The 55901-nt window shown below is 64.1% G+C and carries 52 protein-coding genes and 2 pseudogenes (1 of these 54 running past the window's edge); 25 read left to right on the top strand and 29 right to left on the bottom strand.

Features of this window, described 5'->3' with window-relative positions; genetic code table 11:
- The first annotated feature begins 828 nt into the window (after window positions 1-828).
- Entirely contained in the window at window positions 829-4668 is a 3840-nt protein-coding gene (locus tag QMZ05_RS13915) for an autotransporter domain-containing protein (protein WP_353701263.1), read from the top strand.
- A 233-nt stretch (window positions 4669-4901) separates the two neighbouring features.
- On the opposite strand, the pseudogene QMZ05_RS13920 reads toward QMZ05_RS13915, so the two are convergent.
- From QMZ05_RS13920 to QMZ05_RS13930, 3 genes and pseudogenes are all read right to left on the bottom strand, one after another.
- Window positions 4902-4985, bottom strand: a pseudogene (locus QMZ05_RS13920) (SOS response-associated peptidase); the annotation flags it as partial.
- 53 nt (window positions 4986-5038) lie between these two features.
- Window positions 5039-6820, bottom strand: a complete 1782-nt coding sequence (locus QMZ05_RS13925; protein ID WP_353701264.1) for a recombinase family protein — start codon at window positions 6818-6820, stop codon at window positions 5039-5041.
- A gap of 863 nt (window positions 6821-7683) precedes the next feature.
- A complete protein-coding gene (locus tag QMZ05_RS13930) occupies window positions 7684-8577 on the bottom strand; it encodes a 3'-5' exonuclease (RefSeq protein ID WP_353701265.1) in 894 nt (297 codons plus the stop codon).
- A 96-nt stretch (window positions 8578-8673) separates the two neighbouring features.
- On the opposite strand from QMZ05_RS13930, the gene QMZ05_RS13935 reads away from it, so the two are divergent.
- Both QMZ05_RS13935 and QMZ05_RS13940 read left to right on the top strand, forming a co-directional pair.
- Window positions 8674-9141 (top strand): hypothetical protein, encoded by a 468-nt coding sequence (locus tag QMZ05_RS13935; RefSeq protein ID WP_353701266.1) that lies wholly within the window; start codon window positions 8674-8676, stop codon window positions 9139-9141.
- A gap of 355 nt (window positions 9142-9496) precedes the next feature.
- Window positions 9497-10090: a hypothetical protein gene (locus tag QMZ05_RS13940; protein WP_353701267.1), complete on the top strand. Its 594-nt coding sequence runs from the start codon at window positions 9497-9499 to the stop codon at window positions 10088-10090.
- Between the two features lie 223 nt (window positions 10091-10313).
- Here QMZ05_RS13940 and QMZ05_RS13945 read toward each other — a convergent pair whose 3' ends face one another.
- A complete protein-coding gene (locus QMZ05_RS13945; protein ID WP_353701268.1) occupies window positions 10314-10955 on the bottom strand; it encodes a hypothetical protein in 642 nt (213 codons plus the stop codon).
- Between the two features lie 202 nt (window positions 10956-11157).
- Here QMZ05_RS13945 and QMZ05_RS13950 point away from each other — a divergent pair, with 202 nt between their 5' ends.
- The gene (locus tag QMZ05_RS13950; protein WP_353701269.1) at window positions 11158-12426 is read left to right on the top strand and encodes a hypothetical protein; all 1269 of its coding nucleotides are present in this window, start codon (window positions 11158-11160) and stop codon (window positions 12424-12426) included.
- Window positions 12427-13154: 728 nt separating this feature from the next.
- On the opposite strand, the gene QMZ05_RS13955 is transcribed toward QMZ05_RS13950, so the two are convergent.
- Window positions 13155-13718, bottom strand: coding sequence for a TetR/AcrR family transcriptional regulator (locus QMZ05_RS13955; RefSeq protein WP_353701270.1), 564 nt, complete (start codon window positions 13716-13718; stop codon window positions 13155-13157).
- 113 nt (window positions 13719-13831) lie between these two features.
- On the opposite strand from QMZ05_RS13955, the gene QMZ05_RS13960 reads away from it, so the two are divergent.
- On the top strand, window positions 13832-14488 hold the full coding sequence (locus QMZ05_RS13960) for a glutathione S-transferase (RefSeq protein ID WP_353701271.1): 657 nt from the start codon (window positions 13832-13834) through the stop codon (window positions 14486-14488).
- A gap of 38 nt (window positions 14489-14526) precedes the next feature.
- Here QMZ05_RS13960 and QMZ05_RS13965 read toward each other — a convergent pair whose 3' ends face one another.
- From QMZ05_RS13965 to QMZ05_RS13985, 5 genes and pseudogenes are all read right to left on the bottom strand, one after another.
- Complete coding sequence (locus QMZ05_RS13965) at window positions 14527-15306, bottom strand: SDR family oxidoreductase (RefSeq protein WP_353701272.1); 780 nt, start codon at window positions 15304-15306, stop codon at window positions 14527-14529.
- A 49-nt stretch (window positions 15307-15355) separates the two neighbouring features.
- Window positions 15356-16405: an MBL fold metallo-hydrolase gene (locus QMZ05_RS13970; RefSeq protein ID WP_353701273.1), complete on the bottom strand. Its 1050-nt coding sequence runs from the start codon at window positions 16403-16405 to the stop codon at window positions 15356-15358.
- A 115-nt stretch (window positions 16406-16520) separates the two neighbouring features.
- Window positions 16521-16729 (bottom strand): annotated as a pseudogene (locus QMZ05_RS13975) (helix-turn-helix domain-containing protein); the annotation flags it as partial.
- A 115-nt stretch (window positions 16730-16844) separates the two neighbouring features.
- Window positions 16845-17444 carry an NAD(P)-binding domain-containing protein gene (locus QMZ05_RS13980; protein ID WP_353701274.1) on the bottom strand — a complete coding sequence of 200 codons (600 nt, stop codon included), beginning with the start codon at window positions 17442-17444 and terminating at the stop codon, window positions 16845-16847.
- Window positions 17445-17482: 38 nt separating this feature from the next.
- Window positions 17483-18217 (bottom strand): SDR family oxidoreductase, encoded by a 735-nt coding sequence (locus tag QMZ05_RS13985; RefSeq protein ID WP_353701275.1) that lies wholly within the window; start codon window positions 18215-18217, stop codon window positions 17483-17485.
- A 276-nt stretch (window positions 18218-18493) separates the two neighbouring features.
- Here QMZ05_RS13985 and QMZ05_RS13990 point away from each other — a divergent pair, with 276 nt between their 5' ends.
- Together QMZ05_RS13990 and QMZ05_RS13995 are read left to right on the top strand one after the other, a co-directional pair.
- Window positions 18494-19390, top strand: coding sequence for a LysR family transcriptional regulator (locus tag QMZ05_RS13990; RefSeq protein ID WP_353701276.1), 897 nt, complete (start codon window positions 18494-18496; stop codon window positions 19388-19390).
- Window positions 19391-19818: 428 nt separating this feature from the next.
- Complete coding sequence (locus tag QMZ05_RS13995; RefSeq protein WP_353701277.1) at window positions 19819-20295, top strand: VOC family protein; 477 nt, start codon at window positions 19819-19821, stop codon at window positions 20293-20295.
- Between the two features lie 24 nt (window positions 20296-20319).
- On the opposite strand, the gene QMZ05_RS14000 is transcribed toward QMZ05_RS13995, so the two are convergent.
- Window positions 20320-20679, bottom strand: a complete 360-nt coding sequence (locus QMZ05_RS14000) for a VOC family protein (protein ID WP_353701278.1) — start codon at window positions 20677-20679, stop codon at window positions 20320-20322.
- Window positions 20680-20867: 188 nt separating this feature from the next.
- On the opposite strand from QMZ05_RS14000, the gene QMZ05_RS14005 reads away from it, so the two are divergent.
- Complete coding sequence (locus QMZ05_RS14005) at window positions 20868-22130, top strand: serine hydrolase (protein ID WP_353701279.1); 1263 nt, start codon at window positions 20868-20870, stop codon at window positions 22128-22130.
- Between the two features lie 7 nt (window positions 22131-22137).
- Here QMZ05_RS14005 and QMZ05_RS14010 read toward each other — a convergent pair whose 3' ends face one another.
- The 4 genes from QMZ05_RS14010 to QMZ05_RS14025 all read right to left on the bottom strand — a co-directional run bounded on the left by QMZ05_RS14010 (window position 22138) and on the right by QMZ05_RS14025 (window position 24992).
- Complete coding sequence (locus tag QMZ05_RS14010; RefSeq protein ID WP_353701280.1) at window positions 22138-22635, bottom strand: peptide deformylase; 498 nt, start codon at window positions 22633-22635, stop codon at window positions 22138-22140.
- A gap of 53 nt (window positions 22636-22688) precedes the next feature.
- Window positions 22689-23564 carry a bifunctional helix-turn-helix transcriptional regulator/GNAT family N-acetyltransferase gene (locus QMZ05_RS14015; RefSeq protein WP_353701281.1) on the bottom strand — a complete coding sequence of 292 codons (876 nt, stop codon included), beginning with the start codon at window positions 23562-23564 and terminating at the stop codon, window positions 22689-22691.
- A 64-nt stretch (window positions 23565-23628) separates the two neighbouring features.
- The gene (locus tag QMZ05_RS14020) at window positions 23629-24489 is read right to left on the bottom strand and encodes a DMT family transporter (RefSeq protein WP_353701282.1); all 861 of its coding nucleotides are present in this window, start codon (window positions 24487-24489) and stop codon (window positions 23629-23631) included.
- Window positions 24486-24992 carry a MarR family transcriptional regulator gene (locus QMZ05_RS14025; protein WP_353701283.1) on the bottom strand — a complete coding sequence of 169 codons (507 nt, stop codon included), beginning with the start codon at window positions 24990-24992 and terminating at the stop codon, window positions 24486-24488. The genes QMZ05_RS14020 and QMZ05_RS14025 overlap by 4 nt, the downstream gene beginning before the upstream one ends.
- Window positions 24993-25206: 214 nt before the next feature.
- Between QMZ05_RS14025 and QMZ05_RS14030 the strand changes: the two genes are divergently transcribed.
- Window positions 25207-26004, top strand: coding sequence for a DUF899 domain-containing protein (locus QMZ05_RS14030; RefSeq protein ID WP_353701284.1), 798 nt, complete (start codon window positions 25207-25209; stop codon window positions 26002-26004).
- A gap of 33 nt (window positions 26005-26037) precedes the next feature.
- On the opposite strand, the gene QMZ05_RS14035 is transcribed toward QMZ05_RS14030, so the two are convergent.
- Window positions 26038-26937: a LysR family transcriptional regulator gene (locus QMZ05_RS14035; protein ID WP_353701285.1), complete on the bottom strand. Its 900-nt coding sequence runs from the start codon at window positions 26935-26937 to the stop codon at window positions 26038-26040.
- 103 nt (window positions 26938-27040) lie between these two features.
- Between QMZ05_RS14035 and QMZ05_RS14040 the strand changes: the two genes are divergently transcribed.
- The 3 genes from QMZ05_RS14040 to QMZ05_RS14050 all read left to right on the top strand — a co-directional run bounded on the left by QMZ05_RS14040 (window position 27041) and on the right by QMZ05_RS14050 (window position 30537).
- Window positions 27041-27826, top strand: a complete 786-nt coding sequence (locus QMZ05_RS14040) for a GNAT family N-acetyltransferase (RefSeq protein ID WP_353701286.1) — start codon at window positions 27041-27043, stop codon at window positions 27824-27826.
- Window positions 27823-29001, top strand: coding sequence for an MFS transporter (locus QMZ05_RS14045; RefSeq protein ID WP_353701287.1), 1179 nt, complete (start codon window positions 27823-27825; stop codon window positions 28999-29001). The genes QMZ05_RS14040 and QMZ05_RS14045 overlap by 4 nt, the downstream gene beginning before the upstream one ends.
- Window positions 29002-29073: 72 nt before the next feature.
- Complete coding sequence (locus QMZ05_RS14050; protein ID WP_353701288.1) at window positions 29074-30537, top strand: M20/M25/M40 family metallo-hydrolase; 1464 nt, start codon at window positions 29074-29076, stop codon at window positions 30535-30537.
- A 3-nt stretch (window positions 30538-30540) separates the two neighbouring features.
- Here QMZ05_RS14050 and QMZ05_RS14055 read toward each other — a convergent pair whose 3' ends face one another.
- Together QMZ05_RS14055 and QMZ05_RS14060 are read right to left on the bottom strand one after the other, a co-directional pair.
- The gene (locus tag QMZ05_RS14055) at window positions 30541-31050 is read right to left on the bottom strand and encodes a DUF1993 domain-containing protein (RefSeq protein ID WP_353701289.1); all 510 of its coding nucleotides are present in this window, start codon (window positions 31048-31050) and stop codon (window positions 30541-30543) included.
- 15 nt (window positions 31051-31065) lie between these two features.
- Window positions 31066-32502 carry an MFS transporter gene (locus tag QMZ05_RS14060; protein WP_353701290.1) on the bottom strand — a complete coding sequence of 479 codons (1437 nt, stop codon included), beginning with the start codon at window positions 32500-32502 and terminating at the stop codon, window positions 31066-31068.
- 104 nt (window positions 32503-32606) lie between these two features.
- On the opposite strand from QMZ05_RS14060, the gene QMZ05_RS14065 reads away from it, so the two are divergent.
- On the top strand, window positions 32607-33518 hold the full coding sequence (locus QMZ05_RS14065) for a LysR family transcriptional regulator (RefSeq protein ID WP_353701291.1): 912 nt from the start codon (window positions 32607-32609) through the stop codon (window positions 33516-33518).
- A 31-nt stretch (window positions 33519-33549) separates the two neighbouring features.
- Here the strand turns inward: QMZ05_RS14065 and QMZ05_RS14070 are convergent, their stop codons facing one another.
- Window positions 33550-34461, bottom strand: a complete 912-nt coding sequence (locus QMZ05_RS14070; RefSeq protein WP_353701292.1) for a LysR family transcriptional regulator — start codon at window positions 34459-34461, stop codon at window positions 33550-33552.
- A 214-nt stretch (window positions 34462-34675) separates the two neighbouring features.
- On the opposite strand from QMZ05_RS14070, the gene QMZ05_RS14075 reads away from it, so the two are divergent.
- Window positions 34676-36193, top strand: coding sequence for an MFS transporter (locus QMZ05_RS14075; protein WP_353701293.1), 1518 nt, complete (start codon window positions 34676-34678; stop codon window positions 36191-36193).
- Window positions 36194-36254: 61 nt separating this feature from the next.
- Here QMZ05_RS14075 and QMZ05_RS14080 read toward each other — a convergent pair whose 3' ends face one another.
- Together QMZ05_RS14080 and QMZ05_RS14085 are read right to left on the bottom strand one after the other, a co-directional pair.
- Window positions 36255-36659, bottom strand: coding sequence for a cupin domain-containing protein (locus QMZ05_RS14080; protein WP_353701335.1), 405 nt, complete (start codon window positions 36657-36659; stop codon window positions 36255-36257).
- A gap of 101 nt (window positions 36660-36760) precedes the next feature.
- On the bottom strand, window positions 36761-37162 hold the full coding sequence (locus QMZ05_RS14085; RefSeq protein WP_353701294.1) for an Ohr family peroxiredoxin: 402 nt from the start codon (window positions 37160-37162) through the stop codon (window positions 36761-36763).
- Window positions 37163-37310: 148 nt separating this feature from the next.
- Between QMZ05_RS14085 and QMZ05_RS14090 the strand changes: the two genes are divergently transcribed.
- From QMZ05_RS14090 to QMZ05_RS14100, 3 genes are all read left to right on the top strand, one after another.
- The gene (locus QMZ05_RS14090) at window positions 37311-37778 is read left to right on the top strand and encodes a MarR family transcriptional regulator (RefSeq protein ID WP_353701295.1); all 468 of its coding nucleotides are present in this window, start codon (window positions 37311-37313) and stop codon (window positions 37776-37778) included.
- A gap of 218 nt (window positions 37779-37996) precedes the next feature.
- Window positions 37997-39163 (top strand): substrate-binding protein, encoded by a 1167-nt coding sequence (locus QMZ05_RS14095; RefSeq protein ID WP_353701296.1) that lies wholly within the window; start codon window positions 37997-37999, stop codon window positions 39161-39163.
- A 127-nt stretch (window positions 39164-39290) separates the two neighbouring features.
- Complete coding sequence (locus QMZ05_RS14100; protein ID WP_353701297.1) at window positions 39291-40508, top strand: MFS transporter; 1218 nt, start codon at window positions 39291-39293, stop codon at window positions 40506-40508.
- 33 nt (window positions 40509-40541) lie between these two features.
- On the opposite strand, the gene QMZ05_RS14105 is transcribed toward QMZ05_RS14100, so the two are convergent.
- Together QMZ05_RS14105 and QMZ05_RS14110 are read right to left on the bottom strand one after the other, a co-directional pair.
- Window positions 40542-41186: a glutaminyl-peptide cyclotransferase gene (locus QMZ05_RS14105; RefSeq protein ID WP_050419014.1), complete on the bottom strand. Its 645-nt coding sequence runs from the start codon at window positions 41184-41186 to the stop codon at window positions 40542-40544.
- An 86-nt stretch (window positions 41187-41272) separates the two neighbouring features.
- Window positions 41273-42493 (bottom strand): helix-turn-helix domain-containing protein, encoded by a 1221-nt coding sequence (locus QMZ05_RS14110; protein WP_353701298.1) that lies wholly within the window; start codon window positions 42491-42493, stop codon window positions 41273-41275.
- Window positions 42494-42585: 92 nt separating this feature from the next.
- On the opposite strand from QMZ05_RS14110, the gene QMZ05_RS14115 reads away from it, so the two are divergent.
- Window positions 42586-42834 carry a hypothetical protein gene (locus QMZ05_RS14115; protein ID WP_353701299.1) on the top strand — a complete coding sequence of 83 codons (249 nt, stop codon included), beginning with the start codon at window positions 42586-42588 and terminating at the stop codon, window positions 42832-42834.
- A 5-nt stretch (window positions 42835-42839) separates the two neighbouring features.
- Here the strand turns inward: QMZ05_RS14115 and QMZ05_RS14120 are convergent, their stop codons facing one another.
- On the bottom strand, window positions 42840-43931 hold the full coding sequence (locus QMZ05_RS14120) for an adenylate/guanylate cyclase domain-containing protein (protein ID WP_353701300.1): 1092 nt from the start codon (window positions 43929-43931) through the stop codon (window positions 42840-42842).
- A gap of 77 nt (window positions 43932-44008) precedes the next feature.
- Here QMZ05_RS14120 and QMZ05_RS14125 point away from each other — a divergent pair, with 77 nt between their 5' ends.
- Window positions 44009-44467, top strand: a complete 459-nt coding sequence (locus tag QMZ05_RS14125; protein ID WP_353701301.1) for an SRPBCC family protein — start codon at window positions 44009-44011, stop codon at window positions 44465-44467.
- A 7-nt stretch (window positions 44468-44474) separates the two neighbouring features.
- Here the strand turns inward: QMZ05_RS14125 and QMZ05_RS14130 are convergent, their stop codons facing one another.
- Window positions 44475-45116 (bottom strand): HD domain-containing protein, encoded by a 642-nt coding sequence (locus tag QMZ05_RS14130; RefSeq protein ID WP_353701302.1) that lies wholly within the window; start codon window positions 45114-45116, stop codon window positions 44475-44477.
- Between the two features lie 209 nt (window positions 45117-45325).
- Here QMZ05_RS14130 and QMZ05_RS14135 point away from each other — a divergent pair, with 209 nt between their 5' ends.
- Together QMZ05_RS14135 and QMZ05_RS14140 are read left to right on the top strand one after the other, a co-directional pair.
- Window positions 45326-46291 carry a GlxA family transcriptional regulator gene (locus QMZ05_RS14135; RefSeq protein WP_353701303.1) on the top strand — a complete coding sequence of 322 codons (966 nt, stop codon included), beginning with the start codon at window positions 45326-45328 and terminating at the stop codon, window positions 46289-46291.
- Between the two features lie 88 nt (window positions 46292-46379).
- A complete protein-coding gene (locus QMZ05_RS14140; protein ID WP_353701304.1) occupies window positions 46380-46949 on the top strand; it encodes a histidine phosphatase family protein in 570 nt (189 codons plus the stop codon).
- 21 nt (window positions 46950-46970) lie between these two features.
- Here QMZ05_RS14140 and QMZ05_RS14145 read toward each other — a convergent pair whose 3' ends face one another.
- Entirely contained in the window at window positions 46971-47324 is a 354-nt protein-coding gene (locus QMZ05_RS14145; protein ID WP_353701305.1) for an MmcQ/YjbR family DNA-binding protein, read from the bottom strand.
- 178 nt (window positions 47325-47502) lie between these two features.
- Between QMZ05_RS14145 and QMZ05_RS14150 the strand changes: the two genes are divergently transcribed.
- Both QMZ05_RS14150 and QMZ05_RS14155 read left to right on the top strand, forming a co-directional pair.
- Window positions 47503-48132 (top strand): PadR family transcriptional regulator, encoded by a 630-nt coding sequence (locus tag QMZ05_RS14150; RefSeq protein WP_353701306.1) that lies wholly within the window; start codon window positions 47503-47505, stop codon window positions 48130-48132.
- Between the two features lie 196 nt (window positions 48133-48328).
- A complete protein-coding gene (locus QMZ05_RS14155) occupies window positions 48329-49027 on the top strand; it encodes a GNAT family N-acetyltransferase (RefSeq protein ID WP_353701307.1) in 699 nt (232 codons plus the stop codon).
- A 5-nt stretch (window positions 49028-49032) separates the two neighbouring features.
- On the opposite strand, the gene QMZ05_RS14160 is transcribed toward QMZ05_RS14155, so the two are convergent.
- A complete protein-coding gene (locus tag QMZ05_RS14160) occupies window positions 49033-50946 on the bottom strand; it encodes a right-handed parallel beta-helix repeat-containing protein (protein ID WP_353701308.1) in 1914 nt (637 codons plus the stop codon).
- A 258-nt stretch (window positions 50947-51204) separates the two neighbouring features.
- Between QMZ05_RS14160 and hchA the strand changes: the two genes are divergently transcribed.
- Together hchA and QMZ05_RS14170 are read left to right on the top strand one after the other, a co-directional pair.
- Complete coding sequence (gene hchA, locus QMZ05_RS14165) at window positions 51205-52080, top strand: glyoxalase III HchA (protein ID WP_353701309.1); 876 nt, start codon at window positions 51205-51207, stop codon at window positions 52078-52080.
- Window positions 52081-52219: 139 nt separating this feature from the next.
- A complete protein-coding gene (locus QMZ05_RS14170) occupies window positions 52220-52924 on the top strand; it encodes a PA1136 family autoinducer-binding transcriptional regulator (protein ID WP_353701310.1) in 705 nt (234 codons plus the stop codon).
- A 92-nt stretch (window positions 52925-53016) separates the two neighbouring features.
- Here the strand turns inward: QMZ05_RS14170 and QMZ05_RS14175 are convergent, their stop codons facing one another.
- Both QMZ05_RS14175 and QMZ05_RS14180 read right to left on the bottom strand, forming a co-directional pair.
- Window positions 53017-54342, bottom strand: a complete 1326-nt coding sequence (locus tag QMZ05_RS14175) for a TROVE domain-containing protein (protein ID WP_353701311.1) — start codon at window positions 54340-54342, stop codon at window positions 53017-53019.
- A 1143-nt stretch (window positions 54343-55485) separates the two neighbouring features.
- Window positions 55486-55901, bottom strand: the end of a protein-coding gene (locus QMZ05_RS14180) for a LysR family transcriptional regulator (RefSeq protein WP_353701312.1). Its footprint extends 526 nt past the window's final position; 416 of the gene's 942 nt are visible here — the last part of the coding sequence; the start codon falls outside the window, past its right edge; the stop codon is at window positions 55486-55488.

Raw genomic sequence — 55901 nt, forward strand, 5'->3', positions numbered from 1 at the left:
GCAAGAGGGCGCCATTATCGAAACGAGAACTGTGACCATTCCTCCGACAGTCAAGTATGAGATTACCGACATAGGCCGCACACTACTTGAGCGAATTTCCGCTTTGCCAGCGACCAGCAAAGGTAGTCGTCGCCGCGGGCCTTGAGAGGGCCGTTGATCGGAGTGAGCGAGACACCAGCGTAGATCTCGTTCTCGCATGGCCGCAAATAGAAAGGCGGAATTGGCGCAAGGGGCCGCCGCCTACCGGAATTTCTGAATCTGATCCTCTACCGGCGAAATCGACGTGAGGGATGCAGCTCGAAGACTACCTTCACATGTATCCGGAGTGTCTGGACGAAATGACGCCGTTGCTCGCAAACGGGACGGTCAAATATCGCGAGGACGTTGTCGAGGGATTGAGCGCCGCAGATCGTGGTCACCGGTGACAGCTCCGCCGCGGCGCTCGTGAAGCGCTATTGCGAGCGACTGGCGTGGTGGCGGGCAACGAAGACAAGGAATCATCCGCCTGCAAGGGACTTCACGCAGCAGAAGCGGAACGGTTGAATGCGGCGTGCCGCTCTATTGAATTTGCAGAGGTGCGGCTCCTTTGCCGCGAGACTTGTTGAAGCGCAAGCCACACTGAGACAGAAAGATTGCCAACGTACTGATGACCAGTCGGGAGCTGGGGTCGCACCCGCCGAGCGGCTCCGGCGTCGCGCCGGTCCCACAATACATGCGGAGCAGGCAGTATTATACCGCGCCAGTGGCCGCGCCGCGGTTGACACGGGTGCGACAACGCGTACGTGACATCTGCTGCAACCTACGATACAGAGGGCGCGGGGGATGGGAATGCGTCGTCACTGGTTGACCGGCTTTTCTGTTGCCGCGGCTTTCGGTGTTCAACTGAGTTCGGCTGCGGCAACTGACCTTTGGGACATCGACTTCTCGTCGTCTCACGGCAGCGGTCAGTTTCTGATCAATCCGGCAAATTTCACGATTCCGGCGTCGGTCGGATCGCCGAGCTCGTTCTCTATCGTCGGGACAAGCATCAGCGTCGACGGCGGCGGCCTTTTGGGCCAGGTCCAGTTTGGTAACAGCAGCGCCTCTGCAGGCTCGTGCACGCCCGCCGAATGCAACGTGACGTTCTCCTCGACGCCCAACGTTGTTCCGGGCTTCGGAACGTATATCCCGCTCCTGCAGCTGAATTTCGAGCGCATCTGGGTTGACTGGAGTACCCCCAGTCAGAAGCAGATCCAGATGTTCTTCAGCACCAATCCCAATACGCCGAGCTTCAATTGGAACGATGTCGCAACAGCAACGCGGCAAGTCATATCGGTTCAACCAGGTTGGTTGGCGACACCGGCCAACAGCAACTGGAATTCCGCCGCCAACTGGACAGTGGGATCGGTCCCGACTGCGACCGATATTGCGCAGTTCGGGGCATCGACTGTCACAACAATCGATATCAATCAGTCGACGCAGGTCGGTGGGCTGCGCTTCCTGAATGGTGCGGCTGCATTCACGTTCAATGTCACCGGAGGAGCTGGCGGACCTGCTTCGTTGGTGATTGGCGGAGCTGGCGTCGACAATCAGTCGGGCAATCATCCGAGCTTTGTGGTCAGCGGTGCGTCCGGAAACTCAGGTACGCTTCAGTTCGCTAATTCCGCTGCAGCAGGCGACGCCGTCATAACCACCAATGCCTTTGGCAAAACGCTCTTCATCGGCACCAGCACCGGCGGGACGGCGCAGCTCGTCACCAATGCGGGCGGTACTGTCGATATCTCCGGATTGACGTCGAACGGGTTGAGTGTCGGGTCGATCGCGGGCGCTGGCGACTATGTCCTCGGTGCCAAGAATCTGACCACCGGATCGCTCAACATGAGCACTGAGGTGTCCGGCACGATCTCTGGTAACGGCGGCAGCCTGACAAAGATCGGGACCGGCGCACTGATCTTGTCCGGCGCCAACAGCTATTCGGGTGGCACGCAGCTTGACGGCGGCACCATCGTCATCGGCAATGACAGTGCACTTGGCACCGGCGATGTCAGGATGGCGGCAGGAACGAAGTTATCCTTCGCAGCCGGCAACTTCACCATCGGCAATAACATCAAGCTCTCAGGCGATCCGACCTTCACGGTTGCCCCTGGTACGACCACCACCATTGCTGGCGTTATTAGCGACGCGCCAGGGCCTCCTGTCGTGCCGGGTGATGTCGTCGTCAACGGGGGAGGCACCCTGGTTCTCTCCGGACACAACACCTACTCAGGTGGCACAACCATCTGCGGCGCATCGGGCGGCGCGACCTGCGGCGCTTCTGCGGGCCCCAGCACGCTGCAGCTCGGCGTCGACACCGTGTTCAACACGCCGGGGCAGCCTGGCTCGGGCATCGCCTCCTCGGCGATCGGGACCGGCACACTGACTTTCGACGGAGGCAAGCTGCAGGCCCAGGCCGGAATCAGTGAACGGGTGATTGGCAATGCGGTCCAGATCACGGCTAACGGCGGCACAGTGGACTCCGGCTCGGGCTTCTTCCGCTTCACCGGCGATATCACCGACGCGCCAGGGGCGAGCGGCGGCAAATTCGTCATCGAGAGCACGGGCGTCGGCATCGAGAGGCAAGTGATCTTCGCCGGAAACAACAGCTATTCCGCGATCACCTATGTCGATTCGGGGGCCCTGATCGCCAATTCGACTACTGCGCTGTCCCCGAATTCGGCCTTTCAGGTGAATGCGGGCGCAACGCTGACCCTTAGCGGCTTCAGCAACAGCATCGCTTCGCTCGCTGACGGTGCCGCCGGCGGCGGCGTGGTGCAAAACGCCGGCGCCTCCGGCCTTGCGGTACTGACGATCACTGGCGCGAAAGGCGGCACGGATGCTTTTTCCGGCGTGTTGCGGGACGGGGTCAGCGGTGAGGGCGGCGCAGCGAGTCCCAGGCTTGCGATCGTCAAGAATGGCAGCAGCACGCAGGTCTTGTCCGGTATCAACCACTACACCGGCACGACTATGGTGAACGGCGGTGTGCTCGAGGTCGACGGGTCGATTGCGTCGTCCAGCATGACAACCGTGAACTCGCTCGCTCAGCTGACCGGCATTGGTACCGTTGGCAATACTACGATCGCAACAAATGGCGTCTTTGCCCCGGGGAGCGGCGTCGCAGGCACATCAATGACCGTGAACAGCAACCTGGCGCTGCAGTCGGGCGCCCAGTATCTGGTGTCCCTCAATCCGACGACGTCATCGCTCGCGCAGGTGACCGGGATCGCGACGCTGGGCGGCGCGACGGTGAATGCGCGCTACGCCAACGGAAGCTATGTCTCTAAGCGCTACACGATCCTGAGCGCCGCAGGCGGGATGAACGGTACGTTTGGTCCTTTGGTGAACACGAACCTTCCGTCCAACTTCAAGGCCAGCCTGAGCTACGACGCCAACACAGCCTATCTCGACCTCGCGCTCAACTTCATGCCGCCGGCCGCGCCGAATTTTGGCTCAGGACTCAGCATTAATCAGCAAAACGTGGCCAATACGCTTGTCAACTATTTCAACACGACCGGCGGAATTCCAGTCGCACTCGGCGGGCTAACCCCGGCAGGATTGACCCAGGCGTCCGGTGAGGGCGCCACAGGCTCGCAGCAAGCCACCTTCGATGCCATGAAACTGTTTATGGGACTGCTGACCGATCCCTTCGTGTCCGGGCGTGGAGACGTCGCCGGCCACAGTGGCAGCTTGAGTTATGCCGAGGAGAGCCTTTCCTATGCGGCGAAGGGCTATGATACGCGCGAGCGCGGTGCTTATGCGGCGATGAACATGAAAGCGTTGCCGGGCGCGCAGATCTTCGCGCAGCGCTGGAGCGTCTGGGCGGCGGGCTATGGTGGCTCGCAGAACACCTCTGGCGATCCACGAAGCCTCGGCTCCAACGACTCCCGCAGCAGTATCTATGGCACAGCGGTTGGCGCTGACTATCGATTTTCGTCGGATACCGTCGCCGGGTTTGCGGTGGCAGGCGGCGGGACCAGCTTTAGTGTCAATGGCCTTGGGGCCGGCCGTTCTGATCTGTTCCAGGCAGGCGCGTTTGTGCGGCACGACGCCGGTCCTGCCTACCTTGTCGGCGCGGTTGCCTATGGCTGGCAGGACATCACGACCGATCGTACAGTGACGGCCACTGGCGTGGATCGGCTGCGCGCCGAGTTCAACGCCAATGCGTGGAGCGGCCGGCTCGAGGGCGGCTATCGCTTTGTTGCGCCGACCGCAAATGGCGTCGGCATCACGCCTTACGCGGCGGGTCAGTTCACAACATTCGATCTTCCTGCCTACGCAGAAAACATCGTCTCGGGGCTCTCAACCTTTGCGCTGAACTACACCGCCAAGAGTGTCACTGATACGCGAAGCGAGCTCGGATTGCGCACCGACAAATCCTTCGCCATGCAGGACGGCATCTTGACCTTGCGCAGCCGCGCCGCCTGGGCCCACGCCTTCAATCCGGATCGTTCGATTGCCGCGACATTCCAGACGCTGCCAGGTGCGAGTTTCGTGGTGAACGGTGCCGCGATGGCGTTCGATTCCGCTTTGGTCACTGGATCGGCCGAAGTGACGTGGATTAGCGGTTGGTCGCTGGCAGCCACCTTCGAAGGAGAATTCTCGAACGTTACGCGCTCATATGCCGGAAAGGGAGTGGTGCGTTACGCGTGGTGAGCGCGGCTAGCGCTATGCCTCAGTCAAGCACCAAACAGTGGCTCCGACGATCTATCGCTTGTTATTTGGAGCGGTATGCCAACTTCGTGCGTGAGCCGGCCGGCCGCTGCCACTTCCTGCCTCTGCTCGGAACAAATTGGCGCGCGGCGGCGTAGCGAGCTTCCATGGCGGCCGCATCTACCTGCTGGGCGGACTGATCGTCAACCGACACGGACGCCGCGATTGCCCAGGCGCAAAGTGCCAACGTAGCGGTTGACGACGCGGAATAGATTCAGGATGGCAGCTTGGTTGGTCGTGATTGAGTAGAGGTTGCACATGAAGTTAGGAAAATTCTGGCAAAGATAGTCTTGGAGTCTCATTTTGCGCTCGATCAGTGTCGTGCGCCACCCGACTTTTTTGCGGAGCGGTTTGTTGTTTGTGCCGGTATCTGACCGAGCTTGGGGAAGGAGATCGGGAAGGTTGCATTTTCATTCTGTTTCGCGAGAGAGAGAGCGCTAATCCTGCTGCATTCTTCTCGCGACGTACGCAGCCTGCCGTAGAGGGCTGCCATAACGGCCTCAAGGCTGTCGAGCCGCATTCGACTAAAGAGACGATCCGACACGCGTAGCTTCTTTCTGTCCTTCGTCAACGGAAGCGCCGCGGTCGGGAGAAGGAAATAGTCGCGAATGCGGCTATTGCCACCGTCCATCCGAATCAACAGCGTAAGTTCGGCCTTTTGGTACTTGAGCTTCCGTACCTCCCATCGGCGAGACCTGGTGTCACCGTCCGAAACGGCGCGCGCCACTGCTACCGATACAGTCAATCCTCCGGAAATCGTAACAAGATACAGTTCGTGCAAAAACGAGGCGTTCACACCGCGCCCCCTAAGATCAATGATGATATCATCGACCACCGAGCAGATCGTGCGATCAATTTCGACGGCGATCTCCATAAAGCGGTACCGATTGTCGGGCCTGTAGCCAACAAGTTCATAGGCTCTCATGAGCGAGCCAAATCTGTTTGTGTATACAGCGGGGTGACGCACGCCCTTTGCCGCCTGGATGATGTGCACTGACAATCGGCCTCTTCGTCGCAGGAGAGCCGCTAGACTATCAAGCAACTGCTGATCAGTTTCCTTCTTGTTGTTTGCGACTTCAGCGAGCCGCTTTCGTGTCCGAGCGAAAAGACGCGGATCGACGATGCCTTCGAAGGCGTTGTCGTGGCGTATCCACATTTCAGGCGGGTTAACGACACGTCGCCCGGCAAGTTTCATTGAGCTGCGATTGAAAACGATATGACCTAAGTAAGTTTCATTCGCGAGAAGGTTGCTGACAGTCAGCGCGGTCCATCGTTTTCCACCGGGACTTAACAAGCCTTCAGCATTTAGCTCTTCCGCAATTTGCGTCCTATTTTTCCTGTGGATCACGAACGACGAGAAGATGCGACGGACGGTCTTGACTTCCGAGTTAGGCCCTCGGACAAGCACGACCCGTTCAGATTTCAAGTTCTTCTGCTGGCCGCGCTCCAGCACCCCTTTACGTTTGCCGTTTGCATCGACGAGCATCCGACGCAGCCCGTAGGGTGCCGCTCCGCCCCGCCAATATCCTCGGTCGACGATATTCGACTGACCCATAAATGAATTTCGCGACAGGTCCCGGCTGAAGCCCGCAGCTGCCGCGCGCTTCAAGTTCTTGAGTATCACAGATGAAAGGCTGCCATCGTTTTCAAATTCTTCAGAGCAATAGTGAACCGATATTCCCGCACGTCTGCAAATGAACTCGTAGAAGGCGCTTTCGTCAGTGTCTTGAAAACGCCCCCAACGGCTAATGTCGAAAACGAGGACACAATCAAAATCCGACCGTCCACTGTCGACGTCATCAATGAGTTGCTGCAAGCCTTTACGGCGCGCAATGGTGAGACCGCTGCGCCCAGGATCAGAATAGGTGCGGACGATTTCCATACCTCGGCGTGCTGCGTAGACAGCGATGGCGGCTATTTGAATTTCGATCGAGTATTTTTGAGGATCGGACGACATCCGCACGTATTGTGCTGCGCGAAGCGTCGGGGGCGACTGCTGACGCGCTTGGACGGCGGGGGTACTTGCAGGCTTTCGTCCGCGCGGAACCGTTGCACGTTCTCTGAACTTCGGAGAAGATGATCGTGGCCTGGGCACCGTCGAAGACCTGCGATATCAATGCAACCGTGCAACCGCCGCAGGTCGGTAATGCCGACATTGCCCACATGGTTCCTTGGAAAAGCCGGGACGAGCAGGCTTATCCCTGCGGTCTCATTCCCAGGCTTTGGCCGCAAATGCTGCCATACATGCCCACGACTCCGCCGAGGCCATCTGGCGTTTGATCTCGCCGCTTACTCGTCAGCCGTGACGCCCGACCAATTAGCAAGTCGTCTGCACCATTCCGCCAACCCGTCTCGATTGGCATGTGATTGGCGGTGAAAGGGGAGCCGAGGACGCCGGTGTATTGACGACGACGGTGGGCGAATCGACGAATTGCTGTCCTCGAAAGGCAAATGTCGGCATCTTCCCGTCGGATGGGCCACATTGATAAGTGAGTGTGTACCAGGTGACCGGTCCAGGCATAAGGTCTGCGACAAGACCACCGGAATGGCTTTCGCTATCGAGAACCTGATAGGGGCCGGCACACGCCTGTGAAGCTTGCTGTAAGCAGCCGGCAGACGAAGCGTAGCATTTCGCCGTGCTTACCGGTTTGCCCGATGGGCCGTTGAAAGTGGGACCCGCAGTCTCCATGCATCCCGACAAACTCGTGGTCGCAGCAAGCTGCAAACACGCCGCAGCGATACTCAAAAGTCTCATTCTCGATTTCTCCCCAGCAATGAAGAGACTAGGCGCAACCGGAGGGCGAGATCAATGGCGACGTGACTAAAGTCTTGTAGAGACGCGCGGTAGACGCCGGCCGGGTAGGCTACCGATCGCCGGGCCACCAAGTTCACAAGGGCGGTTGATGGATGATCGTATCGCTGATCCAACCGCAGTTTCCCGGCTGACGCGCGGGGCGTTCAGATTCTCGCCGAAAAGCGGTCGAACGCGGTCAAGATCTGGGTCCGGATTTCGGTGTCCCGTTGATAGATCGCTTCCTGCAGATACTCGATTTCGCTGACCTGATTGCCATCATCGACGTCGATGTACCAGGACCGCGGCCGGCCATCGGCGCCGTCGCTCCAGCGGTAGCCGCGCCGCTTGAGCTCGTCCTTGAGCTCGAAGGGCGACTGCTCGGCCCAGATCCTGATCGTCTTGCGTCGGGCGCGCTCGAGCAGCACCGACAGCACCGTGCGATCGAGCTCGGGCAGGGTCATTGCCAGAATCTCGAGCAGCGCCTGGCAATCGTCGACTGCCCGGTGCGCCTCATGAAACAGGCCGGCCTTCACCAAAAGATAGGACAGGCGTGATCCCTCGAAGCCGTGTCGGCGCCATTCGACCTCGCTGACCGAGCAGGCCCAAGCCTTGAGCACGAACAGAGGCGCGTAACGCTCCATGAACTTGCGATCGAAACCGGCATTGTGGGCGATGACGACGACCGCATCGGACGCGAACGCGTTGATATGCTCTTCATCGAGGCTGTGGCCCGCCACCATCTCGTCGGTGATGCCAGTCAGTGCGGTGATCTCGGGGGGAATTGCGATCGACGGCTGGTTGAAGCAGCTGAAGGCATCGACCACCCGGCCGATTCTTCCGTCAGCCAGATAGCTGAACTTGACCATCCCGAGTTCGATGATCTCGTCTTTGGCCGTATCGAGGCCTGTGGTTTCGACGTCGAGCAGGATCGCGGTTTTCTCTGGCTGTCCGGCGGGCGGGGTGAATTCGGCTCGTGGAACCAGCCGGCGAAGCACCCTGTAGTCGGGCGACTGCTCCAGCATGCCGGCGATCTCGGCGAGGGTTGGTTGAACGGTCATATCGGGTGGCAGACGGTCTGGTTGAAAGCTCGCCAGTCTACCCGATCAAACTGGTTCGGACATTGCAGTGCCTGTGGATAGGTCCATGGCGCGTGGATGGATCCGGGTGGGTCGGCGTCTTTCCCTCCGGAACTGGCTGAAGAAACCCATTCGGAAACCTTTGCGCGCCGCTGGATGCAGGCGGACTCTCGTGAGCCGCGCCACTTCGCGTCACGACATGGTGGCCTCTACCTCTCGCGTCGCGACACGGCATGCTTCGATCACGTTATTCGGAAAATACGAAATAAGACTCGACGAGACACCCAACTCACTTTTATCATGCTGAGCAAAGAGAAAGGTGAGGCGGTGGTGGTGGCAAATCATGAGGCCAGATCTTCGGATCTCGTTGAAATCGCTCGCAGAAGTGGGGAATTTCGGAAGCACTATGGCGTCGCGCTTGGCGCGTTCCTCTATCTCAGTTCGATCAGCGCCGCACGACCGCGTTCGATCTGGTGGAGCGGGGTGCTGACGGCTCTGATTGGCGCCGTTGCGTTGTGGATCAAGAGCCGGGGCAGTGGTGGCTAGCAAGCGAGGCTGTTTGGTGTTCTTGGGCAGGAAAGAGGTGCGCCACTGGCACAAGCAGTGGGCGAAGCGGCGTCGCGGAAGAAAAAGGTGCCTTCCTGATCTCTGACGGTATCTGAGGTTTTGTGCCTGTGTGAGCGGTGTCAGTCTTGATTTCGCACGCGGCGCGCCGTCCAGTCGATAGGCTCCGATAGGTAGCGGAATTGCCAGGGTATCGTGGGGAGCAATTTTTTCTGTGAATTCAACACCGAAGAATTGTAGCGGGTATACCGTCGGGATTTGTCCGTCAGACTTGAAGATTTGTGCTTGCAAATCAACGACGAGGAGCCGTCCGGAATGATTGAGTGGGAGTAGGGCATTGCGCGCGAGACGAGTTCACGCGGACCGACTAGACTTCGAAGGCATTGATAAAGAGGACGCTATATCAGTTAGAGCGGCGATTGATCGTGGAGAAGTCTTCGCTGGATATATCCCAGAAACGGCACTCGACTTCATCGTTCGTAATTTTCAAACGCTAGCAAAGCTGGGCGTCCTCGAAGAATCGTGGCTCGCCGCCTACGTGCATTCATCCAACTTGGCGGCCCATGGTCTTTCGATCGTCAATGCCGTCTTCGACGCTTGCGATCGTAACCGACTCCTTGAGCTCAAACCGCTGGGCGAGCAGGTCAATCGATCAAGAGGTGATCGATTAACATTGTTCCGCGGCTGCGCAGGGCCAATTCACACCATGGGCATGTCATGGACGCCATCGCTAGATAAGGCGATCTGGTATGCTGCGCACCACGCTGAGTATCACGGGCTCACCAATAGAGCCGTGTATGTCGCCACAGTGCAGATTGCTGAAATCTATTGTCGTCTGGATCATTATGACGATGACTTCATCGTGCGTCCTCTCACTGTTTGGCGCGTGGACGTCCCTGACAATGAATTTCGCCTTGACCGACCGCGCTGAGACCGGGCCTCGCGCAGAAGCAACAAGCGCCAAACCTAATGTTCGGGATGGCTTATTGTTTGGGGGCGCTTTGCCCGGATGAACTTAGCTCTGTACGTAGCGTAGTGTCTCGCGTATCGCCTGACTATCCGGGGTTGCGCGGTTGAAGGTAAGTAGGAATCTCTAGTGTTTCCTCAACGACGCGTATTTGATGAGCCAAAGGCAGGAGGCCGGCGACTTGCCATCAGAGACCTCCTTTCCACTTCGTGCGACGTGCCGATGCGGTCTTCTGTGCTTCGTCCAAACTACTAGCCGGCAAGTGGCTTTCGCTGCCGTAGCTGCGCGGAGGGCACTCGCTCCACGCGCAATCTTGAGCGGTGAGAAAGTGTCGTGCAACGCCGAGCAGTTTTTCCTTGGCCTTAAGATGGATGCGTTCGTCCTCCGCTATCTCTTCGCTAGTGGGTGGTTTTCTACTTCGGTCTTTGCGGCCTAGCTCTCGATCTTGGGCTTCACCATCGAGAAAAATGTCATAGCAGTAAAAGACGTCTGTCGGCCGCGTGCGGGTGTTGGTCAGTTCGAAGTACAGCTTGCATCCCTCAAGAAGAAGATGGTGAGTGTACTCATCCGTCAGTTCGCCAAGATGTTCGAGCGGGTCGCGGTCGGCATGCTTAAGGAAATTCGCCATCTTCCTGGCGTCCTCGCTGGGGTTCTCACGAACGTGTTTCGCCCACACACCGCCCGCGTTTGTGGCTTTGTCATAGCTCACCAGAATGGAGAATGCTGCCCACGCTAACGTGTGGATAGACAGCAGATCGAATTCATGCAGATACAGCTCAATTGCTGTATCTAACTGTCGCTGTGCAGCTTCAATCTTAGAGATATGCATTGCGGTATCCGTGCACGTAGTATGTGACGAGTTTAGCTGATCTGAATGGACTTGAGTTTTACTACGCCATATCGCGGGCACCTAGTTGATTCCCGAGATCGGATATTGGACAGGATTTTTAGCTGACAACGTGGGGTGGCGTTCAGTCCTGAGTTCGCTAATATGGCGATTTCCCCCACGTCTTTTCGTTTGGAGGCGGCCGATGAAAATATTCTGGGCTTGGCAGTTCGACTTGCCGGGCAAGATTGCACGACATTTCATTCGCGGCGCTTTGGAAGCCGCGGCTGCTCAGATCAACCAGACTGAAGAAATCGATGAACCTGATGAAGATTTCCAAGGCGGAAAGCTCCAGCTCGATTACGGGCGTAAGAACCTCAAGGGCAGCCCAGACCTGGCCATTGAAATTCTAAAGAAGATTGATGGAGCCGCCGTCTTCGTGGGGGACGTAACGCCGGTGGGGAAGGGCGTCCCTCATAGAACAGATGAAGGAGTGGAGTCAGATGGCAAACTTCTGATGAACCCGAACGTTGCCATCGAGCTCGGCTATGCCTTGAAATCCAAGGGGACTGATCATGTGTTGATGGTTATGAATAGCCACTATGGGAAGCGCGCTGACATGCCGTTCGACCTCGGAGGTAAGGGCGGTCCCATCATGTATAATTTGGCGCCGACCGCGACGGGCAAGGAGATTGAGACTGAGAAGAAGAAATTGGTCGCGGTGTTGGTCGAGGCTTTGAAGGAGTACGTTCCCAAGCCAGTCGCTGTCTCGTTCGAGGGACTGAAGCCCAAAATTGGACGTGGGATATTCTTCAGCGAGGGAGAAGTTCTAGCCGAAGATAAGGGCTGGCCTGGCAAGGAAGCCAGATACGTCATGCCGTTCCGTAAGGTGCTCTGGTTGAAATTAAGTCCTACTACCGCGTTGCCGCATCCGCTCGCTATCGATCTACTAACCGACAACATTGGGCGATTTGGACCTTTCACTCTGCCACAAGGATTGGAAAGCGTGCGGCAGAACAAATATGGTGTCTGCTTTTTCTCGCCGGCAGGAGCAACGCACAATATCGACGCTATCGCCCAGTATACTCGTGACGGCGAAATTTGGGGGGTCAATGCAGACTACATTCGGCAAGGCGAATTTGGTCAGCAACAGGCTATCCTCACTCTTCCGATCGAAAACATCCTGATCACAGAGCTGGACGCATACCTGAGGTTCATGCGCGACGTGTCGAAGGTCCCGTTGCCGATTAGGGTGGAGGTTGGCATAGAGGGGATAGCGGGTCGGCAGATTGCGCATAACGGCTACCCGCTAAATCGATCGTCGCCGATTATGCACAAGGACTTCGTCGAGCACAACGGAACGCTCCGGTCCTTCGACAAGGCAGAGCAGGACGCCTTCCTGATGCAGTTCTTCAACAAGCTGAATGAGAACTCGGGAATACCGCGGCCGAAAGGGCTCTATGGGCGCGGCTGACTGTTGTCCGTTACCCAGATGACAGCAAGCGTCGCCCCGATGGGCGAACTCCTCTCTCTGCGCGTCGCGACCGCCTGCATGCCGATCGTGCGATATGTGCTGATTTGCCTGTGACGCAAATCAAATCCCGCCGCACCCCCTGCGACAAATCACCCCGACGGGCAACTCACCAAAACCTGTCAATCCGCGGATAAGAAAATATTCCGCTTGGCGTTTGACCCAACTCAGCTGTTCAATATGCGCGTCTCACCCGATACGAGGGGCGGATCGCGATCGTCACGAACGCGGGGCGAGATGCGGTGGACGCTGAATGCGCGACTGACGAGTGCGCGTGAGGCGGACGGCGAAGTCGTGTGGTCCTGACGCCCTCATGGCAGGTGTCTCTTCACATTGCGCGGTGCGCGTGGCGAAGACGGTGACAAAGAAGCCTGGTCTCGCCGGGGAGAGCACGAAGTAAGCCGTAGCCCATCGCGCAGGGAAAGCCGGGTTGTTTCCGGTTACACCTGTGGTCCTACCCCCGAGCTTCCTACCCATTGCTCGGGGCCCATGGGTGCGATCGGCACCCGGTTTTCCCTGCGCCCTCTGCTTCGAGAGGGCCGAACGATGCACAAAGCTCGGACGGTTCAGTCGCGAGAATGCGGTTTCATGCCCGCGCGCCGCTGAAGCGGGCAGGGCGGATCGGCCGAGGAGGCGTGATGTACCACATCGATCATCGAGCCATGGATGAGCTACGCCGGCAGCAGGCCGGCGGCGCGATAGCTGTCGATCAAGGAATCGTAGAGCGAAATATTCGAGCGGCTTCTGGCCATCAGCTGCGCGCCGGCGACGGCAGCGAAGATGGCGCGGGCGCGCTGTTCGCTCTTTCTTGCACTGACCAGGCGCGCCGCCACCAGCAGCTTGCTCAGCCACGCCACGTTGACGTCGGCAAAGGTCTGGACCTCCTGCTTCACCGCGTCCGGCAGGTCGTCGACTTCCGCGGACATGAAGCTGCACAGGCACATGCGATTGTTGTTCTCGAGCGCCTTGCGAAACACCTCGGGATATCGACGCAGGCAGCGGACAGGATCCGCCGTTTCCGCAAGCATCGCCTCGAGCTGGGCGGCGGTGTCCTCCCAGTAGCGCCGCGCGACGGCGACGCCGAGTTCGGCCTTGCTCGGGAAATGGTGATAGATGCTGGCGGCCTTGATCCCGACCTCGTCGGCGAGATCGCGGAAATTCAAGCCGCCATAGCCGCGCGCCTGCGCGGTCCGCTTTGCTGCCGCCAAGATGGCCTCCCGAGCGCTCGAACTCATTCGTCCTCTCACTGCTTCGTTATCTACCAAGTGACAGGTAGGGCTTGACCAGCCAGATGTGAAGTATTCATATCGGACCTACCAAGTGACAGGTAGACAAAATTGGAGTCGTGATGAAGATTTACGATTGGCCGACTGGTCCATATCCGGCCCGCGTTCGCATCGCCTTGGCCGAGAAGAACCTGCGATCGCACGTGCAGTTCGTCTTGGTCGATCTCTACAAGGGCGAACACAAGAAACCGGAATTCCTCGCGAAGAACTACTCGGGCACGCTGCCGGTGCTCGAACTCGACGACGGCACCTTTATTGGCGAATGCACGGCCATTACCGAATACCTCGACGCGCTCGATGGCGCGCCGACGCTGACCGGCAGGACGCCGCGCGAAAAGGGCGTGATCCACATGATGAGCAAGCGCGCCGAACTGGAACTGCTCGACCCCATCAGTGTCTATTTTCACCACGCCACGCCGGGTCTTGGGCCTCATGTCGAGATCTATCAGAACCCCGAATGGGGGTTCCGTCAGCGCGACAAGGCGCTGAAGGGGATGCACTACTTTGACGGCATTCTGAAGCGGCAGCCGTTCGTCGCCGGCGAGGCGTTCACGATGGCCGATATCACCATCATCGGCGGCTTGATCTTCGCGGGACTCGTGAAGGTGGCTGTGCCGGCGGAGTGCGAGGCTCTTTCGGCATGGTACGCGAGGATGCAGGAGCGTCCCAGCGTCGAGAACCGGATAAAGATGTCCGAACCGGCCAAGGCATCTGGTTGAGCGGAGTCGCTGCGCTCATGCGGGCTACACGGCTAGCTCTACAAAATCCCGCGATAGGCGCCGCCATCGATCAGGAGGCTCTGCCCGGTGATGTAGCCGGCCTGGGCCGAGCACAGAAAGGCGCAGGCAGCACCGAATTCGGAGGCGTCGCCGTAGCGCCCGGCGGGAATCTCGGCTTGGCTCTCCTGCCGCACGGTCTCGATCGGAACACCGCGCCGTTCGGCTGCTGCCTGCTCGTTCGTGCGGCGCCGGCGGGTTTCGAAGGCCCCAGGCAGCAGGAAGTTGATGGTGACGTTGGCATGCGCCACCGACCGCGCCACGCCGGCAAGGAAGCCGGTCAGCCCGGCTCGGGCGCCGCTCGACAGGTCGAGCCTTGCGATCGGCATCTTCACCGTGGCCGAGGTGATGTTGACGATGCGACCGAAGCGCCGCTCGACCATGCCGTCGATCACCCGCTGCACCAACTCGATCGGCGCTGCCATGTTGCCGACCACGCCGGCCAGCAGTGCCTCGCGATCGATCTCGCGGAAGTCGCGGAGCGGCGGGCCGCCATTGTTGTTCACCAGGATGTCGACCCGGGGCGCGGCCTGCATGAGCGCGTCCTGGCAAGCGCGGGTGGTGACGTCGCCGGCGACGGCGATCACCTTCGCCCCGGTCTCGGTCCGGATCTCGTCGGCGGTCCGCTCCAGCGTCGCCTGGTCGCGGCCGTTGACCACCACATTGCAACCGGCCCGCGCCAGTTCCAGCGCACAAGCCCGCCCGAGCCCCCGGCTCGACGCGCAGACCACTGCCTGCCGCCCCTTCAACCCGATATCCATGTCATCCTCCTTTTCCAACGCCCAGTCAGCGGGCCGATATAACGAGCGTTCAGTCGATCCGAAGGCTCTGCTGCATGGCGAAGCACTGAGACCAGATGAAAACGTCGTACGCCGCCAGGCGCGACTGCCATTTGGGCGTCACCGCGTTGACGCAACTGACCACCACGCGGTCGATGTAGTTGTCGGCCACTGCCCAGGCGTTGGCCTTGTCTGCAGCAGCCATCCCGACGAACGGGGCGGTGGTCTGAAGCGCCGTCCTGGTGGCCGACTTGACGTCATTCATGAATTCGAGCTGTTCGCGCACGTCGGCGTGGGTCCCGACGCGGTCCACGTGCCCTCCGACCAAGGTCTGGAACGGAATCTTGTCGATCTCGGCGACCTGCTCGAAATAGCCAGGGATATCCTGCGCGTCGGCGAAGCCCGACCAGGCCATCCAACCCGGGAAGACCATATCGACCACCATCAGCACCTTCTGCGCCGGCGCCCAGATGAAGATGTTGCCGGGCTCGTGGGCGACACCGTGGTAGCTGAGCTCCAAGACCTGGCTGCCGACCTTCAGCGTGTATCGGTCCTTGAACGTGATCGTGGGCACGGGCCGCTTCGGATCGTTTGCTCGAACGAGTAGACGTTTCGTTTCGTCCTGGGCGATGATGATGGGGTGTCCCCCAAGATCTGCCGCGCCGCCGATATGGTCGATATGAGCATGGCTGTAGATCAAATGGGTGATCGGCCGATCCGTCACTTCCGCGATCGCCTGCTTCAGATGTGCTGAATAGCTGGGCGGCGCATCCATCACCACGACGCCGTTGTCGTAGACCAGGAACATCGACTGGTATCCATTGTCGGTCACCATGTAGAGACCATGGCCCAGCTGCTGGAGGCGGTAGCCTTTGGCGGGATCCACCGCCGGCACTGCAGTGGAGTTCGGGAGCGGCAGATAGTGGTCCACGCGGACGCCGATCGGGGCGATCGCCGGCATATCCTGGTAGGCTGCACCCGCTTCGCCGGGCGCCGCCGCTGATTGCGCCCACGCGCTGTTTCCGGACGCCAGCCCGAGACCAAGCACAATCGCCAGCACGCTTGAAATCGAGGAATTCATTGGAACCGTCCAGGCCATTTTTCTCCGGTGTTGGCATGGGCACGGTGCTCATCTAGCGGGTTTGGTGCCCCGGTGCCCCAGCGCCGTTGCGGCCATTGCAGAGCGATTGCTGTGAGCGCGTGCGGCGACGCCAATCGGTCGGGGTATCGCCGGTCAGCCGTTTGAATGCGGCCGCAAGAGAAGTCTTGGGGGGCGTAGCCAAGCGCAGCGGCGATCGTCACGACCGACGCTTCCGTCGCGCAGCATCTGCATCGCTCGCTCCAGCCGGTGCTGGCGCAGCCAGGCATGGGGCGAGAGGCCGGTGCTCTCCTTGAAGGCGCGGCAGCAAGCGTAGCCCGGATGAGCGCGGCGATATCCGGGTAGCTTTTCTTCCAACGCGCAAGATGGCATCCCGCATGTCGCTCTGCTCATGCGGGCTGCCCGGCTGCCGGCCGTCCGACTACTGCTGCTTCTTGAACAGATCCTGGAAGATGAGCTGGCCCCAAGTGCCGCCGCGTCCCTGCACCAGCGCGCCGCCTTCGTTGAGCTTTCCGAGCTTAACGGGTGCGAACCCGAGTTGTTTGGCCAAGTCCGCCACGGGAGCGGTCGCGTCCTCGTCGTTGCTGGACAGAAAGACCACCCGGTGGCCGCCCTCGACGATCGGGTCGGCAGCCAGTTTGGCCGCAATCAGGTGATTGAAGCCTTTCACGTACCTGGCGCCGGCGAACGCCTTCGCGGCGAAGGCGGAGGACGGAAGACCGTCCAGCTCCTCAGGCGGAAGCAACGCGTTCATCGTGTCGATCACCGTCTTGCCGCTCCAGTCCGGCAGGGCCTTCGCGACCTCGCGATGCTCCTCGAACGGGACCGCCAGGATGATCGTGTCGGCCGCGAGCGCTTCCCGCAGCGACTTGGCGACGACATTGGGTCCAATCGCCTGAGCCTGCGGCGCCAACGCCTCGGGCGGCCGGCGGCTTGCGACGGTCACGTCGATGTTCTTGCGTGCGAAGGCGTGGGCGAGCGCCTGGCCGACCTTGCCGAATCCTACAATCGCGTAGCTCATGATGTTTCTCCGATCCGCGTTGATATTGATTGCCGCTTTCAGATGGCCGAGAAGCCGCCGTCGACAGACAGCTCCACGCCATTCACGAAGCTGGACTCGTCGGAAGCGAGAAACACCGCGACCGCCGCGATTTCCTCAGGGCGACCCATCTTTCCCCGCGGGATCAGCGATTCGAACATCCGCTTCGCCTCCTCGGTGAGGACCTGGTCCTGCATCGGTGTGGCGATCGGCCCCGGGCTGAGCACGTTCACCCGGATATTCCTGCCCTTCAGTTCGTTGAGCCAGGTGCGTGCGAAGGAGCGCAACGCCGCCTTGCTCGCCGCATACACGCCGTAACCAGGAAAGCCTTTCACCGAGGCGACCGACCCGGTCATGAAAATCGATCCGCCATCGCTGAACAGCGGCAGCGCCTTCTGAACCGTGAACAGCGTGCCGCGCGTATTCAGGCCGAAGGCCGCATCGAAATGCTGCTCGGTGATTTCGCCCAGTGGGACGGATTCGCCGATGCCGGCGCTCGCGTACAGGATGTCGATCTTGCCCTTGTCCCGCTTCACCGTGTCGAACAGGCGGTCGAGGTCGTCGAGATTGGCCGCGTCGCCGCGCACGCCGGTCACGTTCCGGCCGATCAGCCTGACGGCCGCGTCGAGTGCCTCCTGCCTCCGGCCCGTGATGAAAACATGGGCGCCTTCTTCAACGAACCGCTTGGCGCTCGCCAGCGCCATGCCGCTCGATCCACCTGTGATGACTGCAACTTTACCCTCAAGCTTTCCCATGACTTCTCCTTTCAGTTCCGCTTTCAGTCGTTCGGGGGAGGCCCCCGTGACGGCCAACATGGGTCCGCCGGAGTCGGGCGTTGAGTGCGGAAGCGCGCACATCGGTGGTGCGAAATCGATCCGGCTGGACTACTGACGGCCAGCCGCGATGATTGGTATCCGCCGTTCGGAACGGGGCCGCGCTCGTCGACATAGGCTATGATGACAGCCCGTATTGCTGTTCGATGTGTTAGACGCGGGCTTCGGAAGGCGCACCATGCGGTGCCGGATTGCACCATGATCGACTGGGATGACGTTCGCTACTTTCTTGCCGTCGCGCGCGGAGGCTCGGTGCGGGCTGCCGCCGAGCGCCTCGGGGTCAATCACTCCACCGTGCTCCGACGTATCGCCCAGCTCGAGGAACGCCTTGGGGCGCACATGTTCGAAAAGCTGCCTTCGGGCTACCGCTTGACGGCTGCGGGAGAGGAGGTCCTCGAGCTCGCGGACCAGATGGAAGCGTCGTCGCACCAGCTGGAGACGCGCGTCTTCGGGCGCGACCAGGGCGTGCGCGGGCTGCTGCGGGTCACGCTGGCACCGACCCTCGCGACACACCTGCTCATGCCGGACTTCGCCGATTTCGCGCGTCTGCACCCGGACATCGAGATGGAAATCCTGTCGTCCGGCGAACTGGCAAACCTGACCAACCGAGAGGCCGACGTCGCGATCCGTGTCGTTTACGACCGCAAGACCCTGCCGCTCAATCTTCACGGCCTGAAGGGGCCGGAGCTGTTCGGCGGCGTCTACGTGTCCCGCGATCGACTGGCCGCGTGGCGCGCCGGCGCGCCTGATCCTGTCAGGTGGATCGTCATCAGCATGCATGGCATCCCGGACTGGGCAAGCGAGGGTGAGGTTCGCACCACGGGGGTTCCGTTCAGGACCACGGACGGCGAGGCGCAGATCGCTGCTGTCCGGCAAGGGCTCGGGATGACGACACTGCCGTGCTTTGTCGGAGATGCCGACCCCCTGCTGGCGAGGGTGCCAGGCACCGACCTCCACATGCATGGCACGCTCTGGCTGCTCACCCAGGGGGAGACGCGCAAGACCAAGCGCGTGCGGCTCTTCACCGAGTTCGTCTCGCGCAGGCTCGCCGCGTACGCGCCGCTTCTCGCAGGATTGTCCGTGTCGCGCGACTGAGTTGCCTCGACGCTAATCGAAGAGCAAAGCTCGGACGATTCATGTCGCGAGAATGCGGAGATGTGCCCTCATCCCATCTGTCATCGCCCGGCTCGCCGCCTCCGCTAAAGCTTCGGCGCGCCAGGGGTTCATGGCCTCGTCGAAGCCTTGGTGAGGACGGGACCGGGCGATCCAATACGCCGCGGCTTCTCGGCTCAAGCACAATCGCCTCTGGAATACTGGACCACCCGCTTTCGCGGGTGATGACAGCGCGTTGTCCGACATCTTGCATTGCGAACTATCCCCACGGTCGTCCTGGCGAAGGCCAGAACCACAGTGGTGCGTGGAGAGGCGGTGTTGTCACAAACGCAGTTCCCGCGAATTATTTTCGTCAGCCTGTCGGCCGGCGTCTTCGCCAATCGTCCTCCGTGCAGACAAGGAGACTGCACATGACCGATCTCGTCACATGCCTGTGGTTCGACCAGGGCCGCGCGCGCGAAGCGGCGGACTTCTACGCCGCGACCTTTCCCGACAGCCATGTCGATGCGGGGCATGCGTCGCCGATCCCGGGCATCGGGCAGGGCGACGAATTGACGGTCGAGTTCACCGTGCTCGGCCGCCGCTTCGTCGGGCTGAACGGCGGTTCCAACTACGTGCCGAACGAGGCGGTCAGTTTCATGGTGCTGACCGACAGCCAGGAGGAGACCGATCGCTACTGGAATGCGGTGACGTCCAACGGCGGCGCGGAACTGCCGTGCGGCTGGTGCCGGGACCGCTGGGGCTTTGCCTGGCAAATCACGCCGCGGCGGCTGCTCGAGCTCGTCAACGCCGCCGATCGTGCGACCGGCAGGCGCGCGATGGAAGCGATGATGACGATGAAGAAGATTGATATCGCGGTGATCGAGCAGGCGGCGAGCGGACGTTAACGAGCCGTGCTGGCCGCGACGCGCTCATGCCGTTCCGAACATCACCTTGCGGCCGTCCGGATCGGCGACTGTCACGACCACCGCATCCGTCGAGACAGGCGACACGTTCAGGCCCTCCAGGTGCTTGAGAAACGCGGGCTGGTCGGGAGTGTGAAAGTAGAGATGCGTCAGGTTCGAGCCATGGTCTGCAGGGTAGGTATGGTCCGAAAACGCACGCGCCTCATGAATGGCGATCTGCATGTTGTCGCGATCTAGGCGCCAATAGACGTAGCCGCCGTTGCCGCCGATCTTCTCCAATGGCAGCCGGGCGACCTCTTCGTAAAAGCGGGCGGTCGCCTCCGGCGTCTCGGATGTCAGAAAGATCCCGCGCAGGGTGATATCCATTGCCAAGTTCTCACGCTTCGGTGGGACGTCATGATGGCACAGCCGAGGCTCGAACGTTGGCAAAACTATCGTGACGCATGCCGGCATGCGCTCGCCGCGACGATCACCCCGGCGCAAACATGGGATGTTCCTGGCGTGAGGGCATGCCATGATCCGATGTCAACATCGTTCCACCGGAGCCCACTTTGATGTCCGTCGCGACCGCCCCCAATCAACAACAAACTCCCACCGCCGCCGAGAGCGATCCCGAGACGCTCGGCTGGATGCAGGGCTTTCCGCCGCCGCAGGACAAGACGGTCACGTTCCAGGACGGCTCGTTCCGCAGCTTCCCCGAATTGCGCTGGGCCTGGAGCAACATCCGCCAGCTGGTGCCGACGGTGAATGTCTGGCGCGGGGCAGGGCCGGCGTCGGTGCTGCCGCGCGAGGATCACGACATCGGCGCCTCCGCATCGGTGACGATGGACGGCCGGCTGCAGACCTTCGCGCGCATGCTCGAGGACAGCTATGCCGACGGAATCGCCGTACTGCATCGGGGCAAGCTGATCTACGAGCGTTACTTCGGCGCCTTGAAGCCGCACAAGCCGCATATCGCGATGTCGGTGACGAAATCGTTCACCGGCACGCTCGCCGGCATCCTGGTCGCCGAGGGCAAGATCGATCCGCAGGCGCCGATCACGGACTATGTGCCGGAGCTGAAGCGAAGCGCATTCGCCGATGCCCGCGTGCACGAGGCGATGGATATGACCACGGGGTTGAAATACACCGAGGTCTACACCGACAGGAATTCCGATGTCTGGGGGCTGCGGCGCGCCAACGGCATGGCGCCGATCCCGCCGGGCTATGAGGGCGCCACCAACATCTTCGATTTCCTCTGCGCGCAGCAGAAGCAGGGCGAGCACGGCAAGGCCTTCACCTACAAGACCGTCAATTCAGACGTGCTGGCCTTCATCATCAGGCGCGCCAGCGGCATGACGTTGTCGGATCTGCTCTCCGAGAAGATCTGGGCGCCGATGGGTGCCGAGGAGGATGCCCACTACCACGTCGACCGGATCGGCACCGAAAGCGGTGGCGGCGGATTGTCGACCACGCTGCGCGATCTCGCCCGCTTCGGCGAGACCATCCGCAATCACGGCCGCTTCAACGGCCGCCAGATCGTGCCGTCGCAAGTGGTCGAGGACATCGCGCGCGGCGGCGATCCCGAAAAGTTCAAGCCGGCCGGCTACACCACGTTGCCCGGCGCGTCCTACCGCAATCAGTGGTGGGTGACGCACAATGCGCATGGCGCCTACATGGCGCGCGGCGTGCACGGCCAGGGCATCTACATCGATCCGAAGGCCGAGATGGTGATCGCGCGCTACGCCTCGCACCACGCCGCCGGTAATGCCGCCAACGACCCGGTGACACTGCCGGCGTATATGGCGCTGGCGAAGGATTTGATGGCGGGAGGGTAACGTTCGGCTAGCCGCGCGAGATCTTCTCGTATCGCTTGATCAGGCGCTCCCGCTTGAGACGGGACAGCTGCCGGATCCAGAACACGCCGTCGAGCTGGTCGATCTCGTGTTGATGGCACACCGCACGCAGCCCGTCGAATTCCTCGGTCTGCATGTTGCCGTCGAGATCCTGGTAGCGGATGCGGACCCGCGCGTGCCGCTCGACCTCGTCGGTGACCCCGGGCATCGAGACGCTGCCTTCCTTGTGCAGGATCATGTCGTCCGAGGCGTAGATGATCTCCGGATTGACATAGGTTCGCGGTCCCTCACGCGCGTCGAGCTCGAGCACCACGACGCGCAGGGACACGCCGATATGCGGCGCGGTGATGCCGATGCCGGGCGCCGCGCGCATGGTCTCGAGCAGGTCGGCTGCCAGTTCGCGCAGCGCGTCGTCGAACATGGTCACCGGCTCGGCCGGCAGCGCCAGCCGCGGATCGGGATAGCGGACGATGGGGCGAATGGTCATACGAGCGTCTTAGGCCAGCGTCGGACGTTGGACAACCCGCGCGGGGGCGCCGCTCAGAGCCGCTTCTCGAAGAACAGGTCAGGGTAGGGGTCGTCGTTGAAGCGCGGGATCTCGGTCCAGCCGGTCCGGCGGTAGAGCTGACCGGCTTCGGCCAGCGCGCTGTTGGTGTCGAGCCGCAGCACCGCGATGCCGAGCTCGCGCGCGGCGTTTTCGGCCGTGTCCATCAGGCGGCGGCCGAGGCCGAGGCCGCGCGCGGCGGGCGCGACCCAGAGCCGCTTGATTTCCGCGTACTCGCCGGCCGCGGTGCCTTTCAGCCCGACGCAGCCGAGCGGCAGACCATCCGACATCGCCACGATGAAACTGCCGCGCGGGCGCACCATGTCCTTGGCATCGGGGTCGCGCGACAGCTTGACGTCAAAACCCTGTTTGAAGCGCCGCGCCAGCTCCGCGTAATATTCGCCGAGGCAGTAGCGCGCTTCGTCGCTGCGCGGGTCCATCTCATGCAGCGCGGTCGCGTCGCGCCCGAGCGCCGAGGCGATCAAATCCATCGCTGCGAGCAGCGCCTCGCGTTGGCTGTGGTGGCCCAGAAAATCCTTCGCCTGCCGGTTGGAGATCGCCTCATAGGCGTTGAACTCACGCTTGCCTGCCGATGTCAGCTTGGCGATGCGGCGGCGGGCGTCGTTCTCATGCGCGGTGGTCTCGATCAGCTCTTCGTCCTCGAGGCTGCGCAGCAGCCGGCTCATCAGCCCGGAATCGAGCCCGAGATAATCCCTGATCTCGCCGACATCGGTGCGCCCATGCCCGATCGCGTTCAGCACGCGCGCGGCGCCGAGCGGCCGGCCGCGGCCGAGGAACGAGGTGTCGAGCGCGCCGACGGCGGAGGTCACGGCGCGGTTGAAGCGGCGGACGCGGGAAACGGGGTCGAGCATATATCTGACTTTAGTCAGATATCGTTGCGGCGTCAATTGGTGCGCGATCGCAGGCGCATTCAATCTAGGCCCGCGCCAGCACCAGCACATTGCCGGCCAAAATCGCGGCGGCGCCGGCGAGCACCGGCCAGCCCAGCGCAAGGTGCTCGAACAGCGCCGACAGCACGAGGGCGACCAGCGGCACGAGTGCGAGCGTGTAGGCGGCGCGGCCGGGGCCGAGCCGGCGCACCAGCTCGAAATAGAACATGAAGGTGATGCAAGATGCGGCGACCGCGAGATAGAGGAAGCTCGCTGCGTAGGAGAGCGAGACGTCGGCCGTGAATGGCGTGCCCGTCGCGATCGCCCACAGAGCGCTCGCCGCGGCGCCGACGAAGGCGCCCCACGCCAGCACGGAGACCACCGGCAGTCCGGCGCGCTGGTTGCGCGCACCGACGGTCGTCCCGGCACCGGTCGCGACCGCCGCGGTGAGCGCCCAGGCGAAACCCGCCGGCGGCGCAGCGCCGTGCGCGCTGGCGCCTGGCAGGAAGATGATCGCAAGTCCGAGGATGCCGCACAGCGCGCCCCACACAAAGCCGGACGAGATCGGGACGCCGAGCGCGGCGCGCGCGATCACGGCTGCGAACAGCGACGAGGTCGAGAGCACCAGTGCCGCAAGCCCGCTCGGCATCCGCGCGGTCGCTTCATAGAAGGCGATGAAGGCGATGGCGAAGAACAGCAGGCCCTGCAACGCGACGGCCGGCCGATCCTTGCGCGGGATCGCGAGCGGCACGCCGCGCAGCCGGCCGTAGCCGAGCAGGACGAGGCCTGCCAGCACCATGCGCAGGGCCACCGACCACGGCGCCGGTGTGACACCCGCCTGCATCGCCGTTGCCAGCGCGCCGCCGCCCCAGAGCAGTGCGGTCAGCGCGAACAATGCGGCGGTCATGGCGCGCCGGCATCCTCGAGCAGCGTGCGCCAGCCGCCGGCATCGATCCGCGCGCTTTCGTCCTCGAGCCGGGTGAGAGTGGAATCGAGCGTGGCCCGCTCGCTCTCCGAGAGGCGGGCGAGCAGCCGCGCCTCGATCGCGCTGCCGAGCGCCGCGATCCGGTTGAAGGCGGTCCGGCCGCTGCGGGTGATGCTGACTGCGGCGAAGCGGCGGTCGGTCTTGCCGGCGCGGCGCACCGCGAAGCCGAGCTCCGTGAGCTGGCCGATGCCGCGGCTGGTCGCGAACGGATCGAGCGCGCAGGCGCGGCCGATCTCGGAAGCATTGGCGGCGTCCCGTTCGGCGATGACGGCGAGGATACGCCAGCCGGCCTGGCTCAGTCCGAATGTCTCGCTGTAGAAGCTCTCGAGCGGACGAGCGACCTGCGCCGCGACGAGGAACAGGCGATAGGGCAGCCAGGCGCTCAGCTTCAGGCCATCATCGGCAGCACGCGCGGTCTGTTTCATGGTTGGAGGCTCGCACAGATGATTGCAGAGTGCAAGTACCATGCAAGGAGATCGAACCGATCGGAGCGCATGCGCGAAAATCCCGACACACTTGTCACTCCCACCGGCCACCGCCGCCGCGCCAGATTGCGGCATGGCCAATGACGAACGGCCGCCAGCAATGGAACTGCGCAGTGGTGCCGGAGTTCGTCCAATTCGAGAGATGGAGATCATCATGAGCAAATCGGTTGAAAACGATCGCGGCGGACTGGCGGCAATGCAGACACCGCCTGTGGTGTCGCAGGAGGCGTGGGAGGCGGCGCGACTGGAGATGCTGGTGAAGGAAAAGGCGCATGTGCGGGCGCGCGACGCACTTGCGGCCGAGCGGCGGCGGATGCCCTGGATGGCGGTCGAGAAGCCGTATGTCTTCGAGGGACCGAACGGCAAGGTGAGCCTGCTGGATTTGTTCGAGGGCCGCCGGCAGCTGATCATCTACCGCGCGTTCTTCGAGCCCGGCGTGTTCGGTTGGCCGGATCACGGCTGCCGCGGCTGCTCGCTCGGCGCCGACCAGGTCAGCCATCTCTCGCATCTCAACCAGCGCGATACGACGCTGGCCTATGCTTCACGCGCGCCGCAGGCCGACATCGCGCGGCTAAAGGCGCGGATGGAATGGGAGATGCCGTGGTACACGATCACCGACAGTTTCGACGCAGACTTCGGCGTCGCCGAGTGGCATGGCCACAACGTCTTCATCCGCGACGGCGAACGGATTTTCCGCACCTATCTCGTCAACAGCCGCGGCGACGAATCGATGGGTACGGTGTGGAGCTATCTCGACATCACGCCGTTCGGCCGCCAGGAACTCTGGGAGGACTCGCCGAAGGGCTATCCGCAGGGCCCGACCTACAAATGGTGGAACTGGCACGACAATTACGAGGTCGAGACCGCGCCGAACGCGAAGTGGGCGGCGGTAACCGACGCCGGCGAGGCTGCGTTCCGCAAGATCGCCGAGCAGGAACGCAAGGCGACTTGAGGGGTGGAGCAGGGAGGACGCACGGCGTCCTCCCTAGCGGCCATTGTTTTTTGCGGCCGCGAGCGCCTTCAGCGCCGACAGCGTCTGCCGCAGCCCGCGGTCGAGGCGCTTGTCGCGGCGGATCACGACCGCGAGGCGGCGATAGAGCTTTGGCGACAGCGACCGGACGATCAGATCGCGCTTGGTGTTGGCAGGCACTGCCATGCCGGGCAGGATTGCGCAGCCGAGGCCGGCGCGGACCATCTCCTTGATCGCCTCGACGCTGCCGAGCGACATCAACGGTTTCAGCGACACGCCGCCGCGCGCCAGCCACTCATCCGCAGTACGCCTTGTGTTGCCGCCGGGCTCGAACAGCAGGACCGGCCTGGTTGCCAGCACCTCCGGTGTGATCCGCGCCGGCAGCTTCATCTCGCGCGGCGCGATCAGCACGAACTCGTCGTTCATGACAGGGGTGATCTCGAAGCTGCGCCCTGACACCGGCAGCGTCACCAGCGCGATGTCGATCGTGTTGTCCTCGACCGCCCGCGCGATCTCCGCCGTGTTGCCGGTCGTGACCGTGATCTCGAGCGAGGGCAGCGCGGTGCGCAGCTCCTTCAGGATCGGCGGCAGCAGGAAGATGCAGGCGGTCGCCCCGGTGCCGAGCCGCACACGGCCTGCCGTTCCCGTAGTCTGCTGCGCAACGGCGTCGACCGCCGACGTCACCGCCGCGTTGATCTGCTGCGCGTGCGAGAGCAAGGCGACGCCGGCGGCCGTCGGCCTCGCCCGTCGTCCGACCCGCTCGATCAAGGTCGCATTCAGGCTCTTTTCGAGCTGGCGCACCTGCAGGCTTACCGCAGGCTGGGTGAGCTGCAACCGCTCGGCCGCGGCGGAGAAGCTGCCGCTATCGATCACGACGGCGAAGCTTTCGAGATAGTCGAGGTTGAGGTTCTTCATCAAAGTACATCTTATGCTACGCATAAGTTATCAAAGCTTCACTTATATAAGGCCGTAGCGCATAGTCCGGCAAGCGACGGCTTCGGCAGATCGGGAGCAGGCATTGTCTGGCCTCAAGCGCATTGGCGGCGTTATCGTCGAGCTGGGGCGCTATCTTGCGGTCTCACCGCATTCGCGCATCCGCCGCTGGCAGGCGCTACGCGGGCTCGACGATCGTCTGCTGGCGGATGTCGGACTGTCGCGCAGCGATGTCGAGATGGGCCCATGGTGCGTGCAGAATGCGCCGCCGCGCCGCCGAAGCACAGGCATGATGCCGCAGGACGAGAGTGGAAGGATGAGAGACAGCGAAGCCACAGTGATCCGCGCCGCCACAGAGGTCGACATGGCGGAAGTGCAGCACATCTACGCCCATCACGTGCTCAACGGGCTGGCGACCTTCGAGGAGGTGCCGCCGACGGTCGACGAGATGTGCGGCCGCCGGAGCGCCGTGCTGGCGGCGGGGCTGCCGTATCTCGTGGCCGTGGTTGACGGGCGGGTGGCCGGTTACTCCTATGCGACGGCGTACCGGCCGCGGCCAGCCTATCGCAACACCATTGAAGACTCGGTCTACGTGTCGGAAGCGCTGCGCGGCCGCCGCGTCGGGGCTGCGCTGCTGCAGGCGCTGATCGAGCGATCGGAGACGGGGCCCTGGCGGCAAATGATCGCCGTGATCGGCAACAGCGGCAATGTCGGATCGATCGCGCTGCACCGTCGCATGGGCTTCGAGATGGTCGGAACGCTCAGATCGGTCGGCTTCAAGCTCGGGCAATGGGTCGACACCGTGCTGATGCAACGGCCGCTGGGGCCGGGCGCCTCCACGCTTCCCGCGGAGAGGGAATTTCTGCGGTGATCGCTCGCCGCGTCGTGGCCGCCCTCGGGCTGGCTCAACTGATCTCGTGGGGCGCGACCTATTATCTGATCGGCGGCTTCGGCGAGCAGATATCGGCGGATCTCGGCTGGGGGCGCGACATCGTCTACGGCGGATTCGCCGCGGCACTGCTGGTGATGGGGGTGACGTCGCCTCTTGCGGGGAGGTGGGTGGACAGAAGCGGTGGCCGTCAGGTCATGGTCGCGGGCGCCGTGATCAACGCGCTCGGCTGCGCCGGCCTCGCGGTCTCGCATCAGATCGGCACCTACTACGCATCGTGGATCGTTCTCGGCTTCGGCATGCGGCTGACGCTGTACGATGCGGCATTCGCCGCGCTGGCCCGGATCGGCGGACCTGAGGCGCGCCGCGCGATGTCCGGGATCACCCTGCTCGGTGGCCTGGCGGCGACCGTGTTCTGGCCGCTCGGCCACGTGCTCTCGGAGCAGTTCGGCTGGCGTATCGCGGTGCTGGTCTATGCCGGTCTCGCACTGCTGGCGATCCCGCTGCACGTGCTGATCCCGACCAAGCGGTTTGCCGGCGTATCGAGCTCCGCAGCGCCGGCACATAAGCAACCACGCGCTGCCAGCCGCCGGCAGCTTGCAGCGGCGGGTGGGCTCTATGCCGTGATCATGACCGGCGCCAACTTCCTGAATGCCGGCATGTCGGCGCACATGATCGCGGTGCTCTCAGGTCTCGGGCTCGCCGTCACCGTGGCCGTCTGGATCGCAACGCTCCGGGGCATTGGGCAATCCGCCGCGCGCCTTTGCGAAATCCTGTTCGGTGCACGGCTCGATCCGCTGGCGCTCAATCTGATGGCTTGCCTGATCATGCCGCTCTCCTTCATCGCCGGATTGTTCAGCGGGTCGTCGAGGGAGATGGCGATCGCCTTCGCGTTGCTCTACGGCGCCTGCAACGGCATTCTGACCATCACCAGGGGAACGCTGCCGCTGATCCTGTTCGATCATCGCAGCTACGGCACGCTGGTCGGCCGGCTCATCGTTCCGAGCTTCATCCTGCCCGCGGCGGCGCCGCTGGTCTATGCCATCGTGATCGACCGGTTTGGCGATGCGAGCGCGCTCTATCTCTCCACCGGCCTTGCCATCACGACGTTGCTAGCAGCCGCCATGCTGAAGGTGATGTTCCCCAGAACTTCTTGAGCGCGAGGGCTCCCTGGGGCGAGCGGCGCAGATTATCCTGTTTTCAAAACCATATAAGGGAGGAAGAAGAACATGATGCCGTCGATCAAGACCCGCCTCGCTGCGTTGGCCCTTGCCGCGTTGCTGTCCTGTGCCGGAGCGGGACATCCGCGCGCCGAGCAGCCGGGCGACCGCACGGTTGCGCTGCTCAAGAAGCTGATCTCCTTCGATACCTCGAACGGGCCAGGCGATACGCGGGCGCTCGCCGAGTACCTGAAGTCGCAGTTCGCGCCGCTGGGTGCCGAGGTGGACATCTTCGTCGCGCCGAACGGCAAAGCCGCGCATTTCATCGCGCGGCTGCGCGGTGACGGCTCGAAGAAGCCGGTGCTGCTCGCCGCGCATGCCGACGTCGTTCCGGTCGAACGCGAGAAATGGACCGTGGAGCCATTTGCCGGTGTCGAGAAGGACGGTTTCGTCTACGGGCGGGGCGCGATGGATTTCAAGGGCGGGCTCGCCGTCTTCGCCAGTGCGGTGATGCGGCTTGCCGAGGAGAAGACGCCGCTGGCGCGCGATGTGATCTTCCTGGCCGAGGCCGATGAGGAGCAGGGGCAGTACAGCACGGTGTGGCTGGCGAAGGACCATTGGGACAAGATCGACGCGGAATTCGCGCTGAACGAAGGTGGCTACGTCCTGCAGGAGCGCGACGGAACGGTGCGCCAGATCAATGTCACGACGGCGGAAAAGATCTCGGCGACCTTTGCCTTGAAGGCGACCGGTCCCTCCGGTCATTCCTCGCGGCCGTTTCCGGCAGGGGCGATGGCCAACGATCGCCTGATCGCGGCGCTGGCCAAGCTCGCGCTGCACGATCCGGCCGTCAAGCTGGTGCCGGCGACCGAAGCCTATTTCAAGGCATTGCTGCCGATCAGTTCGGAGCAGACGGCAGCCGATATCAAGCAGCTGTTGGCCGCGAAGGACCGGGCCGATCTCGAAGCAGCCGGAAAGAAGCTGGTCGCCGACAATCCCAAAGACAGCCTGCTGCTGCATGCCCTGCTGCGCGACACCATGGTCATCACGATGATCGACGCCGGTATCAAGCCCAACGTCATCCCCGGCGACGCCAAGGCGGTGGTGAACACGCGGCTGCTTCCGGGAACGACGACGGACCAGATGATCGCCGAGATCAAGCGCGTGGTCGGCGATCCCGGCATTGAAGTCAGCATCGTGACCGCGCTGACGCAGCAGGCGGCGCGGGACGCCTATCTGATGCGGAGCAAGATCCCGGCGTCGCCGGTCGATACCGAGCTTTATGCCGCGCTGGATCGTAATGCCAAGCGGGTCTGGAAGGACGCGGTCCTGGTGCCGACGATGTTCGAGGCGGGGACCGACGCCACCGCCTGGCGCGAGCGCAACGTGCCCGTCTACGGCATCTATCCCTATCCGCTCGACGACGACATCCTGAGCCGGATGCATGGCAACGACGAAAGGATCGGCGTCGAGGCCGTCAAGCAGGGCGCGGAGTGGGTCTACAACACGCTTCGCGAGGTCGCGAAGAAGTAGGACTCACTGCGGGTGGTAGTTGCCGAGGAAGTCACGCTTGCCGAGCGGGACGCCGCGATGGCGCAGGATGGCGTAGGCGGTGGCGACGTGAAAGAACAGGCTCGGCAGCGCGAAGCCGTGGAGATAGCGCGCTGCCGGCATTGGCGGGACGCCGAAGGGCAAGGTGACGATGCGTTCCGCTGCCTGGTCGAATGCCCGAACCGGGACCGTGTCGATGTAGTCGAGCGTCCGCGAGATGCGGGCGTGGGCCTCGGCGAGGCTCCGTTCATCGTCGGCAAAGGGCGGTGGCTCGAGACCGGCGAGCCGCCCGGCGGCGCCCTTGGCGTGATCGCTGGCCCGTTGCACCTGGCCGACCAGCGTCAGCATGTCGGGCGCCAGCCGTGCCGCGAGCATGGCGTCGGGATCGAGACCGCGTTCGCGGGCGTCGGCCTCGCCCTTGCGCAGGAGATCGGCGAGTGCGCCGAGCATCTGGCGAAATACCGGGACGGAAGCATCGTAGAGCGGTGCGGTCATGGCATTCTCCCGATTTCAAGCGGCCGGCTCGCGTGGCAGCCACAGCGACAGCCAGCCGCCGAGCGCCAGCAGCGCGACATTGCAGCCGAGCGCGATCGTGAAGGCGTGGGCGTAGTCGCCGGCCTGCGGATGCGTCCCGAGCAGGCTGTAGAAGACGCCGCCGATCACGGCGACGCCGAGTGCGGCACCGATCTGGAAGGTCGAGATCATCATGCCCGATGCCAGCCCCGCATGGCGCGGATCGATGCTGCCGATCACGGCCTTGATCACCGACGGCATCACGGTGCCGAAGCCGAGCCCGCCGCAGATCAGGCCGAACTCCACACTCTGCGGCAGCACTCCGCCCACCGACAGCATCACGATGCCGAAGCCGATGACCTGGAGCGTGAAGCCAAGAGTCAGCGTGCGCGCGCCGAGCCATTGCATCACCAGCGACGACACCAGCGAACTCACGAAGAATCCGGTGGCAAAGGGCAGGGTGGCGAGGCCGGCCGCCAGCGGTGAAAAATGCAGCCCGCTTTGCAGGTAGACCGCAAAGGTCAAATAGAACGACGACAGCATGTAGAAGGCGAGCGCCATCACCAGTCCGATCACGAAGTCGCTGTTGCGCAGCAGATGCAGGGCAACCAGCGGATCACCGCCGCGCGCCGACAGCCGCGCCTCGAAGCGGACGAAGGCGGCGAGCATCAGCGGAGACGCCAGCAGCATCGCGATGATCCAGACCGGCCAGCCGGATTCGCGTCCCTCGATCAGCGGATAGACCAGACAGCCGAGCGTGAGCGACAGCAGGACGACGCCACCGACATCAAGCCGTTGGGCATGCTCGGCACGCGAGTCGGTCAGGTACAGCAGTCCACCGATGAACGCGACGAGGCCAATCGGCACGTTGATCAGGAAGATCGCCTGCCAGGCCAGTCCGAGCGGATGCGCCGAAACCAGCGCGCCGCCGAGCACCTGCCCGCAGATGTTGGCAAGACCGAACGTGGCGCCGTAGAAGCCGAGCGCGCGGCCCTGTTCGGCCGCCGGAAACAGCACGCGGATCGAGGCGAGCACCTGCGGCGCCATCACCGTGGCGGTGAGGCCTTGCAGAATCCGTCCGGCGACCAGGATGGTGGGCGACCACGCAACACCGCACAACACCGACGCGACCGTGAAGCCGGCGACACCGGTCAGGAACATGCGCCGCCGGCCGAGCAGGTCGCCGAGCCGGCCGCCTGTGATCAGGAATACCGCGTAGGTCGCGGCATAGGCCGAGATCACGAACTGCACCTCGCTCGCCGTCGCGCCGAGATCGTCGCGAATGGCCGGCAGCGCGAGATTGACGACGTTGAAATCGAGGATCGGCAGGAAGGCGCCCGTCAGCAGCACGGGCAGGGCCAGCCAGCGCCGCGGGTCGACCATCGCCGGCCGCGTGTCGTGCAATCGCAATGTCTCGGTGGTCTCGCTTGTCACCTGCCAACTCCTCTGCATCGTCGGCGCGCCGCACCAACGACCGGAAGATGGCCTGTCCGTTCGTGATAAGGTATTATCCAGAGGTGCCAAGTGAGTTTGCGAAAATGCACAGCCCTCTCGACTGGAATGACCTTCGGCTCGTCCTCGCTGTCGCGCGCGAGGGCAGCCTCTCAGGCGCGGCGCGCAGACTTGGCGTGACGCATTCGACGGTGTTTCGCCGTCTTGGCACGATCGAAACAGCGATCGGTACGCGGCTGTTCGAGCGCTTCCGCGACGGCTATGCGCCGACACCGGCCGGTGAGACCGCTGCAGCGTCGGCGGCCCGGCTCGAGGACGAGGTGCTCGCGCTCGAGCGCAAGCTGGCGGGACAGGACCTCAGGCCGTCGGGTCCGGTCCGGATCACGACCACGGACACGCTCGGCGCGGTACTGGTGCGGCATCTGCCGGCGATGCGCGCTGCGCATCCGGAGATCCGGCCCGAGATCATCGTCTCGAATGCGATGGCCAACCTGACGCGCCGCGAGGCCGACATCGCGATCCGGCCGACGCCGGCGCCATCCGAGTTGCTGGTGGGACGGCGCATCGCCGACATTGCCCATGCGATCTACGGATCGCGTGCCTATTTCACGCGGCGTGACGACAAGGATCCGTCTGCGCATGACTGGATCGGGCTCGATGACGCGCTGGCGGGGACCGTGATCGCCGACTGGATGCGGAAGAACTTGCGTTCGGCGCGCGTCGCCTGCCGCGTCGATGCGCTTCCGGCGCTGCGCGACGCGGCAGCGGCTGGAATGGGTCTGGCTCTGCTTCCCTGCTATGTCGGCGATCTCACGCCTGCGCTGCGCCGTTTGACGCCGAAGCCGCTCGCCGAGCCGCGATCGGCGCTATGGTTATTGACGCATGACGATCTCAGGCGCACCGCGCGCATCCGCGCCACGCTGGATTTTCTGGCCAAGGTGCTCGCGTCGGAACGCGCGCTGTTCGAGGGGAAGCGCGCCGAAGGCACGCGGCGCTAGCCGGTAGGCGATCTTGCGCGTCACTGATTGTTCAGGACCCGGCAGCGACAGCGATGGTTCGCGTGTTCCCCGCTGCGCTGCCGGCGCTCGCGGGCGGACGATGGTGCTCGCGAAAGGCGCTTGCCAACGTCTTCAACGCCGCGCGCGACCTCGCGTCTGACAACGTCGACAGCAGCATGATCTCGGATGGAGGCAGGGCGGGGAGGCCGAACTTCTCGGTCACCTCGATCGTGCCGGGCGGCGCCACCCGGCGTGAGAACACCGAGATCGCCAAGCCCGCCGATACCGCATCGGCGACGGCAAAAGCGCCGCAACCGAGGAAGGTTTCCGTCCACGGCAGTGCCGCTGCGTCGAGCGCACGCGTGGCGGTGTTGAGGATGCCGCAGGCGGGTGACGATGCCGCCAATCGGAACGGCTCTCCGGCGCGATGGAGAAAGTCCGGCGTGGCAAACCAGCCGAAATGATCGGGGCCGAGAACGACGCCGTCGCGGCGATCGTCCTCCCGAAAAATGATCACGGCGTCGATCATTCCGCGATCGAAGGTGTCGAGCAGATCACGGGCATCGCCGAGGCGCACCTCGATCGTGAGCATGGGATCATGTGCATTGAGCCGGGCGAGCAAGGTGGGAAGTTCGGGAGCGCCGACGTGAGTAGCGATCCCCAGTGAAAAACGGCGGCGGGCTGACGACAGTCCGGCGACGGCGCGGTCATGCGCGGCGAGCAGTTCGCGCGCGGGTGCGAGGAACTCGGCACCCTGGGCCGACAGGCGCACCAGCCGCGGGGTTCGCTCGATCAGCCTGTGGCCGACCTGGCGCTCCAGCCGCTTCAGCTTGACGCTGATCGCGCCTTGCGTGGTGCCGAGCGCTTCGGCGGCGCGCGTAAAACTCTTGAGCTCGGCGATGGTCACGAAGGTCTTCACGGCGTCGATGTCGAGCGTGGTCATGTCAGTCATCCGGAATTGTTGTCTCTGAAATATCTAGTCATCCAATTCACCAATGCTCAAGCCATGACTAGCTTTGCGTCGTGAAGCGCCGCGGCCACCCGATTCCTGCCGCTGCTGCCTCAATACATCGTGAGTCGATCGACCGACGCTGCTGGCAGCACCCTGGCAACAGCGTGCGGTATGCCGTTGGCTTGCCACAACAAAAGGCCCGATCATGTCTACTGAACTGAGCCGCCGCGGCGCCGTCGTGCTGTCTGCCGTATGTCTTGCCTGCCTGATGTTCGGATTGGAGATTTCCAGCATCCCCGCGATCCTGCCGACGCTGGAACGGGTGCTGCATGCCGACTTCAAGGCGCTGCAATGGATCATGAACGCCTACACCATCGCGGTGACCACCGTGCTGATGGCGATCGGAACGGTGGCGGACCGCTACGGGCGCAAGCGCATCTTCCTGGTCGCGATCGCGGCGTTCGGCATCACCTCGCTGATTTGCGGTGTCGCCTCGAGCGTCGAGATGCTGATCGCCGCCCGGTTTCTGCAGGGGCTGAGCGGCGGCGCGCTCTTGATCTGCCAGATCGCCGTGCTGTCGCACGAATTCCAGGGTGGCCGCCTGCGCGCCGTCGCCTGGGGTTGGTGGGGCGTGATCTTCGGCATCGGCCTCGGCTTCGGACCGATCATCGGCGGTGCGGTGGTCGCGGTGCTGAGCTGGGAATGGGTATTCCTCGTCCACGTGCTGTTCGCAGCCGTGGCGTTCGTGCTCACGATCGGTGGCGTGCATGAATCCAGCGATCCGAAGGCCAGCAGCCTCGACGTCGCCGGCATCGTGACGATGTCGCTCGCGGTGTTCTGTCTTGCCTTCTACATCACGCAGGGACCGGATCTCGGCTTCGTCAGCCCGAAGGGGCTCGCGATCCTCGGCGTCTCCGCGGTGAGCTTCGCAGCGTTCCTCGTCGCCGAGAGAATCAGCCGGCGGCCGATGTTCGACTTCTCCGTGTTTCGGATCCCGGCGTTCTCCGGTTCGATCGTCGGCTCGGCGGCGATGAACCTCAGCTACTGGCCCTTCATGATCTATCTGCCGATCTGGTTTCACGCCGGCCTCGGCTATGACAGCGTCTCCGCCGGCCTTGCGCTGCTGGCCTACACATTGCCGACGCTGGTGATGCCGCCGTTCGCCGAACGGCTGTCGCTGCGCTACCAGCCGGGCCTGATCATCCCCACGGGGCTGTTCACCATCGGCACCGGATTCATGCTGATGAAGTTCGGCAGCGCTGCCGCGCAGCCCGACTGGCTGACGATGTTGCCGGGCTGCCTGCTTGCCGGAATCGGCCTTGGGATCACCAATACGCCGGTCACCAACACGACGACCGGCTCGGTCTCGAGCGACCGTGCCGGCATGGCCTCCGGCATCGACATGAGCGCGCGGATGGTCTCGCTGTCGGTCAATATCGCGCTGATGGGGTTCATCCTGGCGAGCGGCGTGCTCTCGCATCTGAAGGCGGTGTTGCCGGCGCTCGACGGCGCGCAACTCCGTGTCCTCGCCGAGCGGATCGCGTCCGGCGATGCCGCGTCCGCGCCGGAGCTGGCTGGCCCGGTCGTGCATAAGGCGCTGGCGAGCGGGTTTGGCTGGGTGATGCTCTATGGCGGCATCGGCGTCTGGATCATGGCCGCGATCAGCTTCCTGATCTTCAACGCGCGGACGGTGCGGCAGCCGGAGGTTCAGTGCAGCAAGTGACGGGATGTCGCCGCGCTCGCCCCAAGATGAGAAGTGCGCAGGGCGGGCAGGCGGCGTCGGTTCACTTCACGAGCGTCAGCAGCGGCTTGTCCTTCTCGACGATGTAGGTCGCAAGCTCGCTGGCGGTGACGTTGCCGACATTCTTCGCCGCATGGATCGTGCCGGCGGGGATGAACAGCACGTCGCCGGCCTTCAACGTTGCCGGCGGCCTGCCGTCGACATCGTATTCGAGGGTGCCTGATAGCACATAGATGAGCTCTTCGCCGGGATGGGTGTGCTGGCCGAAGGCCTTGCCCGGCGCGATGTCGACACGCACCTGGACGGCTTCACGCCCGGGCGCGCTGAGATCGTGGCGCTGCAGATCGGTTCGAGCGATGCCGGCCGGCTGCTGCGCCTGCGCGCTCGGGATCGTCAGGAGACTTGCAGCGAACAAGGCCGTCCTTGCGAGGAGGCGCGTCGCCGTCATCAGCTTGCTGGTCATCTTGAACTCCAGGGTTGTTGTCGCGACTGATCCGACCGCGAGCCGGCAAGCGGCCGGCCCGCGTCGGAGGTCATCATGTGATCGTCTCAGACCAGAGTGGTGGTGACGTCGATGTTGCCGTGAACCGCCTTGGAGTAGGGGCAGATGCCGTGCGCGGCTTCGATCAGCTCCTGCGCAACCTCGCGCTCGATGCCGGGAACGTGGACGTTGAGGCGCGCGCTCAGGAAGTAGGCGCTGCCGGCCTGGTTCAGGTCGATCTCGGCGTCGACCTCGGGCTCGCTCGCGAGCTTGACCTTGCGCTGTCCGGCGGCGAGCTGGATTGCGCCGATGTAGCAGGCCGACCAGGCGGCGGCGAACAGGTTTTCGGCGGCCGGGTGCGGCTGCGGCAGCTTGACGTCGAGGAAGCCGTCGCGCGAGCGGGCGGCGCCGTTCGGGCCGGCGGTGACGTGGGTCTTTCCGGTGACGAGAACCTTTGCATTGGCGGTCATGGCGAACTCCTTCGGGTTGGATATAGATCGTGTCCGATCTAATCGGATGCGAGTTGAAATAGGTCCCGCGCCAGGCGGTGTCAAGCTCTTCCGATTTAATCGGACACGATTTATATTGGTCGGGACTTCACAAACTCCGGAGACGCCCGTGACCCGTTCCTCCAAGGCCGACACAAAGGGCCGAAAACTATCGAGTTTTCTGTGCTTTGCGGTCTATTCGGCCAATCTGGCCTTCGGCCGTGCCTACAAGCCGATCCTCGACGCGTTCGGCCTGACCTACACCCAGTACATCGCCCTGATCGCGTTGTCGGAGGCGGACGAGCAGACTGTCAGCGCGCTCGGCGAAAAGCTGTTCCTTGAATCCAACACGCTGACGCCGATCCTCAAGAAGCTGGAGCAGAGCGGCTACATCAGCCGGACCCGCGATCCCGCCGACGAGCGGCAGGTGCGGGTGAGTCTGACGCCGGCCGGCCGCCGCCTGCTCGACAAGGAGATCAACGCGTCGCTGGTCGAAGCGACCGGGCTCGGCGACGAATTTCCGATCGTGCAGAAGAGCGTGGTCAGGCTGCGTGACAATCTGCTGCATCACACGCGCGGCGATTCGAAGAAGGGCTGATCGTTCGGCAGCAGATCGTCATACAGGGCGTGAATCGGCATTCCGCGGATGCGGGTGCCGGGAGATGTCGGGGGAAGGTGTCGCGGAGACGTCTCGACGCGCGTGGCGAGCATAGTCTCGAATGTGACGCAAGCGGGCCGCGCTTGACGATTTCTTCAGTGCCGCGTCGATAACATCGATCGAGCAAGATTGCATTCTGCCCGAAGGGGAAGACCTACATGCCATCACGTTCGATCATCTGCACGACGCTCGCGCTGCTGCTCGGCGGCACAGTGCTTCAGCCTTCGCGCGCCACCGAATCCGGCGCATCCATTCGTATCGGCGCGGTGCTGCCGTTTTCCGGCGGCGTCGAGCTCTACGGTCAGCAGGCCAAGCTCGGGCTCGATCTTGCCGCAAAGGACATCAACGCGGCCGGAGGCATTCTCGGCCGGCCCGTCGAGGTGATCTATGCCGATGACAAGACACGACCGGAGCCGGCCGCCGACGCGATGCGTTCGCTGGTCGAGAAGCAGGGCGTGCTGGCCGTGGTCGGCCCAATCACCTCGCGCAATCTGAACGCGCTGGTGCCGCTCGCCGAGAGCTCGAAGACACCGCTGCTCTACGCCACCAATTACGAGGGCGGCAAGTGCAGCCGCTACCTGTTTTCGTTCGGCGCGGTGCCGAACCAGGAGCTCGGCCAGCTGCTTCCCTACATGACGCGGAGCTACGGCAACACCTATTTCCTGCTCGGCGCCGACCGGGTCTGGCCGCATCAGATGTTCGACATCGCGCAGCCGTTGATCGAGAAGCTCGGCGGCAAGGTGGTCGGGACGAAATACACGCTGGGGACGGAGACCGACTTCTCACCACTGATCAAGGAGGTCGCGGCGAGCAAAGCCAAGGTGCTGCTGTTCGCGCTGAAGGGCGACGGGATGGATTTCATCCGCCAGGCCGACGATGCCGGATTACTGAAGGACATCACCGTCGCGTTCCTTGGATTGTCGGAGGTCGATCTCGGCATCTTCCGCGGCAAGGGCCAGAACATGGTGACGGTGGTGCCGGCGGTCGCGGCCAGCGACGACCCCTCGGTCAAGGCGTTCGTCGCGAAGGCCCGCGCCGCTGCTGAGCCGGGCGTCGCGGTCTCGAACTATGTGATGACGCATTACAACACCCTGATCGCGCTGAAGGCGGCGGCCGAGAAGGCCGGCAAGCTCGACAAGGAGGCCATCATCGACGCGATGGCGGGCCTCGTCATTCCGTCGCCGACCGGCCCGGTGACGCTTGGTCCGGATCACCACACGGCGATGAACATGTTCATCGCCGGGACGCAAGGGACGGAACTGGTGCAGGTCCGCTCGCTCGGCGCGATCGCGCCGCAGCCCGAGTGCAGTTTGGCTGGTCGCTAACCATCCCGGTCGCAGCCGCTGGAGGGCGCCACGCTCGCAAAAAAGTGAGGTGAAGCGCTCGTCTGCTGTCGGTTCCATGCCGGTTCGTTCGTCTTCCACCCAGAACGAGCTGCATGGGAGTTCCGGAATGAGCAATTCGACCTATCGCTGGGTGATCGTCGCGGCCGGTGGCCTGCTCGGCTGCGTCGCGATCGGCGGCATGTTTTCGTTGCCCGTATTCCTGCAGCCGATGGCGCGGGAGACCGGCTGGTCGGTGACGGGGATCTCCAGCGCCATGACGATCGGCTTCCTGGCGATGGCTTTCACCAGCATGATCTGGGGCACGCTGTCCGACCGCTTCGGGCCGCTCCCGGTGGTGCTGACCGGATCGGTCGTGCTGGCGGCGAGCCTTGCGCTGGCAAGCCAGGCTCCATCGCTGCTGGCGTTTCAGTTCATGTTCGGCCTGCTGGTCGGCGCCGCCACGGCCGCGATCTTCGCGCCGATGATGGCATGCGTCACCGGCTGGTTCGATACCCATCGCAGCATCGCCGTCTCGCTGGTGTCGGCCGGCATGGGCATGGCGCCGATGACGATGTCGCCGCTGGCGGCCTGGCTGATCTCCCACCATGACTGGCGGACCGCGATGCTGATCGTCTCAGCGGTGGTCGGCGCGATCATGATCCCGGTCTCGTTCCTGGTGCGCCGCCCACCTGCGCTGCAGGGTGGTCACGCTGAAGCGGCAACCGCGAACGGAGAGCCGGCGATGTCGTTGGGGCAGGCGCTGCGCTCGCCGCAATTCATCATCCTGATCGCGACCAATTTCTTCTGCTGTGCCACCCATTCGGGTCCGATCATCCACACCGTGAGCTACGCCGTCACTTGCGGCATTCCGATGGTCGCCGCGGTGACGATCTACAGCGTGGAAGGGCTCGCCGGCATGGGCGGCCGCATCGCCTTCGGCCTGCTCGGCGATCGCTTCGGCGCCAAGCGCGTGCTGGTGCTGGGCCTGTTGGCGCAGGCATTCGGCGCGCTCGGCTATGTCTTCGTGCGCGAGCTTGCGGCGTTCTACGCGGTCGCGGCGGTCTTCGGCTTCATCTATGCCGGCACCATGCCGCTGTACTCGGTGCTGATCCGCGAAAATTTCCCGCTGCGGATGATGGGCACCGTGATCGGCGGCACCGCAATGGCCGGCAGCCTCGGCATGGCGACCGGCCCATTGGCCGGCGGCCTGATCTACGACACCTTCGCGAGCTACACGTGGCTCTATGTCGGCTCCTGGGCCGTCGGCCTCGGCGCGTTCCTGATCATGATGACCTTCCGGCCGATGCCGGCAGCGCGGCCCACCGCGGTGCCCGCGCCGGCGTGAGCCTGCTGCGCGCGTGGAGCGAATGATCTCGCTTCACGCGCGGCTGCGCTTGGGCCGCCGGATGGCGCGTACCTTGTTGTTGGTCGAGCCGCTGCCGCAGAAGAACCGGTCCTTGCCGTCGGATTCGAGCCCGGAGACGAACGTGCCCTTCGGCATCTCCAGCCGTTCCATGACTTCGCCGGTCTGCGGATCGATGCGCCTGACGTCGCTCTGATCCTCTTCCCAGGTGCCGTGCCAGAGTTCGCCATCGACCCAGGAGACGCCGGTGACGAACCGGTTGCTTTCGATGGTGCGAATGACCTTGCCGGTTTCCGGATCGACCTGAACGATGGTGCGGTCGCGATACTGGCCGACCCACAGCGAGCCTTCCGCCCAGGCGAGGCCGGAATCGCGGCCGCCGCCGGGCGAGGGGATCGTCGACACCACGCGTCCGCTGTTCGGCTCGATCTTCAGGATGCGGTCCTCGGCGATCTGGTAGAGGTGCTTGCCGTCGAAGGCGGTGCCGGCATGGGCGGCGATGTCGAGGGTGCGGGTGGTGATGCCGCTGTCGGGATCGAAGGCGACCAGTTGGCCGCCGGCCGCGAACCAGACCTGCTCGCCGTCGAAGCTGACGCCGCCGACGCTCTCGACGCCTTCGAACGCATATTCCCGGATGATCTCGGCTTCGGACTTCTTCATGCGGCGCTCCAGGTTCTTGTTTGACGCGTTTCTTTACGCGAACCGGTATTCACTTCGCTCGAAAACGCTCTGATTGCCGCCCGATGCTAGCCGTTCGGCAGCGGGGCAGGGAGTAACAACGTCGTCGTGAATCCCGGCACCGGGGGCGTCATCCAGCGCCGCGCCCGGGCGCGGCCGACCGACTGCACCTTGCCCGTGGCGGCGAGCGCATCGAGCGCGCGCTGCACGGTACGCTGGCTTGCGCCGAGCGCGACCGACAGCGCCGAGCTCGACCAGGCCTCGCCGTCGGCGAGGAAGGCCAGCACCGCCGCATGCTCTTCCTCGACCGGTAGCGCCAGCACGGTGACCTCGCCGCGACCATGCGGCTCGAGCACGAAGCCGTCAGGCGTCGCGTTGAGATCGGCGAGCGGCTGCAAGGCCCGGCGCAGCCGTCCGATCTCGACCCGCAGCCGCGCGCGGTGCGATTCATCGGCCTGTTTGCCGCGAAAAGCGCGTGCGATCAGCGTGCCGCGCGACACGTCCTGTGGCCAGGCTTCGCCGAGCGCACGGGCGAGCGCGAACAGCACCGGCCGCCGCGTCAGCGAGATTGTCGTCCGGGCGTCGCGCACGGCGTAACGGCAGGCATCGACGACGAGTGCCTTCGACGCCATCAGCGCCTCGACCTCCTCGAGCCGCAGCGGCCGCTCGCTGCCGCGCGCGATCAGGCGCGCCGCGGGCGTCGCGAGCAGGTGAGCGGTGCTCTCGACCTCGGCCGCAAGCGCGGCGATGCGGGCGCGCCGTGCGGCATCCCGTGCCCGCGCCAGCGCTTCGCGTGCCGGCTTGGTTCGCAGCCGCCGCATCGCGATGCCGGCGACGACCAGTTCATGGCCTACGCGCAATGCCGGCGGAAAGGGCGCCGGATCGAGGCCGTCAAGCATGTGCTCGGCGGCATCGAGACTCCCGATCAGCAGCAGTCGTCGGATTTCGAGGTAACCGGCGTGCGCGGCGTTGAGCGCATCGCCGCGCGCCGCGAGCGTTGCGCGCGCCGCGGCGAGGCTCTTGCTGGGAAATGACAGGTCGCGCGACACCAGCGCGATCTCGGCCTCGGCCACCACGCAGCGCGCCCGCGCGATGGCTTCTCGCGGACCGAAGGCGCGGCCCGCGCGCCGCAACAGCTCCTTGGCGCGGGTGAAATCCCCGAGCCGGGCCATCGCGATGCCGCGCAACGCCAGCGCCGGCGCATCGTCGCGCAAGGCCACCCGTTTCAGTGCGCCGAGGGGATCACCCGCCGCGAGCGCGCGCGCCGCAGCCGTAATCAGCGAGTCCATTCGAATCCCGACACACTTGTCACTCTCGCCCTCCGAGGCCCGGTCCTAACCTAGCACATGACGACATGGATCATGTCCAGAGAGATCGAATGATGACCGGAATCGAAACGCATGAGGATTGGTTGAAGGGCCGGTTTGGCGGCCGCGGTGCCATCGCCGCGCGCTGGCTGTCGCTGGCGGCGGCGCCGACCTTCGCTGTGATGGCGCTGGTGGCCGCGCTGGCGCCCGTCGACATGATCTGCGGCGCCATGCAAGGACCGTTGTCATTGCAGGGAATGGTCCCGATGTACGCGCTGATGAGCGCATTTCATTTGGCGCCGTGGTTGCGCCTGTTCCGATGACCGGCTCATGGCTCCGGCAAGGTAAAGACCGCGCAGGGCCTTGCGATGCCGCGCAGCTCATGGGTGCCGAGCGCGACCAGCGGTGTCTCGGTCTCGGCGGCGACGGCGCCCGAAACCAGCACGGTCTGCTCCAGCGGCTTGCACAGGCCTTCGAGCCGGCTGACCAGATTGACCGCGGCGCCGATCGCGGTGAAGTCGAGGCGATCGGCGGCGCCGATATTGCCCCAATGCACCTCGCCGAGATGCAGCGCCGCGCCGAACGCCAGCGGCGGCAAACCGCGGCTGCGCCGCTCGGCATCAAGATGCGCCATGCCGACGCGCGCCGCCGACACCGCGCGCAAGGCCGCCTCGCATGCGCTGCGCGCGCTCGTCGTGACCGGAAAGATCGCGAGCAGTCCGTCGCCGATGAACTTCAGCACCTCGCCGCCGAACGCGTGGATCGCACCGGCGATGCGGTCGAACCAGGCGTCGAGTGCTGCGATCACCTCGGCGGGCGGATGGCTTTCGGACAGCGCGGTGAAGCCGCGCAGATCGGCAAACAGCAGCGCCGCCCGGATGGTTTCGCCGGTATTGCGCCGCAATGGCGCTGCCAGGACACGCGCGGCGCTGCGCCGGCCGAGATAGGCCTCCAGCGCCGCGGTCAATGTCGCGCGTGCGGCAAGTGCGGCGAGCGGCGCGGCCATGAAGCGCGCCGCCTCGCGCAATTGATCCGCCTCGGCAAGTGTGAAGGTGCGTGTACCGATCCAGCCAAGGGTCGGGCCGTCCGGCCGCGTTCCAATCGTGTCCTCGTGGATCGGGCCGGGCGCGAGCGCGCCGAGCCAGCGCCGGCCGGCATCGCCGGACCCGACCATATCGGGCATTGCAAAGGGTTGTTCCGGTGCGAAGCCGAGCGCTTCGATGACCTCGCCATTCTCGGCGCGCCACAGCCAGGTGCGCCTTGCGATCAGCGGATGCGGAACTTCCAGCGTCAGGGCGCCACCGGCAAGCGGCAGGCCATCTGTGATAAGGTGGCTGCCGAGGTCCGCCAGCAACCGGTTGGCGCCCGCGGTCTCGGCCGCTGCGTCGACCAGCCAGCTCAGTGTCGAGGACAATTGCATCACCCCATCATGGGGTTGATGCGCCGCCCTTGTCACGAATTATCCCTGAACACCCACCGGCAATGGAGAATGGATCGATGACTGAAGCCTTCATCGTTCAACGCGAGATCCAGATCGCAGCCCCGCCCGCCACAGTGTTTGCATTCCTGACCGATCCACAGAAGATCGTGAGCTGGATGGGGCTCGAGGCCGAAACCGAGCTGCATCCCGGCGGGCTCTATCTGCTCAAGGGCCTGGGTGACGATCGCGGCCGCGCCGCGCGCGGTGCGTTCCGCGAGGTCGTGCCGGTGCATCGTCTTGCCTACAGCTTCGGCTGGGAAGGCGGCGCGGAGGTGCCGCCAGGATCGAGCCTGATCGAGATCGACTTGATCGGCAAGGACAGCGGCACGCTGTTGCGCATGACCCACAGCGGCCTGCCGAATGCCGAGCAGTGCGCCAGCCATGCCAGGGGGTGGGCGCACTATATGGACCGGCTCTCGCTCGCGGCTGCCGGCCGCGATCCCGGACCGGACCACGGTCCGGCCAACCGCAAGTGACATCGCGTCAGGTCGGCCATTTCGAGCCGAGGATGATCGAGCAGAAATTCAGCCTGGTGTAGTTCATGTCCTTCAGCGCCAGCACGTCGGCCTTGACGTTGCCGAAGGTGGTCAGCGGCTTCTTGATGGTGCCGCTGGCGAAGTGATCGATGATGTTCTCCTTGAAGTTCGCCTCGCGCGGGTGGTGCGCGCAGACATGGTCGCGGTGCTCGTGCGAGAAATCGTCATAGGCGATGCCGAGCACGTCCATCTCGACGCCGGCGGTGACCAGCGCGATGGTCGGACGCATATGTTCGGGCACGCCGGGCGTGGTGTGTAGCGCGATCGAGGTCCAGACATCCTCGATGTCGCGCTCCGGCACGCTATAGCCTTTGAGGAAGTCGCGCGCGGCGTTGGCGCCGTCGACCTCGAAGCGCAGGTCGGGGCTCGCATGATCAGCGGTGAGGCCCATGTCGTGGAACATGGCGCCGATATAGAGCAGTTCGGGATCGAATTGCAGCTTGCGGCGGTTGCCGGTCAGCGCGCCCCAGAAGAACACGCGGCGGCTGTGATTGTAGAGCAAATCGTCCTCGGTATCGCGCACCAGTTGGGTCGCGGCGCGGGCCATGGCGCTGTCGGGTACGCGGATGCCGGCGATGATCTCGGTCATTTCAAGACGCTCCTCGATATGGCAAGACGATGCCGTGGCGTGCGGACACGCGGGCGCCGGCGCTCGTCGCTGCGATGTGTGTTCGGATCGCCTGGTGGCGTGATCCTTGGCGTCCTTGTCGCCCGGTTTGGCTTGATCTCGCAACGATCGCGCGCCGCCGGATCGGGCCAACGAGACATCGTTTCGCGCCAGCGCGGCGGGGAGAAAGTATGGCGGTTCAGAAGGTCGCGATCGCGATTCACGAAGGGGTGCAGGCGCTCGATGTCGCAGGCCCGGTCGACGTGTTCGCGGAGACCAACGGCTTTGTCGCTGATGGCGATGGCTATGAGACCGTGCTGGTCGGTGCCGGCCGCGAACCGCTGCGCGCATCGAGCGGCATGAAGATAGCCGCCGACCTCAGCTTCGACGAAGCAACGGAGAGGTTCGACATTCTGCTCGTCGCTGGTGGGCCCGAATTGCCTGACGCCGCGCCTGATCCCGATCTTACGCGGTGGCTGCGCGGGGCGCCCGAGCGCGCCGAATTGTACGGTTCGATCTGCACCGGCGCGTTCGCGCTCGGCCATGCCGGGCTGCTCGACGGTCATAAGGTGACGACGCATTGGCAGAACGCGCAGCGGCTGGCGGCGCGCTTTCCGGCCGCCGAGGTGATCTTCGACCGGATCTACATTCGGGACGGCAGACTGATGACCTCCGCCGGCGTGACCGCGGGCATCGATCTCGGGCTCGCGCTGGTCGCCGAGCGGCACGGGCCGCAGGTCGCGGTCGCGGTGGCCAAGCGGCTGGTCGTGGTGGCGCAGCGCCAGGGCGGGCAGTCGCAGTTCAGCCCCTATCTCACCGCGCCGGTCGACGAGGATTCGCCGATTGCGCGGGCGCAAGCGCATGTCATGCAGCATGTCGGCGAGCGCCACACGCTGCAATCGCTGGCCGATGCGACCGGCATGAGCGTGCGCAATTTCGGCCGCGCCTTTGCCCAGGAGACCGGCATCACGCCGCACGAATTCGTCGAGCGGGCGCGGGTCGACGCCGCGCGGCGGCTGCTCGAGGGCTCGGACCGGCCGCTGAAGGCGGTGGCCTTCGATTGCGGCTTCGGCTCGGCCGATCGGATGCGCATCGTGTTCACCGAGCGGCTCGGCGTGTCGCCGGCGCAGTACCGGTCGAGTTTTCGCAAAGTGTGACGCCGTTCATGAAGCGGAGGGGGCGTCGGAGATAGGATCAACCTGCCCGAATTGTGCTCCAATCATGCAACGTTTCAGCGAGGCTGCCATGGACGCGCTCACGCTCTTCATCATCCGTCATGCCGAGAAACCGGGCGAGTCCTGGCCGGGGCCCGGCTTCACCGAGGATGGCGTGTCCGATACCGAGTCGCTCGTGCTGCGTGGCTGGCAGCGCGCCGGCGCGTGGACCGCATTATTCGGCACCGATCTCACCGGCGGCGACTATGCCAAGCCCGATGCGATCTATGCCGCGACACCAGGAACCGAGCCCAATCAGCCGCCGTCGAGCCGTCCGGCCGAGACGATCTCGGCGCTGTCAGCGCGCCGCGGCCTGACGCCGAACGAAAGCTTCGGCAAGGGTGACGAGCCGGCGTTGATGAAGGCGGTGCTGGAGCAAAAGGGTGTCGTGCTGCTGTGCTGGGAGCACAAGGCGATCATCTCCGACATCCTGCCGCTGATCCCGGTCAGCAAGGGCACGCCGCCGACCAAATGGGAGGGCAGCCGGTTCGACGTCGTGCTGCGCTTCGAGCGCGCCAAGGGCGACGACAAGTTCGCCTTCAAGGAGCTGTTTCCGAAATTGCTGTCGGGCGATTCCGACAAGCCGCTGGGGAGCAGCTGAGCCGCGCGGCAGCGGCGCCCGTCAGTCGAAACCGAGCGCCTTGCGCGATTTCCGCGTCAGCTTCGCGGCGATCAGCGCATGGGCCTGATCGAGATAGGCCTTGAGCTCGGCGTCGGGCAGGGCGTCGTTCCTGACCAGCTGCACCCATGTGGCGCGCGCCAGATAGGGCGCGGGCCGCGCCAGGCCCTGCTCGATCAGCAGCTGGTAGGCCATGTTCGAGGTCTTGAACATGAAGCCGCCGGTGCTCTCGATGTAGCCGCCGGCGAGCGCGAACATCTTGCCGCCGACCTTGAACACCGACGTGCCCTCCCATTGCACCACCTTGGTGGCGGCGGGCAGGCGCAGGCAATGGGCTTCGAAGGATTTGGGGCGCATGTGTCGGACGGGCCGGGAGGGCTCAAAGCCATAAGCCAGCCGTGTGACGGTCGACAAGCCCGGTGAGGCCGGCGATCCCCGGTCCCTGCCGCCTCCTCACGACCTCACAAAAACGTGGGTTGTCGTCATTACATCTGTAGATATATCGCAAGATATGTTTTCAGTAAGGAACAAGAAGATGAGACGATCGATGTTTCGCGACCGGGACGACGAGGGCTTCGGATTGGGCTTCTTCATGGGCCGGCATGGCAGGGGCGGCCATCGCTTTGGCCGCGGCGGCCATGGTTTCTTCGGGCGAGGAGGCGGCGGTGACTTTCCGGGATCGCGGCGGCTCTCGTCGCAGGACCTGCAACTCGTGATCCTGGCGCTGCTCGGCGAGCAGCCGGCGCACGGCTACGAGCTGATCAAGAAGATCGAGGAGCGGTCGGACGGCTTCTACAGCCCGAGCCCGGGCGTGATCTATCCGGCGCTGACCTTCCTCGAGGACACCGGCCATGCCAGCGTCACCCAGGACGCGGCGCGCAAGCTCTACAGCATCACCGAGCAGGGCAAGTCCCATCTCGCCGAGAACCGCGCCACCGCCGACACCATTCTCGAAGCGCTGTCGCGGATCGGCCGCCGCATGGAGGAGGTGCGCGAAGCCTTCGCCGGCGTCAGCGATCTCGATGGCGGAGCGTCCGACGATGTGCACCGCGCCCGTCACGCGCTGAAGAGCGCGCTGCGCCAGAAGCGCGGCTGCGATGCCGCCGAGGCGCAGCGGATCGCAAAGATCCTGGACCGTGCCGCCGCTGAAGTCCTGCAGCAGTGACGTTAGTCGCAGGCACGGAGTAACGCTGCCGCTCAAGGGCGGCAGCGAGCTCTGCCTGAAGGTGGCGCCAGGATCTGTTCCGCACGCAGGCGAAAAATCCCGCTGGCGTGATTGTGAGCCGCGCTGGCATCACGCCATGCTGGATTTTGTCGGCGCTTCTTGCTCTGCTCCCGGAAAACAGGGAGCGAAGCGCCGCATGTCCGAAGTCCCGCCTAATCATCCACTCGATCGCCCGATCTGGAGCGCACTGACCACACGACAGCGCGACCTTGCCGAAGTCAGTACCGACGCCCGGCGCTTTCCGGTCGCGATCGCACCCTTCGCCGACATGGCCGACATGTCGCCGCAGAGCTTTGCTGCGCTCGGCGCGCTGCTGTCGGGACCTGACATCGCGGTGCTGTTCACGCCTGATCCGGTCGCCGTGCCGCCGGAGTTCAAGGTGCTGCTGGCCGAGACCGGCGAGCAGATGATCGGCACGCCGGCCGACTTTTCTCTGCCCGGCGTCGAGATCGCCAGGCTCGGCGTAGCTGACGTTCCGGCGATGATGGCGTTGACGGAATTGACCAAGCCTGGACCATTCAGCGCGCGGACCCATGAGCTCGGCAACTTCTTCGGCATCCGCGTCGGCGGTGACCTGGTCGCAATGACCGGCGAACGGATGAAGCCGGGGAACTATACCGAGATGACCGCTGTGTGTGTGCATCCTGATCACCGCGGCCGCGGCTATGCACAGGCGCTGCTGTCGGCGGTCGGCCGCCAGATCGCGGCGCGCGGCGAAATTCCGTTCCTGCACGTCTTCACCAGCAACGTCTCGGCGATCGCGCTCTATCGTCGCCAAGGCATGGAAATCCGTCGCCGTCTGCACATCACGGTGGTGCAGAAGCAGGGCGGATAAGCGGCTCAGGCGAGCCTGTTGTTCGCCTGATGCACCGTGCGCTTGTCGCAGCTCGGATCGATTGCGACGGCATTGGTCGCGATCCGGCCGCGGGCGACGACGTTGTTGCTGATCTCGATATTCCTGGCGCGCCCGACGAAGATCGCGCTGTCGGGCTTGATGTGGAACAGTTCGCCGGCCCCGAACGCATTGCCGCGTAAAAATGTCTGGCCGATCACATTGCCGGCGATCTTGGCGCCGTCGGCGTTGCTGACGAAGATCGCATAGATGTAGGAATCGTCGATGTGATTGCCTTCGATGATGACGCGCCGGTTCTGGAAATTGTCCTGAAATCCCTTGGCGCCTTCCGGCGGCACCATGCCGACATAGATCGTGCCGAGTGTTCCGCTGCCGCTGGTCAGCTCATTGGCGCCGTTGACGCAGTGGCTGAAGCGGTTGTTGCGGAACACGAGGTTGTCGGCAAAGCCAGACTCCGACCAGAAGCCGATGTCGCTCCCTGCCTGCAGCGCGACGCCGGTCGCGAACGTGAACTGGCAGTTCTCGACGATGGCGTTCGGCGCCTTCATCAGCACGCGGCCGCAGGCGTGGAAACTGCAGCGCAGCACGGTGGCGCCGGATCCGATATGCGTCAGCGAGGTGACGGCATCGCCGACCTTGAGCGGCAAGTCCTGCTGCAGAACGACGTCGTAGATCAAATCCGGCTGAGTGGTCGGGCTCCTGTTCTTCCAGAGCTGGGCGATCTTCGCCTTCAGCTCCGGCGCGTGGCGCTTGGTCAATTGCGCGACCTTGCCGCGTCCGAGCGAGCGAAACGTCGCGTGGTCGCAGCTCTCGATGTCGTCGCCGGCCGCAAGCCCAATGTCCCATTTCGGGCTGAGCAGGAACCGGCGCGGCGCGGTCTTCGCCACGACGTAGTAATAGAAGCCGTGCACGTTGACGGCATCGTCGGAGGTGTTGGCGAAACTGCAATCCTCCATGGTCGGACCGTGTGCGACCGCGGTGAAGTGCGAGCCGTCGGAATTGGTCGAGATCAGGCGGTCGGCCGTTGCGCCCTTCGGCCGAGGTCCCGGAACGACCGAAACCTTTTGCAGCATCATCGAGCCTTCGCCGCCGTTCTCGATGATGCCCATTCCGGGCGATGCGAGAAGCTTGAGGTCGATGAGGCTGGTGGCGACGCTGGAGTCCACGGCGATGGCGTGCGCGCCGCTATTTGCGATGGTGACGACATCACCGGCCGCAATCGGCAGCTGGCTCGGAAAGCGATCGTTCGCGCTCCACCGCAGATGAACCTTGATCAGCCCGTCGCTGACGCGTGTGGCATGGGCCGGCGACAGGAAATCCCTGGCGCCGGTCTTCAGCGCCTTGTTGTGGCGGTCCATCACCTTGAAGAAGCCGTCTGTGAAGGCGGCGAGCAGTGCGGCATCATCGGGGAAGCCGGGGTCGACCTTCACCGTGATCTCGACCGCCTGCTTGTCGAAGGCGGTGATCGTCCCCTGGGTGAAGGGGAGCGGGTCGTAGTCGATGGTGAGATCGCGGACGGTGAGGCGGTTGCAGCCGGAGATCATCAACGTCCCGCTGCGTGCGGTGTTGATCAGCTGTGCGCCATTGCCGTTGAGCTCGAAGCCGTGCAATTGCCGGAACGCGAGCGGCCGCTTGATCCGGTAGCTGGCGTTCTTCTCCAAATTGAGGACGATGTGAACCGGCCCCGCCTTGCTGGCATCAGCCGCTGCCTTGGCGATTGCGGCCAGCGCCTTGGCAAAGGCAGCGTCGGCGTCGCCGCCGGATGTGGCGGTGAAGGTCGCCATGTCAAGGCTGGCCGCGCCCGGGACCGGCGCCGGTTCGGCCCGGCTTTCCGTGCCGAGCAACGGGCCCGCCACAAAAAACGAGGCAAGCGTCAGCGCCCGCCGGCGGCTGATCGACATGGAGCGCGTCTCCTCGCGAGACCGGGATCGGTCGCGCGCACTATCCGTCCGTGGAGATGAACCGCAGCGAAATGGCGGGCGGCAGGCGCGCTGCCTCTCGACGTCGTGATGAATATCGCTGCCCACATTCCGCAAATTGTGTTGTGCAGGTGTCGGGTTGCTCCATCCCGTGAGGGATTGAGGGAAATCCCTCATTCGTGATTTCGCGCCTCGTGCTTACCTTTGCCGGACCGCAACACGATGAGAGAGGATATCTCGATGACCGAGCAATCCCAGGACAAGCGTCCCGTAGCCGATCCGGCGGAGAACAACGCCTTCTTTCCGTCGCCATACTCGCTTGGGCAATTCACCTCGGCCAAGTCGGATCTCTCCGGCGCGGACTACCCCAACGCCTACAAGGGCGGCCGCTGGAAAATTCTGATGATCGCCGCGGACGAGCGCTATCTGCTGCTGCAGAACGGCACGATGTTCTCGACCGGAAACCATCCCGTCGAGACCTTGTTGCCGATGTACCACCTCGACAAGGCAGGCTTCGAGTTCGACATCGCGACGGTGTCCGGCAACCCGGTCAAGTTTGAGCTCTGGGCGTTCCCGAACGAGGACGACGCAGTCAAGCGCATCTACCAGAAGTATCTCGGCAGATTGAAGCAACCGTTGAAGCTCTCCGACGTCATCGCAAACAAGCTCGGCAAGGATTCCGACTATATCGCGGTGTTCATTCCCGGCGGCCATGGTGCGCTGATCGGCCTTCCGGAAAGCCTCGACGTGAAGGCCACCCTGAAATGGGCGCTCGACCACGACAAGCATATCGTCTCGCTTTGCCATGGCCCGGCGGCGCTGCTGGCGTCCGCGGTCGGCGAGGCCAAGGGCGACTATCCCTTCAAGGGCTACAAGATCTGCGCATTCCCCGACGCCATCGACCGGACCACGCCCGACATCGGCTACATGCCGGGCGCGCTGACCTGGGCGTTTGGCGAGGAGTTGCAGGCGCTCGGCGTCGAGATCCTGAACAAGGACATCACCGGCAAGACCTATCAGGATCGCAAGCTGATCACCGGAGACAGTCCCTTTGCCGCCAACAATGTCGGCAAGGTGGCCGCAAAGGCCTTGCTCGACACGCTCGGCGGGCGCTGAGGTCTTCGCCCGGGCGGCGGGGCCAGCTTCGCCGCGCCGCCCGGGGCCCGCCAACCCAGCGCAGCTTGCAGGCCCGTTCGGGTTGAGGGAAAGTCCTCAACGCGCCCGGCCGGGCGTCCCGAAATTTGATGACACCAGCATGGACCGCTACATCGAAGCTGTGGTTGCGATCGAGGGCAGCGAGAGCTTGTCCGCGATCCAGGCGGCTGTGCGGTCGGCGAGCGTGCCGCTCGGTTACGACCGCTTCGTCATGTTCTCGGCATCGCCTTCGCGTGAGGACCTGGTCGACAGGATCTACTGGGTCGAGGGCGACTGGTTCGGCGAGGGCGTGACGGTCGACGCCGAAACCTATGTCCGGCATTGTCCGGTCACACGCAATTTCCTCAATGTGGATGAATCGTTCTTCTGGACCAAGGTGCTGTCCGCACGTGGTGAGAAGTACCGCGTGGTGCGCACGCCGCGTGGACCTGGCTTCCATGGGCTGCAGGTGCCGGTGTTCGGGCGCACCGGCCTTGAAGGCGCGATGAGTTTTGCCGGGACGCGGATCGACGCGTCGGCCGGGACGCGTGCGACGTTGACGATGATCGGCACGGCGGCCTTCCGCGCCGCGCGCCGGCTGATGGAGGCGCGCGAGTCGAACGGGGCGTCCGGCCTGTCGCCGCGCGAGCGCGAGGTGCTGCGCTGGATCGCCGCCGGGCGGCGGCAGGCCGACATTGCGGCATCGCTCGGGTTGTCGGAGCGGACGGTCGAGAACCATTTGCGGCGTGCGCGGCTCAGGCTCGGCGTCGCGACGACGGCGCAAGCCGTCCGGCTCGCGATCCATAGCGGCGAGATCGAGGATTGAAGGGTGGGCGGACGATCACTCGCTCGTCCGCCGCACCAAAAAAGAAAGGCCCGGGCGCATGCGCGTCCGGGCCCATTGTTGTCGAGCAGGCGTCAGTGCATCGTCTGTTCCGACGCTGCGATCCAGGCGATGACGGCCTCGGAGAAACCGTCGACCCGCGTCCACGGGCCGTGTCCGACGCCGTGCTGGTAGGATGCCACGTTGACCATGTAGCCACGTCCCTTCGGGGCGGGCACCTGGTCGTGGCTCTGCTCGTCGGTGAAGACGATCAGGCGATCGGCCTTGCGGTCGATCTCCGTCACCGCCTTGCCGAGATACGTCCCGCCATGCGGCTGTGAACCGATGATCGCATCGCGCAGCGCGAAGCCGCGGCGCGGCGGCAGCTTCACGACCTCATTGCTGAACGTGAAGATCTCCACCTCGTCGCAGACCTCGCGGGCGAGGATCGCAAGCCCGCAGGCCGCTTCCGCCCGCGTCATCTCGGACTGAGCCGAGAGCGGCGAGAACATCGATCCCGACACGTCGATCAGGAGCCGCGTGCGGCCGTCGAGCCGCGCGTAGTCCTTGACCGACTTCAGCATCGCTGCCTCGAGCTCCGGCTCGAAGTCCGGCGCATAGCGCGCCGCCGTGATGAAGCGGTAGGGCAGGATGCGGTCGGTTCGCATCGCGTCGATCGCCTCCGCGATGGTCCGGCGCGGCACCTCCGCCTTCTGCATCAGGCGCAGGTTGCGGAGCAGCGCCAGCCCGCCGAGCCGGTTCTCGGCGACCAGCCGCTCGAAGGTCTCGCGCTTGTCCTTGCCGGACGAGAGCGAAACCTCCCAGGTGTCGGGCGAGGTCAGCTCGCCGTCGACGAGCTGCTTCCACACCTTCTCCTGCGCGGCGTCCTTCGGCTTGGCGTGGACCAGGAACAGCACGTCCTTGATCCGCACCGCGCCGTCGCGATCGTACTTCGCGAGCTGGTAGGCGTCGAACTTGGTCAGCGCCCGCGCCAGGCCCTTCTTGATCTGCGCCGAGACGGGCTGACGCTTGCGCTGCTGCTGAGGTCCGAGGGCATCCGCCCAGTAGATCGCAAGCAGCTCGGTCATCTCGTCAGGCCGCTGGATTGCCCGCGCCAGCGTATCGGCGACGAGGGCGCGATGGGTCGGATGCCGCGCCATCTCGCGAACCACGAGCAGCGGCGCGTGCCGCAGCTTCATGGTCTCGCGCGCAGCGATGGCGAGTTCGGCCGTCCGCTCGGGGGCGACCAGCGGCACCAGCGCCTTGATGCGATCGGCGATCGCGACCCCGTCCTCGTAGAACTGGCTCTCCCACAGGAGGCAGTTCAGCAGCGCGCGCCGCAGCTCCATCTCGGGCGTGAAGCGCTTGCCGCGCGCGCCCTCACGGGTGAAGGCGCGCATGATCTTGTTGATCGCGGCCATGATGGCCTCCTTTCTGGGTGAGTATGGGTTGGAAAGTGGTGCCGGGGAACAGGCGAGGCTGTACTGCCCTTGCGGGCGTCGCACGCTCTTCCATCGAGCCACGGACTTTTGGTCCGGAAGGAATCGAACCTTCTGCCTTGCGATCCGATGCAACAGAACTCTTCACCACCGGCATTGACGGACCACGTCCCGGGAACAGGCGATTGCTGAGACCCCGGCCGGCAGGACCGGCCGGGAAGCGCTCTACCGTTGAGCTACCGGCACAAACATGCCGGGCGGGAGTCGAACCCGCGTCTCTTGCGAGTAAGGCGATGTAACAGCGATCTTCACCACGGGGCGTGGAAGGGGTCGGCGGGGAACAGGTGATGCTGTCATGCCCTTGCGGGCATCGTGGTTCAGACGAAGTAACAGACATCTTCACCACCGCCGCGCCGATGCTTGCGCATCGGCGAATGGGTCCGCTGGGGAACGGGCGATATCGGCTTGAGCAGTGACGCAACACGGCATCCATCCTTGCGAAGAGAAACCGTGCCGGGCCGCGCGCGGATCCCCTCGCGAGGGCCGCATCCCGGTGCGTGCGTCAAAGGCGGGGATCGAACCCGCTTTCACCAGACGAAGTATCCGACATCTTCACCACCAGCGGCGGTCGGACCGCTGCGATGCGGCCGACCGTTTCGTGAATAGTTGATGGCGGCGCTGTCGACGCGCCGCCCATTGCGAACTCCTCGGAGTTCGCTCTGCCATCGGTATCCGGCTCATCGCCTCGTTCCCTCCGGCAGGCCCCGCGCGCTTGGGCACGCGCGTCTCCGCGCGAGCCCCGGGATCCGGGTCTCCCGTTCCGGCTTGCGCCGGGTAGTTCAGATGAGCCGTGCTGCGGACAACAAAAAACCCTCCGGAGCAGCTGGCTCGGGAGGGTCCGCATTGATTGCGAACTGTCGACCTCGCGCTATGCGAGGTCGCTCCCATGAGCCGGGCACACGCTATCGATCGGCCGGAGGCCGTTCGACAGTTGGCGGAATCTTTCAAATCCGTGGTGCATCATCTGGCTCATGTTTGATCGCGAGCGATGGTGCTCGCGAAGGTTGCGGGACATACGCCTCGTCGATGTCGATGTCAACAACGGAAATGTAGCGACAGAAAAATTCAGCGCCGCTTGTGCGTCTTCACTTTGCTCGCCGGCTTACTACCGCGCGCAGCGATCCGCGTCAGCGCATCTGCGAACGCGTGAGCGGCGGGGCCGAGCGGCTCGTCGAGCCGGTGCGCGAGATAGGCCTCCATCGCAAGCGCCGCGTTGCGACCAAGCGCGCCGGTCTCGATCCGCACCAGGCGGCGTTCGTTCAAGTCGCGCGCCACCTGCCACAGCGGCAGCCGGCCCCAGCCGAGCCCGGCGAGGATCATGGCGTGCTTGGTGTCCTGATTGCTGACCCGGCAAATCTGCGGCGAGAGCACGCCGAAGCTGCGGCCTTCCGACAGTGGCGTCGGGTCCGACAGCACGATCTGCAGATGATCGGCGAGGTCGGCGACGCTCTTGCGGCCACGGCGCGCGAGCGGATGGCTTG

The organism is Bradyrhizobium sp. INPA03-11B (assembly GCF_040446015.1).
Classification (GTDB): Bacteria; Pseudomonadota; Alphaproteobacteria; order Rhizobiales; family Xanthobacteraceae; genus Bradyrhizobium; species Bradyrhizobium macuxiense_A.

Bases quoted from the DNA above. Each gene is read 5' to 3' on its own strand.
- QMZ05_RS13915 (WP_353701263.1), top strand. From the start codon at position 829: ATGCGTCGTCACTGGTTGACCGGCTTTTCTGTTGCCGCGGCTTTCGGT.
- QMZ05_RS13930 (WP_353701265.1), bottom strand. From the start codon at position 8,577: ATGACCGTTCAACCAACCCTCGCCGAGATCGCCGGCATGCTGGAGCAG.
- QMZ05_RS13935 (WP_353701266.1), top strand. From the start codon at position 8,674: ATGGATCCGGGTGGGTCGGCGTCTTTCCCTCCGGAACTGGCTGAAGAA.
- QMZ05_RS13945 (WP_353701268.1), bottom strand. From the start codon at position 10,955: ATGCATATCTCTAAGATTGAAGCTGCACAGCGACAGTTAGATACAGCA.
- QMZ05_RS13950 (WP_353701269.1), top strand. From the start codon at position 11,158: ATGAAAATATTCTGGGCTTGGCAGTTCGACTTGCCGGGCAAGATTGCA.
- QMZ05_RS13955 (WP_353701270.1), bottom strand. From the start codon at position 13,718: ATGAGTTCGAGCGCTCGGGAGGCCATCTTGGCGGCAGCAAAGCGGACC.
- QMZ05_RS13960 (WP_353701271.1), top strand. From the start codon at position 13,832: ATGAAGATTTACGATTGGCCGACTGGTCCATATCCGGCCCGCGTTCGC.
- QMZ05_RS13965 (WP_353701272.1), bottom strand. From the start codon at position 15,306: ATGGATATCGGGTTGAAGGGGCGGCAGGCAGTGGTCTGCGCGTCGAGC.
- QMZ05_RS13970 (WP_353701273.1), bottom strand. From the start codon at position 16,405: ATGAATTCCTCGATTTCAAGCGTGCTGGCGATTGTGCTTGGTCTCGGG.
- QMZ05_RS13980 (WP_353701274.1), bottom strand. From the start codon at position 17,444: ATGAGCTACGCGATTGTAGGATTCGGCAAGGTCGGCCAGGCGCTCGCC.
- QMZ05_RS13985 (WP_353701275.1), bottom strand. From the start codon at position 18,217: ATGGGAAAGCTTGAGGGTAAAGTTGCAGTCATCACAGGTGGATCGAGC.
- QMZ05_RS13990 (WP_353701276.1), top strand. From the start codon at position 18,494: ATGATCGACTGGGATGACGTTCGCTACTTTCTTGCCGTCGCGCGCGGA.
- QMZ05_RS13995 (WP_353701277.1), top strand. From the start codon at position 19,819: ATGACCGATCTCGTCACATGCCTGTGGTTCGACCAGGGCCGCGCGCGC.
- QMZ05_RS14000 (WP_353701278.1), bottom strand. From the start codon at position 20,679: ATGGATATCACCCTGCGCGGGATCTTTCTGACATCCGAGACGCCGGAG.
- QMZ05_RS14005 (WP_353701279.1), top strand. From the start codon at position 20,868: ATGTCCGTCGCGACCGCCCCCAATCAACAACAAACTCCCACCGCCGCC.
- QMZ05_RS14010 (WP_353701280.1), bottom strand. From the start codon at position 22,635: ATGACCATTCGCCCCATCGTCCGCTATCCCGATCCGCGGCTGGCGCTG.
- QMZ05_RS14015 (WP_353701281.1), bottom strand. From the start codon at position 23,564: ATGCTCGACCCCGTTTCCCGCGTCCGCCGCTTCAACCGCGCCGTGACC.
- QMZ05_RS14020 (WP_353701282.1), bottom strand. From the start codon at position 24,489: ATGACCGCCGCATTGTTCGCGCTGACCGCACTGCTCTGGGGCGGCGGC.
- QMZ05_RS14025 (WP_353701283.1), bottom strand. From the start codon at position 24,992: ATGAAACAGACCGCGCGTGCTGCCGATGATGGCCTGAAGCTGAGCGCC.
- QMZ05_RS14030 (WP_353701284.1), top strand. From the start codon at position 25,207: ATGAGCAAATCGGTTGAAAACGATCGCGGCGGACTGGCGGCAATGCAG.
- QMZ05_RS14035 (WP_353701285.1), bottom strand. From the start codon at position 26,937: ATGAAGAACCTCAACCTCGACTATCTCGAAAGCTTCGCCGTCGTGATC.
- QMZ05_RS14050 (WP_353701288.1), top strand. From the start codon at position 29,074: ATGATGCCGTCGATCAAGACCCGCCTCGCTGCGTTGGCCCTTGCCGCG.
- QMZ05_RS14055 (WP_353701289.1), bottom strand. From the start codon at position 31,050: ATGACCGCACCGCTCTACGATGCTTCCGTCCCGGTATTTCGCCAGATG.
- QMZ05_RS14065 (WP_353701291.1), top strand. From the start codon at position 32,607: ATGCACAGCCCTCTCGACTGGAATGACCTTCGGCTCGTCCTCGCTGTC.
- QMZ05_RS14070 (WP_353701292.1), bottom strand. From the start codon at position 34,461: ATGACCACGCTCGACATCGACGCCGTGAAGACCTTCGTGACCATCGCC.
- QMZ05_RS14075 (WP_353701293.1), top strand. From the start codon at position 34,676: ATGTCTACTGAACTGAGCCGCCGCGGCGCCGTCGTGCTGTCTGCCGTA.
- QMZ05_RS14080 (WP_353701335.1), bottom strand. From the start codon at position 36,659: ATGACGGCGACGCGCCTCCTCGCAAGGACGGCCTTGTTCGCTGCAAGT.
- QMZ05_RS14085 (WP_353701294.1), bottom strand. From the start codon at position 37,162: ATGACCGCCAATGCAAAGGTTCTCGTCACCGGAAAGACCCACGTCACC.
- QMZ05_RS14095 (WP_353701296.1), top strand. From the start codon at position 37,997: ATGCCATCACGTTCGATCATCTGCACGACGCTCGCGCTGCTGCTCGGC.
- QMZ05_RS14100 (WP_353701297.1), top strand. From the start codon at position 39,291: ATGAGCAATTCGACCTATCGCTGGGTGATCGTCGCGGCCGGTGGCCTG.
- QMZ05_RS14105 (WP_050419014.1), bottom strand. From the start codon at position 41,186: ATGAAGAAGTCCGAAGCCGAGATCATCCGGGAATATGCGTTCGAAGGC.
- QMZ05_RS14110 (WP_353701298.1), bottom strand. From the start codon at position 42,493: ATGGACTCGCTGATTACGGCTGCGGCGCGCGCGCTCGCGGCGGGTGAT.
- QMZ05_RS14115 (WP_353701299.1), top strand. From the start codon at position 42,586: ATGACCGGAATCGAAACGCATGAGGATTGGTTGAAGGGCCGGTTTGGC.
- QMZ05_RS14120 (WP_353701300.1), bottom strand. From the start codon at position 43,931: ATGCAATTGTCCTCGACACTGAGCTGGCTGGTCGACGCAGCGGCCGAG.
- QMZ05_RS14125 (WP_353701301.1), top strand. From the start codon at position 44,009: ATGACTGAAGCCTTCATCGTTCAACGCGAGATCCAGATCGCAGCCCCG.
- QMZ05_RS14130 (WP_353701302.1), bottom strand. From the start codon at position 45,116: ATGACCGAGATCATCGCCGGCATCCGCGTACCCGACAGCGCCATGGCC.
- QMZ05_RS14135 (WP_353701303.1), top strand. From the start codon at position 45,326: ATGGCGGTTCAGAAGGTCGCGATCGCGATTCACGAAGGGGTGCAGGCG.
- QMZ05_RS14140 (WP_353701304.1), top strand. From the start codon at position 46,380: ATGGACGCGCTCACGCTCTTCATCATCCGTCATGCCGAGAAACCGGGC.
- QMZ05_RS14145 (WP_353701305.1), bottom strand. From the start codon at position 47,324: ATGCGCCCCAAATCCTTCGAAGCCCATTGCCTGCGCCTGCCCGCCGCC.
- QMZ05_RS14150 (WP_353701306.1), top strand. From the start codon at position 47,503: ATGAGACGATCGATGTTTCGCGACCGGGACGACGAGGGCTTCGGATTG.
- QMZ05_RS14155 (WP_353701307.1), top strand. From the start codon at position 48,329: ATGTCCGAAGTCCCGCCTAATCATCCACTCGATCGCCCGATCTGGAGC.
- QMZ05_RS14160 (WP_353701308.1), bottom strand. From the start codon at position 50,946: ATGTCGATCAGCCGCCGGCGGGCGCTGACGCTTGCCTCGTTTTTTGTG.
- hchA (WP_353701309.1), top strand. From the start codon at position 51,205: ATGACCGAGCAATCCCAGGACAAGCGTCCCGTAGCCGATCCGGCGGAG.
- QMZ05_RS14170 (WP_353701310.1), top strand. From the start codon at position 52,220: ATGGACCGCTACATCGAAGCTGTGGTTGCGATCGAGGGCAGCGAGAGC.
- QMZ05_RS14175 (WP_353701311.1), bottom strand. From the start codon at position 54,342: ATGGCCGCGATCAACAAGATCATGCGCGCCTTCACCCGTGAGGGCGCG.